At 69.7% G+C, this 57,671-nt stretch carries 46 protein-coding genes and 1 tRNA gene (2 of these 47 cut by a window edge); 32 read left to right on the forward strand and 15 right to left on the reverse strand.

The annotated features are described in order from the left end of the window. The 9 genes from ACZ4TV_RS12280 to ACZ4TV_RS12320 all read left to right on the forward strand — a co-directional run. Nucleotides 1-197: the final stretch of an ATP-binding protein gene (locus ACZ4TV_RS12280; protein ID WP_468133511.1), read on the forward strand. 244 nt of this gene lie to the left of the window's left edge; only the last 197 of its 441 coding nucleotides appear in the window; its start codon lies beyond the left edge, outside the window; it ends in the stop codon at nt 195-197. Nucleotides 198-454: 257 nt separating this feature from the next. Further along, a complete protein-coding gene (locus ACZ4TV_RS12285) occupies nt 455-2,857 on the forward strand; it encodes a sodium-translocating pyrophosphatase (protein WP_468133513.1) in 2,403 nt (800 codons plus the stop codon). A 162-nt stretch (nt 2,858-3,019) separates the two neighbouring features. Continuing rightward, nucleotides 3,020-3,580: a small secreted protein gene (locus ACZ4TV_RS12290; RefSeq protein ID WP_468133515.1), complete on the forward strand. Its 561-nt coding sequence runs from the start codon at nt 3,020-3,022 to the stop codon at nt 3,578-3,580. A 121-nt stretch (nt 3,581-3,701) separates the two neighbouring features. Further along, a complete protein-coding gene (locus ACZ4TV_RS12295; RefSeq protein WP_468133517.1) occupies nt 3,702-5,228 on the forward strand; it encodes a DUF7059 domain-containing protein in 1,527 nt (508 codons plus the stop codon). A 583-nt stretch (nt 5,229-5,811) separates the two neighbouring features. Continuing rightward, nucleotides 5,812-8,610 (forward strand): type I DNA topoisomerase, encoded by a 2,799-nt coding sequence (gene topA, locus ACZ4TV_RS12300; protein WP_468133519.1) that lies wholly within the window; start codon nt 5,812-5,814, stop codon nt 8,608-8,610. 503 nt (nt 8,611-9,113) lie between these two features. Beyond that, entirely contained in the window at nt 9,114-12,377 is a 3,264-nt protein-coding gene (gene tmk, locus ACZ4TV_RS12305; protein ID WP_468133521.1) for a dTMP kinase, read from the forward strand. 93 nt (nt 12,378-12,470) lie between these two features. Continuing rightward, nucleotides 12,471-13,682 carry a DNA polymerase III subunit delta' gene (locus tag ACZ4TV_RS12310; protein ID WP_468133523.1) on the forward strand — a complete coding sequence of 404 codons (1,212 nt, stop codon included), beginning with the start codon at nt 12,471-12,473 and terminating at the stop codon, nt 13,680-13,682. Nucleotides 13,683-13,915: 233 nt separating this feature from the next. Beyond that, nucleotides 13,916-15,484, forward strand: a complete 1,569-nt coding sequence (locus ACZ4TV_RS12315; protein ID WP_468133525.1) for an alpha/beta hydrolase — start codon at nt 13,916-13,918, stop codon at nt 15,482-15,484. Between the two features lie 129 nt (nt 15,485-15,613). Continuing rightward, the gene (locus tag ACZ4TV_RS12320) at nt 15,614-15,898 is read left to right on the forward strand and encodes a hypothetical protein (RefSeq protein ID WP_468133527.1); all 285 of its coding nucleotides are present in this window, start codon (nt 15,614-15,616) and stop codon (nt 15,896-15,898) included. Here the strand turns inward: ACZ4TV_RS12320 and ACZ4TV_RS12325 are convergent, their stop codons facing one another. Then, nucleotides 15,899-17,368, reverse strand: coding sequence for an MFS transporter (locus ACZ4TV_RS12325; protein ID WP_468133529.1), 1,470 nt, complete (start codon nt 17,366-17,368; stop codon nt 15,899-15,901). A 259-nt stretch (nt 17,369-17,627) separates the two neighbouring features. Between ACZ4TV_RS12325 and ACZ4TV_RS12330 the strand changes: the two genes are divergently transcribed. After that, nucleotides 17,628-17,701 (forward strand) — tRNA-Thr (locus tag ACZ4TV_RS12330). A 131-nt stretch (nt 17,702-17,832) separates the two neighbouring features. Here the strand turns inward: ACZ4TV_RS12330 and ACZ4TV_RS12335 are convergent. From ACZ4TV_RS12335 to ACZ4TV_RS12360, 6 genes are read right to left on the reverse strand one after another with little or no spacing between them, the layout of a single operon-like run. Beyond that, nucleotides 17,833-18,786: a hypothetical protein gene (locus tag ACZ4TV_RS12335; protein ID WP_468133531.1), complete on the reverse strand. Its 954-nt coding sequence runs from the start codon at nt 18,784-18,786 to the stop codon at nt 17,833-17,835. Nucleotides 18,787-18,821: 35 nt separating this feature from the next. Continuing rightward, nucleotides 18,822-19,844: a glycosyltransferase gene (locus tag ACZ4TV_RS12340; RefSeq protein WP_468133533.1), complete on the reverse strand. Its 1,023-nt coding sequence runs from the start codon at nt 19,842-19,844 to the stop codon at nt 18,822-18,824. Then, nucleotides 19,845-21,137, reverse strand: coding sequence for a serine--tRNA ligase (gene serS, locus ACZ4TV_RS12345; RefSeq protein WP_468133535.1), 1,293 nt, complete (start codon nt 21,135-21,137; stop codon nt 19,845-19,847). It lies immediately after the preceding gene. Continuing rightward, on the reverse strand, nt 21,130-21,846 hold the full coding sequence (locus ACZ4TV_RS12350; protein ID WP_468133537.1) for a histidine phosphatase family protein: 717 nt from the start codon (nt 21,844-21,846) through the stop codon (nt 21,130-21,132). The genes serS and ACZ4TV_RS12350 overlap by 8 nt, the downstream gene beginning before the upstream one ends. After that, the gene (locus tag ACZ4TV_RS12355) at nt 21,843-22,766 is read right to left on the reverse strand and encodes an aminoglycoside phosphotransferase family protein (protein ID WP_468133539.1); all 924 of its coding nucleotides are present in this window, start codon (nt 22,764-22,766) and stop codon (nt 21,843-21,845) included. Before ACZ4TV_RS12355 ends, ACZ4TV_RS12350 begins: the two co-directional genes overlap by 4 nt. Then, nucleotides 22,766-24,013 (reverse strand): methionine adenosyltransferase, encoded by a 1,248-nt coding sequence (locus ACZ4TV_RS12360; RefSeq protein WP_468133541.1) that lies wholly within the window; start codon nt 24,011-24,013, stop codon nt 22,766-22,768. Before ACZ4TV_RS12360 ends, ACZ4TV_RS12355 begins: the two co-directional genes overlap by 1 nt. A gap of 206 nt (nt 24,014-24,219) precedes the next feature. Here ACZ4TV_RS12360 and ACZ4TV_RS12365 point away from each other — a divergent pair, with 206 nt between their 5' ends. The 5 genes from ACZ4TV_RS12365 to ACZ4TV_RS12385 all read left to right on the forward strand — a co-directional run bounded on the left by ACZ4TV_RS12365 (nt 24,220) and on the right by ACZ4TV_RS12385 (nt 30,562). Then, the gene (locus ACZ4TV_RS12365) at nt 24,220-25,443 is read left to right on the forward strand and encodes a helix-turn-helix domain-containing protein (RefSeq protein WP_468133543.1); all 1,224 of its coding nucleotides are present in this window, start codon (nt 24,220-24,222) and stop codon (nt 25,441-25,443) included. Between the two features lie 10 nt (nt 25,444-25,453). Then, the gene (locus ACZ4TV_RS12370) at nt 25,454-25,936 is read left to right on the forward strand and encodes an NUDIX domain-containing protein (RefSeq protein WP_468133545.1); all 483 of its coding nucleotides are present in this window, start codon (nt 25,454-25,456) and stop codon (nt 25,934-25,936) included. A gap of 116 nt (nt 25,937-26,052) precedes the next feature. Beyond that, complete coding sequence (locus tag ACZ4TV_RS12375; RefSeq protein ID WP_468133547.1) at nt 26,053-26,271, forward strand: hypothetical protein; 219 nt, start codon at nt 26,053-26,055, stop codon at nt 26,269-26,271. 278 nt (nt 26,272-26,549) lie between these two features. Next, entirely contained in the window at nt 26,550-28,142 is a 1,593-nt protein-coding gene (locus tag ACZ4TV_RS12380) for a site-specific DNA-methyltransferase (RefSeq protein WP_468133549.1), read from the forward strand. Beyond that, on the forward strand, nt 28,139-30,562 hold the full coding sequence (locus ACZ4TV_RS12385) for a DEAD/DEAH box helicase family protein (protein WP_468133551.1): 2,424 nt from the start codon (nt 28,139-28,141) through the stop codon (nt 30,560-30,562). Before ACZ4TV_RS12380 ends, ACZ4TV_RS12385 begins: the two co-directional genes overlap by 4 nt. A gap of 435 nt (nt 30,563-30,997) precedes the next feature. On the opposite strand, the gene ACZ4TV_RS12390 is transcribed toward ACZ4TV_RS12385, so the two are convergent. Together ACZ4TV_RS12390 and ACZ4TV_RS12395 are read right to left on the reverse strand one after the other, a co-directional pair. After that, nucleotides 30,998-31,579: a hypothetical protein gene (locus ACZ4TV_RS12390; protein WP_468133553.1), complete on the reverse strand. Its 582-nt coding sequence runs from the start codon at nt 31,577-31,579 to the stop codon at nt 30,998-31,000. A 453-nt stretch (nt 31,580-32,032) separates the two neighbouring features. Continuing rightward, on the reverse strand, nt 32,033-32,167 hold the full coding sequence (locus tag ACZ4TV_RS12395; protein WP_468133555.1) for a hypothetical protein: 135 nt from the start codon (nt 32,165-32,167) through the stop codon (nt 32,033-32,035). A 242-nt stretch (nt 32,168-32,409) separates the two neighbouring features. On the opposite strand from ACZ4TV_RS12395, the gene ACZ4TV_RS12400 reads away from it, so the two are divergent. Next, nucleotides 32,410-32,979 (forward strand): hypothetical protein, encoded by a 570-nt coding sequence (locus tag ACZ4TV_RS12400; RefSeq protein ID WP_468133557.1) that lies wholly within the window; start codon nt 32,410-32,412, stop codon nt 32,977-32,979. Nucleotides 32,980-33,374: 395 nt separating this feature from the next. Further along, a complete protein-coding gene (locus ACZ4TV_RS12405) occupies nt 33,375-35,432 on the forward strand; it encodes a hypothetical protein (protein WP_468133559.1) in 2,058 nt (685 codons plus the stop codon). Nucleotides 35,433-35,774: 342 nt separating this feature from the next. Here the strand turns inward: ACZ4TV_RS12405 and ACZ4TV_RS12410 are convergent, their stop codons facing one another. The 3 genes from ACZ4TV_RS12410 to ACZ4TV_RS12420 form a co-directional block, all read right to left on the reverse strand. Next, the gene (locus ACZ4TV_RS12410) at nt 35,775-36,005 is read right to left on the reverse strand and encodes a hypothetical protein (protein ID WP_468133561.1); all 231 of its coding nucleotides are present in this window, start codon (nt 36,003-36,005) and stop codon (nt 35,775-35,777) included. Nucleotides 36,006-36,590: 585 nt separating this feature from the next. Next, the gene (locus ACZ4TV_RS12415; protein ID WP_468133563.1) at nt 36,591-37,424 is read right to left on the reverse strand and encodes a DUF8017 domain-containing protein; all 834 of its coding nucleotides are present in this window, start codon (nt 37,422-37,424) and stop codon (nt 36,591-36,593) included. 84 nt (nt 37,425-37,508) lie between these two features. After that, nucleotides 37,509-39,140 carry an outer membrane protein assembly factor BamB family protein gene (locus tag ACZ4TV_RS12420; protein ID WP_468133565.1) on the reverse strand — a complete coding sequence of 544 codons (1,632 nt, stop codon included), beginning with the start codon at nt 39,138-39,140 and terminating at the stop codon, nt 37,509-37,511. A 172-nt stretch (nt 39,141-39,312) separates the two neighbouring features. Between ACZ4TV_RS12420 and ACZ4TV_RS12425 the strand changes: the two genes are divergently transcribed. The 4 genes from ACZ4TV_RS12425 to ACZ4TV_RS12440 all read left to right on the forward strand — a co-directional run bounded on the left by ACZ4TV_RS12425 (nt 39,313) and on the right by ACZ4TV_RS12440 (nt 43,259). Beyond that, the gene (locus ACZ4TV_RS12425; protein ID WP_468133567.1) at nt 39,313-40,563 is read left to right on the forward strand and encodes a serine hydrolase domain-containing protein; all 1,251 of its coding nucleotides are present in this window, start codon (nt 39,313-39,315) and stop codon (nt 40,561-40,563) included. A 127-nt stretch (nt 40,564-40,690) separates the two neighbouring features. Then, nucleotides 40,691-41,254, forward strand: a complete 564-nt coding sequence (locus ACZ4TV_RS12430) for a GNAT family N-acetyltransferase (RefSeq protein ID WP_468133569.1) — start codon at nt 40,691-40,693, stop codon at nt 41,252-41,254. A gap of 93 nt (nt 41,255-41,347) precedes the next feature. Beyond that, the gene (locus ACZ4TV_RS12435; RefSeq protein ID WP_468133571.1) at nt 41,348-41,863 is read left to right on the forward strand and encodes a SigE family RNA polymerase sigma factor; all 516 of its coding nucleotides are present in this window, start codon (nt 41,348-41,350) and stop codon (nt 41,861-41,863) included. 145 nt (nt 41,864-42,008) lie between these two features. Continuing rightward, nucleotides 42,009-43,259 carry a hypothetical protein gene (locus ACZ4TV_RS12440; RefSeq protein WP_468133573.1) on the forward strand — a complete coding sequence of 417 codons (1,251 nt, stop codon included), beginning with the start codon at nt 42,009-42,011 and terminating at the stop codon, nt 43,257-43,259. A 1-nt stretch (nt 43,260) separates the two neighbouring features. On the opposite strand, the gene ACZ4TV_RS12445 is transcribed toward ACZ4TV_RS12440, so the two are convergent. Continuing rightward, nucleotides 43,261-45,000, reverse strand: coding sequence for a bifunctional 3'-5' exonuclease/DNA polymerase (locus ACZ4TV_RS12445; RefSeq protein ID WP_468133575.1), 1,740 nt, complete (start codon nt 44,998-45,000; stop codon nt 43,261-43,263). A gap of 350 nt (nt 45,001-45,350) precedes the next feature. Between ACZ4TV_RS12445 and ACZ4TV_RS12450 the strand changes: the two genes are divergently transcribed. After that, nucleotides 45,351-46,529 (forward strand): DUF2786 domain-containing protein, encoded by a 1,179-nt coding sequence (locus ACZ4TV_RS12450; RefSeq protein ID WP_468133577.1) that lies wholly within the window; start codon nt 45,351-45,353, stop codon nt 46,527-46,529. A 155-nt stretch (nt 46,530-46,684) separates the two neighbouring features. After that, nucleotides 46,685-46,930: a DUF397 domain-containing protein gene (locus ACZ4TV_RS12455; RefSeq protein ID WP_468133579.1), complete on the forward strand. Its 246-nt coding sequence runs from the start codon at nt 46,685-46,687 to the stop codon at nt 46,928-46,930. Between the two features lie 106 nt (nt 46,931-47,036). Here ACZ4TV_RS12455 and ACZ4TV_RS12460 read toward each other — a convergent pair whose 3' ends face one another. After that, nucleotides 47,037-47,552: an ATP-binding protein gene (locus ACZ4TV_RS12460; protein ID WP_468133581.1), complete on the reverse strand. Its 516-nt coding sequence runs from the start codon at nt 47,550-47,552 to the stop codon at nt 47,037-47,039. A 330-nt stretch (nt 47,553-47,882) separates the two neighbouring features. Between ACZ4TV_RS12460 and ACZ4TV_RS12465 the strand changes: the two genes are divergently transcribed. From ACZ4TV_RS12465 to ACZ4TV_RS12505, 9 genes are all read left to right on the forward strand, one after another. Continuing rightward, complete coding sequence (locus tag ACZ4TV_RS12465; RefSeq protein WP_468133583.1) at nt 47,883-48,761, forward strand: helix-turn-helix domain-containing protein; 879 nt, start codon at nt 47,883-47,885, stop codon at nt 48,759-48,761. Nucleotides 48,762-48,850: 89 nt separating this feature from the next. Then, nucleotides 48,851-50,308, forward strand: coding sequence for an aldehyde dehydrogenase family protein (locus ACZ4TV_RS12470; RefSeq protein ID WP_468133585.1), 1,458 nt, complete (start codon nt 48,851-48,853; stop codon nt 50,306-50,308). 79 nt (nt 50,309-50,387) lie between these two features. Beyond that, the gene (gene mrdA / locus ACZ4TV_RS12475; RefSeq protein WP_468133587.1) at nt 50,388-52,478 is read left to right on the forward strand and encodes a penicillin-binding protein 2; all 2,091 of its coding nucleotides are present in this window, start codon (nt 50,388-50,390) and stop codon (nt 52,476-52,478) included. Between the two features lie 99 nt (nt 52,479-52,577). Next, nucleotides 52,578-53,090 carry a DinB family protein gene (locus ACZ4TV_RS12480; protein ID WP_468133589.1) on the forward strand — a complete coding sequence of 171 codons (513 nt, stop codon included), beginning with the start codon at nt 52,578-52,580 and terminating at the stop codon, nt 53,088-53,090. A gap of 81 nt (nt 53,091-53,171) precedes the next feature. Continuing rightward, nucleotides 53,172-53,801 carry a PadR family transcriptional regulator gene (locus ACZ4TV_RS12485; RefSeq protein WP_468133591.1) on the forward strand — a complete coding sequence of 210 codons (630 nt, stop codon included), beginning with the start codon at nt 53,172-53,174 and terminating at the stop codon, nt 53,799-53,801. Between the two features lie 73 nt (nt 53,802-53,874). After that, nucleotides 53,875-54,858, forward strand: a complete 984-nt coding sequence (locus tag ACZ4TV_RS12490) for an ATP-binding cassette domain-containing protein (protein ID WP_468133593.1) — start codon at nt 53,875-53,877, stop codon at nt 54,856-54,858. After that, nucleotides 54,855-55,637 carry an ABC transporter permease gene (locus ACZ4TV_RS12495; protein ID WP_468133595.1) on the forward strand — a complete coding sequence of 261 codons (783 nt, stop codon included), beginning with the start codon at nt 54,855-54,857 and terminating at the stop codon, nt 55,635-55,637. The genes ACZ4TV_RS12490 and ACZ4TV_RS12495 overlap by 4 nt, the downstream gene beginning before the upstream one ends. Nucleotides 55,638-55,730: 93 nt before the next feature. Next, nucleotides 55,731-56,489 (forward strand): MerR family transcriptional regulator, encoded by a 759-nt coding sequence (locus tag ACZ4TV_RS12500; protein WP_468133597.1) that lies wholly within the window; start codon nt 55,731-55,733, stop codon nt 56,487-56,489. 121 nt (nt 56,490-56,610) lie between these two features. Continuing rightward, nucleotides 56,611-57,327, forward strand: coding sequence for a DedA family protein (locus tag ACZ4TV_RS12505; RefSeq protein WP_468133599.1), 717 nt, complete (start codon nt 56,611-56,613; stop codon nt 57,325-57,327). A gap of 14 nt (nt 57,328-57,341) precedes the next feature. On the opposite strand, the gene ACZ4TV_RS12510 is transcribed toward ACZ4TV_RS12505, so the two are convergent. Beyond that, nucleotides 57,342-57,671, reverse strand: the 3' portion of a protein-coding gene (locus ACZ4TV_RS12510; RefSeq protein ID WP_468133601.1) for a threonine/serine exporter family protein. Its footprint extends 1,311 nt past the window's final position; only the last 330 of its 1,641 coding nucleotides appear in the window; the start codon falls outside the window, past its right edge — the gene reads right to left on this strand; the stop codon is at nt 57,342-57,344.

A 57,671-nucleotide genomic window follows, 5' to 3' on the forward strand; every position in this document is an offset into this window, starting at 1 on the left:
TTCCCGGACCGGGCGGTGGCTCGGCCGATGCCGTGTCCGGCATGGCCGCCGTCCTGGACGCCGAGGTCGAGGCCGAGGACGAGATGGGTCTCGCGGTCATCAGCGGGCTCGTCGACGACGTCGAGGTGACCAGTGGGGAATCGGGCGGGACCATCCGTATGAGCTGGCCCGTCTCCGGGTCCTCCGAGCTTCCGTAGATCCACCGCGAGCGCCATCCCGTCGTATCTTCCGATCTTTATCAAGGCCCTGCTGAGCAGGGCCTTTTCCATTTCTCTAGATCAATGACCGGGCGTCAATGCCTTTGTCCCGTTACCGCTTTCGAGGGTAAAGGAGTGACGCGATCTATTGCTGAGGAGCAGGAGCACGCCAATTGCGTTTCCTGCGCACTGTTTTGATCAGGGTGCGCTCCCTACAATCCGTCCACATCTTGAGCTCATCACGTCAAGGAGGACGAATGACGGGGCTCTTCACCCCTATCGCGCCGGATCGCACCACTGATCTGGCATCCGCAGTACTCACCGATGACAATCGGCTCATCGTGATCGTCATTGCGGCCGTGGCACTCGCCGCACTCGTCGTCGCGCAGATCCTGGTCCGCCAGGTCCTCGCCGCCGACGAGGGAACCGACAGCATGAAGAAGATCGCCGCAGCCGTCCAGGAAGGCGCCAACGCCTACCTCGGCCGCCAGCTGCGCACCCTCGGCGTCTTCGCCGTCGTGGTCTTCTTCCTGCTCTTCCTGCTCCCCGCCGACGACTGGACGCAACGGGCGGGACGTTCCGCCTTCTTCCTCGTCGGCGCGCTCTTCTCGGCGGCCACCGGCTACATCGGCATGCGCCTCGCGGTCCGCGCCAACGTCCGCGTCGCCGCCGCCGCACGCGAGGCCACCCCGGCCGAGGGGGAGCCCGCCAAGGACCTGACCGAGGTCTCCCACAAGGCGATGAAGATCGCCTTCCGGACCGGCGGCGTGGTCGGCATGTTCACCGTCGGCCTCGGCCTCCTCGGTGCCTCCTGCGTCGTCCTGGTCTACGCGGCCGACGCCCCCAAGGTCCTGGAGGGCTTCGGCCTCGGCGCCGCCCTGATCGCCATGTTCATGCGCGTCGGCGGCGGGATCTTCACCAAGGCCGCCGACGTCGGCGCCGACCTGGTCGGCAAGGTCGAGCAGGGCATTCCGGAGGACGACCCGCGCAATGCCGCGACCATCGCCGACAACGTGGGCGACAACGTCGGAGACTGCGCCGGAATGGCGGCCGACCTCTTCGAGTCCTACGCGGTCACCCTGGTGGCCGCGCTCATCCTCGGCAAGGCGGCCTTCGGCGACCTGGGCCTCGCCTTCCCGCTGATCGTCCCCGCCATCGGCGTCATCACCGCCATGATCGGAATCTTCGCGGTTTCCCCGCGCCGTTCCGACCGCAGCGGCATGACCGCCATCAACCGCGGCTTCTTCATCTCCGCCGTGATCTCCCTGGTGCTGGTCGCGATCGCCGTCTACGCGTACCTGCCCGCCACCTACAAGGAGCTCGTCGGCGTCGAGGACGCGGCGATCTCGAACCACGCCGGCGACCCGCGCGTCCTGGCCATCGTCGCCGTCGCCATCGGCATCGTGCTCGCGGCCCTGATCCAGCAGCTGACCGGCTACTTCACCGAGACCAACCGCCGTCCCGTCCGGGACATCGGCAAGTCCTCCCTGACCGGCGCGGCCACCGTCGTCCTCGCCGGCATCTCCGTCGGCCTGGAGTCCGCCGTCTACACGGCCCTGCTCATCGGCCTCGGCGTCTACGGCGCGTTCCTGCTCGGCGGCACGTCGATCATGCTCGCGCTCTTCGCGGTGGCCCTGGCCGGCACCGGCCTGCTCACCACCGTCGGCGTCATCGTCGCCATGGACACCTTCGGGCCCGTCTCCGACAACGCCCAGGGCATCGCCGAGATGTCCGGCGACGTCGAGGGCGCCGGCGCGCAGGTCCTGACCGACCTGGACGCCGTCGGCAACACCACCAAGGCCATCACCAAGGGCATCGCCATCGCCACGGCCGTGCTCGCCGCGGCCGCGCTCTTCGGCTCGTACAACGACGCGATCGCCACCGCGGTCAAGGAAGTCGGCGCCAAGGCCGGGGAGATGAACCTCAGCCTGGACATCGCCCAGCCCAACAACCTCGTCGGGCTGATCCTGGGCGCGGCCGTCGTGTTCCTCTTCTCCGGCCTCGCCATCAACGCGGTCTCCCGCTCCGCGGGCGCCGTGGTCTACGAGGTGCGCCGCCAGTTCCGCGAGCACCCCGGGATCATGGACTACAGCGAGAAGCCCGAGTACGGGCGCGTCGTGGACATCTGCACCAAGGACGCGCTGCGCGAGCTCGCCACGCCCGGCCTGCTCGCCGTGCTCACCCCGATCGCGGTGGGCTTCTCCCTCGGCGTCGGCGCGCTCGGCTCCTTCCTCGCGGGCGCCATCGGCACGGGCACGCTCATGGCGGTCTTCCTCGCCAACTCCGGTGGCGCGTGGGACAACGCGAAGAAGCTGGTCGAGGACGGCCACCACGGCGGCAAGGGCAGCGAGGCCCACGCGGCGACCGTCATCGGCGACACGGTCGGCGACCCGTTCAAGGACACCGCCGGTCCCGCGATCAACCCGCTGCTCAAGGTCATGAACCTGGTGGCGCTGCTGATCGCCCCGGCCGTCGTGCAGTTCAGCTACGGCGCGGACACCAACCCGACCGTACGGGCGATCATCGCGGTCCTCGCGGTCTCCGTCATCATCGGTGCGGTGTACGTCTCCAAGCGCCGCGGCATCGCCGTCGGCGACGAGAACGAGGGCGGAGCCGCCGAGCGGGTGGGTCAGCCGGCCGACCCGGCGACGGTTTCCTGACCCGAGGTCCGGCAGAGGGACGGGCAGAGCCGGGCAGGGCCGGCCGTGCGCCCGAACGGCGGACAGGCGGCGCGGACTCACGCGCCGTCTGTCCGCCTTTGTGCGTGCCCGGACGGCAGGCGTGTATCTTCCGGGCCGAGAGCCTTCGAAGGGACCAATCCGGTGAACAAGAAGCTTGCGGCCGCGTTGTCGGGCGGTGCGGTGCTGATGCTCGTCCTGTCCGGCTGCGGCGGGGACGACAGCCACGAGAAGGCCAGCGCCTGGGCCAAGAAGGTCTGTGACCAGTGGCAGCCCGAACTCAAGAAGATCGAGACCGCCAACGCCGAAATCAAGCGTGTGGCGACGCAGAGCAGCAAGCCCGAGGAGATCCAGAAGACGGACTCGGCGGCGTTCGGGACCATGTCCGAGTCGTACAAGACCATGTGGAACGCTCTGCAGCAGGCGGGAGTTCCACCGGTCAAGAACGGCGCCGCGACCCAGGCGGCGGCGGTCAAGGGCTTCGAGTCGACCTCCAAGGGCTACGCCGACTTGAAGACGAAGATGGACGCCCTCAATCCGCAGGACCCGCCGAAGTTCACCGACGGCCTGAAGGAGGTCGCGGGCGGCCTCCAGGAGGCGACCAAGGGCGGCCAGGACGCGCTGTCCCAGCTGAACGCGGGCGGCCTGGACAAGGCGCTCAACAGCCAGAAGGGCTGCCAGGTCGCGGCGCCGGCGCCCCAGTAGGGACTGCGTGCGGTACGCCGATCAGGGCGGCCGGGGTCCCGGAAGGGGGCCGCGGCCGCCCTTTCGTCCCTCCGGGCCCGGGCTGAGCGGCAGGACGGGCCCCAGCGGACACAATGGACGCGTGAGTAACACCAGCCTTCCCACGCCCGACCGCGCCGCCGAGCTCCGCGAAGCTCTGCTCGACGCCGGTTTCACCGCCGACGGACTGCTCGACCTGCTCGGCGCCCCCGCCTACGCCGCGCTGGCCCGCAGCGAGACCGTCCCCGCCCTGCGCGCCACCCGGGCCGCCGGCGACGGCCCGCTCGCGAGCCTCGTCCGGTTGTTCCTGCTCCAGCAGCCGGAGCCGTACGTGCACGCCGCGGCCGCGCTGCCCGTCGAGGCGGCCCTGGCCGACGGCTGGTTGACGCGCGAGGGCGACGAGGTGCACGCCACCGTCGACGTGCGGCCGTACAGCGGCCCGGACGGCGAGGACTGGTACATCGTCTCCGACCTCGGCTGCGCGGTCGGCGGGGCCGGCGGGATCGGCAGCCGGGGGCGTGAGCCGGGCACGGCCGTGGTCCTCGGCGTCGGCGGTGCCTCCACCACCCTGGCCGGGATCACCGTCCGCACCCCCGTCGGCTCCGCCCTCGACCTCGGCACCGGATCCGGCATCCAGGCGCTGCACGCGACCCGGCACGCCACCCGGGTCACCGCCACCGACGTCAACCCCAGGGCCCTGCACATCACCCGTTTGACGCTGGCCCTGTCCGGCGCCCCGGAGGCGGAGCTGCTCACCGGTTCGCTCTTCGAGCCGGTGGGCGAGGCCACGTACGACCTGATCGTGTCCAACCCTCCGTTCGTGATCTCCCCGGGCGCCCGGCTGACGTACCGGGACGCCGGCATGGGCGGCGACGACCTGTGCCGGACCCTGGTCCAGGAGGCCGGCGCGCGGCTCAATCCCGGCGGGTACGCGCAGTTCCTCGGCAACTGGCAGCACGTGGAGGGCGAGGACTGGCGCGACCGGCTCCGCGCCTGGGTGCCCCGCGGCTGCGACGCCTGGATCGTGCAGCGTGACGTGCAGGACGTGACGCAGTACGCGGAGCTGTGGCTGCGCGACGCGGGCGACCACCGGAGCGACCCGGCCGAGTACGAGCGGCGGTACGAAGACTGGCTGGACGAGTTCGAGGCCCGCAAGACCAAGTCCGTCGGCTTCGGCTGGATCACCCTGCGCCGGACGGACGCGGCCGAGCCCTCGATCGTGGTCGAGGAGTGGCCGCACACGGTGGAGCAGCCGCTCGGCGAGGCCGTGCTGGCCCACTTCGCCCGTCAGGACTACCTGCGGGAGCACGACGACGCGGCCCTGCTGGAGGCCCACTTCGTCCTGGCCGAGGAAGTGGTCCAGGAGCAGGTCGGGGCGCCCGGCGCGGAGGACCCGGAGCACGTCGTGCTCCGGCAGAACCGCGGGATGCGGCGTGCCACCAAGGTCGACACGGTCGGGGCGGGCTTCGCCGGAGTGTGTGACGGCTCACTGAGCGCGGGCCGGATCCTCGACGCGATCGCACACCTGGTGCAGGAGGACCCGGTCATGCTGCGGGACCGGACTCCGGAGGCGATCCGGGTGCTGGTCGAGCAGGGCTTCCTGGAGCCCGTGGCGACCCGCGCGCCGTAGCCGGCACCGGGATGTAACCCGGGGTTCGCCCGCCGTATCCCCGGGGCTGGCAGTCTCTGCCCAGCGGGATCCGGGGGGATCCCGAGGGTGGCCCAGGGGTAAGGGGGCAGCGTGGAAAACGGTCCGGCGATCTTCGCGGCGGCCGTTCTCCCGCTGTTCGGGGCCGCTCTGCAGGCCTGGACGGGAGCGCGCGCTCCACACCGTGCGCCGGTGGCCGAGGGCGTGCGCCCCGTCGTGGTCGTACCGCCGGTTCCGCTCGTCGGCGGGGCGCCGCCGCCTCGCGGAGCGTGCTGCCGCATCCGGTTCTGACAGCGGGACGCGCGGACCGGGCCGCGGGGATTCCGGCGGCGAAAGCCGACGTCGGAGCGGGTGTGGGGGCGGGGCCGGACGGCCTCCGGAGCACCCGGCCCGGTGATCGCGAAGGGTCCGGCGCGGCATCCGGGCGGCAGAAACCGCACTTGTCGGGTTACCGTTCGAGTGGCCGTTGCGGGCTTCTGCCGTTTGACACGGGGGCGGGTTGTACCGTCACACTCCGCAGCGTCGCCGTACCGCGACCGAGTGCCGACCGGAGAGAAGAGCCAAGTTGTCCCCGACTAGCGAGACCGCAAAGGGCGGCCGCCGACTCGTCATCGTCGAGTCCCCAGCCAAGGCGAAGACGATCAAGGGCTACCTCGGCCCGGGATACGTCGTCGAGGCGAGCGTCGGGCACATCCGCGACCTCCCGAACGGCGCGGCCGAGGTTCCCGACAAGTACACCGGCGAGGTCCGCCGCCTCGGCGTGGACGTCGAGCACGACTTCCAGCCGATCTACGTCGTCAACGCCGACAAGAAGGCCCAGGTCAGGAAGCTCAAGGAGCTGCTGGCCGAGTCCGACGAACTCTTCCTCGCCACCGATGAGGACCGCGAGGGCGAAGCCATCGCGTGGCACCTGCAGGAAGTCCTCAAGCCCAAGGTCCCCGTCCACCGGATGGTCTTCCACGAGATCACCAAGGACGCGATCCGGGACGCCGTGGCCAACCCGCGCGAGCTGAACCAGCGCATGGTCGACGCCCAGGAGACCCGCCGCATCCTCGACCGCCTCTACGGCTACGAGGTCTCGCCGGTCCTGTGGAAGAAGGTCATGCCGCGGCTGTCGGCCGGGCGCGTCCAGTCGGTGGCCACCCGCCTCGTCGTCGAGCGGGAGCGCGAGCGCATCGCCTTCCGCTCCGCCGAGTACTGGGACCTGACCGGAACCTTCTCCACCGGACGCGCTGGTGACGCCTCCGACCCCTCGACCCTGGTCGCCCGCCTGAACACGGTGGACGGCAAGCGCATCGCCCAGGGCCGCGATTTCGGCTCGAACGGGCAGCTCAAGAGCGAGGTGCTGCACCTCGACGAGGCGAACGCCCGGGCGCTCGCCGCCGCGCTGGCCGACACCTCGTTCGCCGTCCGGTCGGTCGAGTCCAAGCCGTACCGCCGTTCCCCGTACGCCCCCTTCCGTACGACGACGCTCCAGCAGGAGGCCTCGCGCAAGCTGGGCTTCGGTGCGAAGGCGACGATGCAGGTGGCGCAGAAGCTGTACGAGAACGGCTTCATCACCTACATGCGTACGGACTCCACCACGCTGTCCGACACCGCCGTGGTGGCGGCCCGGGCGCAGGTCACGCAGCTCTACGGGGCCGACTACCTGCCGGAGAAGCCGCGCGTCTACGCCGCCAAGGTCAAGAACGCGCAGGAGGCGCACGAGGCGATCCGGCCTTCGGGTGATCGTTTCCGCACTCCGGCCGAGACGGGTCTGACCGGCGACCAGTTCCGCCTGTACGAGCTGATCTGGAAGCGGACCGTCGCCTCCCAGATGAAGGACGCGGTCGGCAACAGCGTCACCGTGAAGATCGGCGGGGTCGCCTCGGACGGGCGTGACGCCGAGTTCACCGCCTCGGGCAAGACGATCACCTTCCACGGCTTCATGAAGGCGTACGTCGAGGGCGCGGACGACCCGAACGCCGAGCTCGACGACCGCGAGAAGCGGCTGCCCCAGGTCGCGGAGGGCGACGCGCTCGCCGCCGAGGAGATCACGGCGGACGGGCACTCGACCAAGCCGCCGGCCCGCTACACCGAGGCCTCGCTGGTCAAGGAGCTCGAAGAGCGCGAGATCGGCCGCCCGTCGACGTACGCCTCGATCATCGGCACGATCCTCGACCGCGGGTACGTCTTCAAGAAGGGCACGGCGCTCGTGCCGTCCTTCCTGTCGTTCGCCGTGGTGAACCTGCTGGAGAAGCACTTCGGCCGGCTCGTCGACTACGACTTCACCGCGAAGATGGAGGACGACCTCGACCGCATCGCGCGGGGCGAGGCCCAGTCCGTGCCGTGGCTGAAGCGGTTCTACTTCGGCGCGGAGGACGCCACGGCGCCCGTCCCGGCCGACGGTGACGCCCTCGGAGGTCTGAAGGAGCTGGTCACGGACCTGGGCGCGATCGACGCCCGGGAGATCTCCTCCTTCCCGGTCGGCGAGGGCATCGTGCTGCGGGTCGGCCGCTACGGGCCGTACGTGGAGCGGGGCGAGAAGGACGCGGAGGGCCACCAGCGGGCCGACGTACCGGACGACATGGCTCCGGACGAGCTGACGGTCGAGTACGCGGAGGAGCTGTTCGCGAAGCCGAGCGGCGAGTTCGAGCTCGGCAAGGACCCGGTCAGCGGGAACGAGATCGTCGCCAAGGACGGTCGCTACGGGCCGTACGTGACGGAGATCCTGCCCGAGGGCACGCCGAAGACGGGCAAGAACGCGGTCAAGCCGCGGACGGCCTCGCTCTTCAAGTCGATGTCCCTGGACACGGTCACACTCGACGACGCGCTGAAGCTGATGTCGCTGCCGCGGGTGGTCGGCGTGGACGCGGAGGGCGTGGAGGTCACGGCCCAGAACGGCCGCTACGGCCCGTACCTGAAGAAGGGCACGGACTCGCGGTCGCTGGAGACCGAGGACCAGCTCTTCTCGATCACGCTGGACGAGGCCCTGGCGATCTACGCGCAGCCGAAGCAGCGGGGCCGCGCGGCGGCCAAGCCGCCGCTGAAGGAACTGGGCACGGACCCGGTGAGCGAGAAGCCGGTGGTGGTCAAGGACGGCCGCTTCGGGCCGTACGTGACGGACGGCGAGACGAACGCGACGCTGCGGCGGGACGACGACGTCGAGACGATCACGCCGGAACGGGGCTACGAGCTGCTCGCGGAGAAGCGGGCGAAGGGCCCGGCCAAGAAGGTGGCGAAGAAGGCTCCCGCCAAGAAGGCCCCGGCGAAGAAGGCGACGGCGACGAAGACCGCTGCCGCGAAGAAGACGACGGCGGCCAAGAAGACCACCGCCAAGAAGACGACGGCGAAGAAGGCGACGGCCGCCCCGGCGGACGAGTAACCTCCAGCCGCCCTGCCCCGCCCCGCCCGACGCCATCCGGCCCCGCCGCGCCTCATCCAGCCTCCGGCGTTTTGAGGCGCGGGGCGCGGGGCGGCGCCGCTGTGAGGGTGCCGCACCTCATTCAGCCTCGCCGGCGTTCGGGGCGCGGGGGTTCGGGGGAGCCCCCCGTAGGGCGCCGCACCTCATTCAGCCTCGCCGGCGTTCGGGGCGCGGGGGTTCGGGGGAGCCCCCCGTAGGGCGCCGCACCACATTCAGCCTCGCCGGCGTTTGAGGCGCGGGGGTTCGGGGGAGCCCCGTAGGGCGCCGCACCTCATTCAGCCTCGCCGGCGTTTGAGGCGCGGGGGTTCGGGGGCAGCGCCCCCGCAACGGCGCCGCACCTTCGGCTCCCGTCCGGGCCGGGCGCGGGGGGCCCGGGGCCGGCCCCGGGGCGGTGGGTCCGGGGTCACACTCGGGCTTGTCCACAGGCCTCCGCACCCGCCAAGCGCAGCGGATAGGCTGGGCGGATGACGCGAGCCGAGCAGCCAACGGTCGTGACCGCCCCGGCGAACCCCACCTACGACGAAGCCCTAGCCGCGGATTCCCGCGAGCGGGCGGTGCGCGCACTGCTGCGCACCCCCAGGCTGCGCCGGCTGTGGAGTGCCCACCTGGTGAGCGGCATCGGCGACGCCCTCGCCCTGCTGGTGCTGGTGCTGCTGGCCCTCCAGGCAGCGGCTTCGGAAGGCGCCTTCGGCGGCGGGTACCGCGGCGCGGCCCTCGCCGTCGCCGCCGTCTTCGGGGTCCGGATCCTCGCCACCCTGCTCTTCGGCGCGGTCCTCCTGGGCCCGCTGGCCGGGCTCGTCGGCTCGGGCGGCAAGCTGGACCGCCGCTGGACGATGATCGGCGCCGACGGAGTGCGTCTCGGGCTCTTCGTCGTCGCCCCGTTGTGGCTCGACTGGATTCCGGCCCACGCGCTCACCGCGTTGCTGGCCACCGTCTTCGTCTCCGGCGCCGCGGAGCGGCTGTGGACGCTCGCCAAGGAGAGCGCGGCTCCCGCCCTGCTGCCGGCGCCGCCGCCGGAGGGGGCGACCGTACGACCGCTCCCGGATCACCTGGACGCGCTGCGGCGCCTGTCCCTGCGTACGGCCTTCGCGGCGCTTCCGGTCGCTGCGGCCGCGCTGCTCGCCGCGACGCTGGTCGGCAAGGCACTCGGCCTCGGCGTGGACTGGTTCGCCGCGAACCAGGCCGCCCTCGGCTCGTACGTGGCCGCCGGCCTCTTCGCCGCGTCGGTCTCGCTGCTGCTCCCGCTGGTGCTGCCCACCGCGGCGACCCCGCGTCCCCGTTCCCCGCTGGAGGGACTGCGCGCCCCCAAGGCGGGCGACCGGCCGGACAAGGGCCGTACGGGCGCCATCCCGCTCCTGGTCCTGAGCTGCGCCGCCGTCGCCGGAGCGGTGTCCTGCGCCGTTGCCGTGGCCGTACTGCACGCCTTCGACCTGGGCGGCGGCCCGGCTGCCTTCGCGCTCTTCGTCCTCGCGCTGGTCGGCGCCGCCGCCGCCGGCATCCGCGCCACCCAGGCCGGCAAGGTGCTGCCCGCCCTGTCCCGGCGCCGGCTGCTGGCCCTCGCCATAGCGGTGACCGGGCTCGCGCTGCTGCTGACGGGCCTGGTCCCGGACACCGCGACCGTGCTGTTCCTCTCGCTGCTCGCCGGCACCGCCGCGGGCGTCGCGGCCAACACCGGCCACACGCTGCTGGACCAGGAGACCGAGGAGTTCCGCCGGGCCAGGGTCACCGAGCACCTCCAGGCGGCCGTACGGGTGGCCGTGGCGCTCGGCGCCGTCGCCGCTCCGGTCCTGGCCGCGCTGATCGGCCCGCACCGGCTGACCGGCGGCGAGGTCGTCTTCGCGCACGGCGGCGCCGCCTTCACCCTGATGCTGGTCGGCGCCCTGCTGCTGCCGGTCGCCGTGGTGGTGCTGACCAAGGCCGACGACCGCGGCGGCGTACCCCTGCGGCGGGACCTGCGCGAGGCGCTGCGCGGCGGGGAGCCCGTACAGGCGGCGTCCGCCACCGGCTTCTTCATCGCCCTGGAGGGCGGCGACGGAGCCGGCAAGTCCACCCAGGTCGAGGCGCTGGCCGACTGGATACGGAGCAAGGGCCACGAGGTCGTGGTGACACGGGAGCCGGGCGCGACCCCCGTCGGCAAGCGGCTCCGCTCGATCCTGCTCGACGTGTCCTCGGCCGGACTCTCGAACCGCGCCGAGGCCCTGCTGTACGCCGCCGACCGGGCGGAACACGTGGACACGGTGGTGCGCCCCGCCCTGGAGCGCGGCGCGGTGGTCATCTCGGACCGCTACATCGACTCCTCGGTGGCCTACCAGGGCGCCGGCCGCGACCTCTCCCCGACGGAGATCGCCCGGATCTCGCGCTGGGCGACCGACGGGCTCGTCCCGAACCTGACCGTGCTGCTCGACGTGTCGCCGGAGGCGGCGCGGGAGCGGTTCACGGAGGCGCCGGACCGGCTGGAGTCGGAGCCGGCGGAGTTCCACCAGCGGGTGCGGGCCGGGTTCCTGACGCTCGCCGCGTCCGACCCCGGTCGCTACCTGGTGGTCGACGCGGGCCAGGACCCGGACTCGGTGACCACCGTCGTACGGCACCGCCTGGACCGGATGCTTCCGCTTTCCGAGGCCGAGGTCGCCGCCCAGGCGGAGGCCCGGCGCCTCGCCGAGGAGGAAGCCCGGCGCAAGGCCGAGGAAGAGGCGGCGCGCAAGGCGGAGGAAGAGCGGCTCCGGGCAGAGGAAGAGGCCCGTAAGGCCCGCGAGGCCGAGGAAGCGCGGATCAAGGCCGAGGCGGAGGCCGCCCGCAGGGCGCAGGAGGAGCGGCTGCGCGCCGAGGAGGAGGCCCGGGCCCGGGCCGAGGCCGAGCGGCTGCGGCTGGAGGCCGAGGAGAGGGCGCGCGCGGCGGAGCAGGAGCGGCTGCGCCGGCAGGCCGAGGAGGAGGCCCGGCTGCGTGCCGAGGCCGAGGCGCGGCGGCTGGAGAAGCAGCGGCGGGCCGAGGAGGCCCTGCTGAAGGCCGAAGAGGCACGCCGGCTGATGGAGGCCGCGTCGGCCGAGGCGGCGGCGAAGGCTGCGGCTGCGGCTGCTGCCCAGGCTGCCGAGGCTGCGGAGGCTGTGGCGGCTCCCAAGGTCGGTATGACGAAGGACCCGCACCCGGACGACGCGGTGACGGTGGAGACCCCGATGGTCACGTCGGACAAGCGGGTCGTCCAGCCGGACGACGTCACCCAGACCGTCCCGGTGCCGAAGGTCGAACCGGCGTCCGCGGCGGAGACCACGGTGCTGCCGCCGGTCCGCCCGGGGGACGAGACCGCGGTGCTGCCGCCCGTACGCCCGGACGCGCCGCGGCAGGGCAGCGGTCAGGCAGGTCCGCACGGCAGTGGAAGTGGCACTGGCAGTGGAAGTGGCACTGGCAGTGGCACTGGCAGTGGCACTGGCAGGGGCACTGGGAGCGGCGCCGCTCGGGCCCGGTCCGCCTCGCGGCCGACGGCCCAGCGCCCCGAGGAGGACCCGGCCGACCGGGTGCCGTCGGGCATCTTCCGGGACTCCGGCAACGGCAACGACCGGACGCGGGAGCTCCCCGTCCTCGGCGAGGACGGCCGACCGCGCCGCGCCCGCTCGGACTGGGCCGAGGAGACCCCGCTGGACGATCTGCCGACGCTGGCGGACGAGCTGCTCGGCCGCCACCGGGACGACGAGGACGGCGACGAGGGCGGGCGCGGACCGCGCCGCCGCCGCTGACCCGGCGGTCGCGCGAGAGCCGGCCGAGCGGGACCGGATTGTCAGTGGCGCCCGCCACAATGGGTGCACGGAGAGTGAAAGGTGGTGGGCGGGATGCCCGTATGGGACGACCTGGTTGGACAGGAGCGGGTCCAGACGCAGCTGGCCGCCGCCGCCCGCGATGCCGATGCGCTGGTCACGGCCGTCACCGACGGGACCGCGCCGCCCCCGGCATCGAAGATGACCCACGCCTGGCTGTTCACCGGACCGCCCGGCTCCGGGCGGGCCACCGCCGCCCGGGCCTTCGCGGCCGCCCTCCAGTGCACCAGCCCGGACCGTGCCCTCGGTGGTGAGCCGGGCTGCGGTTTCTGCGACGGCTGCCACACCACCGTGGTCGGCACGCACTCCGATGTGGAGATCGTCCGCACCGATCTGCTGTCGATCGGCGTGAAGGAGACCCGCGATCTGGTCCGCCGGGCGCAGCTGTCCCCTGCGGTCGGCCGCTGGCAGGTCATCGTCCTGGAGGACGCCGACCGGCTCACCGAGGGCGCCGGGAATGTGCTCCTCAAGGCGGTGGAGGAGCCCGCTCCGCGGACGGTGTGGCTGCTGTGCGCGCCCTCGCTGGAGGACGTGCTGCCCACGATCCGCTCCCGTTGCCGGCACCTGACCCTGCGCACACCGCCCGTCGGGGCCGTCGCCGACGTGCTGGTCCGGCGTGACGGCATCGAGCCCGCCGTTGCCGCGGCCGTCGCCCGGGCGACCCAGGGGCACATCGGCAGGGCCCGCCGGCTCGCCACGGACGAGTCCGCCCGCGCCCGCCGGGCCGCCGTCCTGAAGCTTCCGCTGCGCGTCGACGACGTGGGCGGCTGCCTCAAGGCCGCGCAGGAGCTGGTCGACGCCGCCGCGGAGGACGCGAAGCAGGTCGCCGAGGAGGTCGACACCAAGGAGACCGAGGAGCTGCGGGCCGCGCTCGGCGCCGGAGCGGGCACGGGCAGCCGGATGCCGCGTGGCACGGCGGGCGTGATGAAGGAGCTGGAGGACCGGCAGAAGCGGCGCCGCACCCGTACCCAGCGCGACACCCTCGACCTGGCGCTGACCGACCTCACCGGCTTCTACCGGGACGTCCTGGCCCTACAGCTCGGCTCATCCGTGGCCATCGCCAATGAGGAGATACGGCCCGACCTCGACCGGATCGCCCGGGCCTCGGGCCCCGAGCGGACCCTGCGCCGGATCGAGGCGATCATCGCCTGCCGGGACGCCCTCGACCGCAATGTGGCGCCGCTCCTCGCGGTCGAGGCGATGACGATGTCGCTGCGCGCGGGCTGAACACCCTCTGGCCGCCTGACGCCGCCTGACGCCCGCTTGACGGCCTCCAGGCCGCCTTCTGGCGGCCGTACGGGTCCACCCGTGATTGACAGGCTCACCCGTACGGGCGGACCGGCCAGCGGGGCGGGGAGGGGTTCGGCCGGTGCCGGGCCCGGCACCGGCCACGGAAGGCGCGCGGCCGTCCGGTGCAGGGACGCCTCCTCGTCCCCTCCGGCAGGCCGTACGCTCCGAGGATGGACACCAGTCGCCTGCTGCGTACCACCGGGACCGTGATCGCAACCGCGGGGCTGCTGCTCTCCGGGTGCACCTCGGGCGGGTCGGGGGGACCCCGGGCCGCCGCGTCCTCCGCCGGAGGGTCCGGTGCGCCGTCGGCGCAGCCGTCCCCCGACGCGGCCGCGCTGCGCCCGTACTACGAGCAGAAGCTGACGTGGCGGGAGTGCGGTGTCCCCGGATTCCAGTGCTCCACCATGAAGGCCCCGCTGGACTACGCGAACCCCGGCTCCGGCCAGGACGTCGACATCGCGGTGGCGCGCCGCGCGGCCACCGGTCCCGGCAAGCGGCTCGGCTCGCTCGTGGTCAACCCGGGCGGCCCGGGCGGCTCCGGCATCGGTTACCTCCAGGCGTACGCGGGCATCGGCTATCCCGCGCCGGTCCGGGCCCGGTACGACATGGTCTCCTTCGACCCGCGCGGGGTGGAACGCAGCAGCCCCGTCGAGTGCCTGACCGGCCCGGCCATGGACAAGTACACGCAGGTGGACCAGACGCCGGACGACCAGGCCGAGCGGGCGCTGCTGGTGGCCGCCTTCAAGGAGTTCGCGGCCGGCTGCCGGACGCGCTCGCAGCGGGTACTGCCGCACGTCTCCACCGTCGACGCCGCCCGGGACCTGGATCTGCTGCGCGCCGTGCTCGGCGACAAGAAGCTCACGTACGTCGGGGCCTCGTACGGCACCTTCCTGGGGGCGACCTACGCGGACCTCTTCCCGGACCGGGTCGGCCGGCTGGTCCTGGACGGCGCGATGGACCCGGCCCGGCCCGCGCTCGATCTGAACCGGGACCAGACGGCCGGCTTCGAGACGGCCTTCACCGCCTTCGCCAAGGACTGCGCGAAGCAGCCCGACTGCCCGCTCGGCACGGGCGGCCCGGACAAGGTGGCGGCGCGCCTGAAGGAGTTCTTCCGCAAGGTCGACGCCCAGCCGGTGCCCACCGGGGACCCGGCCCGCCCCTTGGGCGAGTCCCTCGCGACGACCGGGGTGATCGCGGCGCTGTACGACGAGAGCGCCTGGCCGCAGCTGCGCGAGGCGCTCGCCGAGGCGCTGGACGGCGACGGAGCGAGCCTGCTGACCCTGGCCGACAGCTACTACGAGCGCGAGGCGGACGGCGAGTACGCCAACCTGATGTTCGCGAACGCCGCCGTCAACTGCCTCGACCAGCCCCCGGCCTTCAGCGGCCCGGAGGCGGTCCAAGCCGCCCTGCCCTCCTTCGAGAAGGCTTCCCCGGTCTTCGGCGCGGGCCTGGCCTGGGCCTCGCTGAACTGCACGTACTGGCCGGTGAAGGCCAAGGGCAAGGCGAAGCCGCTGACCGCGAAGGGCGCCCCGCCGATCGTGGTCGTGGGGACCACCCGCGACCCGGCGACCCCGTACAAGTGGGCCAAGGCGCTGGCGAGCCAGCTCGAATCGGGCACCCTCCTCACCTACGACGGCGACGGCCACACGGCGTACGGGCGCGGCAGCGACTGCATCGACACCTCGATCAACCGCTACCTGCTGGAGGGCAGGGCGCCGGAGGACGGGAAGAAGTGCTGAGGCCGGGGGAGTGCTGAGGCCGGCGGCGCCGCGAACGGTTTGCCCGCGGTGCGCCGCGCACGATGACATGCGCCCATGAGCAGAATGGCGGAGATCATCGTGCTGGCGCGGTAGAACCAGCGGTCCGGGGTGCTGAGGGACCTGGAGGCGCTGCCCTGGAACTCGCCGGAGTCCGTGCAGGCCATGGTCCACGACGAGGACGACGACTGCTTCGGGCTGTGGATGTTCCGGGACGGCGCGCTGGTGCAGGTGGAGATTCCGGGCACGCGGCGGATCCATACGCCGCCGCCTTCGTGGTGGGGCGATGACCCGCGTCCCGGCGTCCTGGTCCGCACCGACCCGGACGGGAACGTGCCCGGGCACTGGCCCGAACACTCGCCCGAGCACGTGCAGGACCCACGGCTGTCCTGGTAGCTAGTGCCCCGATCCCGTGGCCTTGAAGGAGCCGGGCACCATCCACACCACGAGCACCAGTACCAGGGCCGCGATGCCGATCGACACGTACGAGGTCGTGGTCAGGGCGCTGTCGAAGGCGTCCCGGGCCCGTTCCAGCAGCCCGGCGGCCTCGGTGGCCTCGGCGGGCGGCAGGCTTTCGGCGTATTCCTTCGCCCCGCCGATCGACTCGGCCGCCTGGGTCGGCGTACCGGCCATGTGACCGGCGTACGCCGCCCCGTGGACGGAACCGAGGAGGGCGACACCGAGGCCGACCCCGAGCTCGTACGAGGTCTCGGAGACGGCGCCGGCCTGCCCGGCCCGCTCCGCCGGGACCGCCGAGACCAGCACGGAGGCGGCGGTGGTGACGGCGAGGCCGTCGCTGAAGCCGAGGGTGACCAGAAAGACGGCGATGTAGGCGTACGAGGTCGGCTGCGGGGCCAGGGCCAGCAGGATGAATCCGGCCACCAGCCCGGCCAGGCCGACGGCCATGCAGGCCCGTACGCCGATCCGGTGCATCAGCGTCGGCGTCAGCAGCGAGCTGGCGAGCATGGCGAGGGCGGTGGGGAGCGTGCGCAGGCCGGCTTCGAAGGGGGAGTAGCCGTGGACGTACTGGAGCCACAGGGAGACCAGGAACAGCGCGGCTCCGGCGGCCAGCATGGCCATGAGGGTCACGAGCGCGGCGGCGGTGAAGGGCCGGCTCCGGAAGAGCCGTATGTCGAGGAGCGGGTCCTTCAGCCGCAGCTGCCGGCGGACGAACCAGGCGAGCAGCCCGGCCCCGGCCGTGAGGATGAACACGTCCTGCGCCGCGAGGGTTCCCTTCGCCACGTGCTTGATGCCCCAGGCGAGGGCGACGATGCCGGCGACGGACAGCAGGGCGCTGAGTACGTCGAGGGCGTGCTGGCCGGCGTCCTTGAACTCGGGCAGCAGCCACAGACCTGCGGCGACGGTCACGACCACCACGGGCACGTTGACCCAGAAGGCGGCGGCCCAGCCGTAGCGCTCGACCAGCAGCCCGCCGATGAGCGGCCCGATCGCGGCCCCCGCACCGGCGACGGCGGCCCAGATCCCGATGGCGAGGGCCCGCTCGTGGGCGTCGGTGAAGATGTTCCGGATGAGCGAGAGCGTGGACGGCATGACCATGGCCCCGCCGACGCCGAGGAGCACGCGCCCGGCGATGAGCTGCGTCGAGCTCCCGGCGGTGGCGGCCAGCACGGAGGCCACGCCGAAGAGCACGAAGCCGATCAGGAACAGCTTCCGGCGCCCCAGCCGGTCACTGACGGCACCGGTGGTGACGAGGAGCCCGCCGAGGACCAGCCCGTAGATGTCGATGATCCACAACTGCTGCACGGCGCTGGGCCGCAGGTCGTCGATGAGCGAGGGGAGCGCCACGTTCAGGATGGTGGCGTCCATCGCCACCAGCAGCAGGCTGGAGCAGAGCACGGCGAGCATGGCCCAGCGCCGGGATCCGGGCGCGGGAGGTCTTTCCGCGGCGGGGCCTGTGGGGTTCACGGCTCGGGCCACGGGACATCCCGTCCCTTCGGGGGGCGCAGGGTGGAACGCTGTACCGGATATGGCACATCTGCCCCAGTATGTGACCCGCGTCTCACCCCTGCACAACCCGGTTCAGGGCACCCGTCCACACCCTGTAGACTTGGCGCCGCTGCTGATGAGCGCCCCCTTGAGAGGGAACACTTGTCGGACCAGCGGTGCCGCCTTAGCTCAGTTGGCCAGAGCAACGCACTCGTAATGCGTAGGTCTCGGGTTCGAATCCCGAAGGCGGCTCTGTAGAAGCCCCAGGACTCACTCGCCGTGACCTGGGGCTTTTGCTATTTCCGGGGTCAGTCGGCGCATGCAGCGGCCGGGCCCCGAGACCCTGTGTTTGGCCGCGGTGATGGGCCGCTGAGTCTCTTCCCTTACCTGCGCACTCCTTCTTCGATGGCCCGAACGATCTGGGGCCACGGAGCGCGTAAGACGCTGAAGAGCGACCAGTAGTCGTAAGCCTCACGGGCCACGGAACTGACACCAAGGCCCACCGCTCCCGGCGTGATCGTGCCTATGACGCGCCGGGCAATGCCCCCAGCCCCATGGGATGCGGGGCAGATGCCGTTGCCAAGAAGGAGTGTGGCGGTACGGATGGCATCCAGCGTGGTCGGTGGTGCTGCACCGGCGAAGCGCCCGTAGATCAACTCCTGCCAGGGTCGCTGGGTACGCGCCCAGGCAATGCGTTCCAGTCCGGTTCCCAGATCCACGGCCAGGTAGGTCGGGTCGTCGGCGTTCCACAGCAGGACGATGTCACCAAGGTCGAGGCCGAGGTGGCGGAAGTGCAGCGTGATGCCTGCGACCTCGCGCCGGCGCCAAGGGGTGAGAGTCCCGTGGACGCTCACATGGCGTGCGTGGAAACCGAGTTGGGAGAGGACGGAGAGCCAGCCGTCGAGGATGGCGCCGTACTCGTCGAGTCGTTCTATGGGCTGGACGCGGGAGACGTTGACGAAGGAGGTCAGGAAGCCGTCGCGCAGGGCGCCCGAGGCGTCGCGTTCACCAGTGAAGCGGACGACGGGCTGGGGCAGGAAGCCGCGGCGGTACGTCTGGCGCTTGCCGTCCTTGAGGAGTGGGTCGAGAGCCTGGACTGCCGAGATGGTCAGCTCTGTGTCGCGCCCCCAGCGGAGCGGGAGACAGTCGTCGCGTGGAGCGCCGATGTCGGCGAAGGCGGTCTGCAGGCTGTGGAGGAGTTCCTTCCACGAAGGCAGCCGGCACGGCGGGCGGTAGGGGGTGCCTCGGCGCGGGTGCTGGATCTCGATGCGGGGGCCGTCGACGTTGAACTCCCAGTGTGGGCCTAATGCCGCGCGAAGCACGGTGGGTATGCGCAAGGCCAGGGCGTCACCGGTCGCACAGCTGGCCGCAGTCAGCACGATCGAGCTGCCATTGCCGAGAAGTGCCGCGCGGGGTCGAAACGGCGCAGGCCGATCTCTTGGACCTGACTGTGGTCGAGGTCCTCAGTCTGCTCGATGGCGTATGCCAGCCGACGGGCCGCCGCCTCGTCGTCCTCGTCGGGGTCGGCCACGGTGATGGCGCCGGTCTGGTCGCACAGGGCAGCTTCGGCGCAGGTTCCGGTGCGCCAGGTGAGGGCGGCCATGGGAGTACCGGCGCGGAGGGCCTCGCCGAAGACGGCGGCGCCGGCCTCCACGTAGGTGCGGGCGTACGTGTAGACGAAGACAGAGGCATCGCGGAGGGCGGCCGTCTTGGCGGGGCCGCCGAGTTCGCCGACCCACTCGACGTGGTCTGCTCCGAAGAGGCGGCCGTGGCTCTGTACGTAGTCGTGGTCGAAGACCGGGCCGACGATGCGGATCTTCCGGCCCAGGATCTGGGCGGCGCGTATGGCCAGGTGTGGCGCCTTCTCGGCGTCGATGCGGCCGAGCCAGACCAGGTCCTGTCCCGCGACGGCCGGCGGCTCCTCCTCGTTGAGGCCGAGGTGCACGGCCAGCTCGGGGATCGGCTGGTGGTCGGCGTACCGCTCGATCATCTCGGGCGAGTAGCAGTAGAGGCGGGACTGTTTGCCGTCGAAGGCGGTGGCGGTGTGCTGGAAGACCGGCGAGTGCTGGAACGTGGCGACGTCGCAGTCCAGAGCATTCCAAGTGCGGGTCCAGGCAGGCAGCGAGGGGTACTCGTGCCCCACGACCAGGAGGTCGTACCCGGCGTCGCGGAGCTCGCGCTCGGCGAGCGATCCGGCAGTGATGTCCTCCAGACGGACCGGCTTGCGGACCCAGTCGTGTTCCAGGTCCGTGAGCCAGCCCTGCCCGAGGAGGTGTACGTCGGCGCCTGCGGCCCGGGCGCCTACTGCGACCGCCCACAGCCATCGTTCGATCCCGCCGTACGCGGCGGGTGGAAAGGCGTAGCTACCAGGGAAGTCGCAGACGCCGACGAGCACTTATGCCTCCGGTGTTCCGTCCGCCGAGATACGGCGGAAGCCGAGGTACGGGAAGAGAGATTCGGGAAGGACGAGGGAGCCGTCCTGCTGCTGGCACTGTTCGAGGAGCGCGGCCAGGGTGCGGCCGATGGGCAGGCCTGAGCCGTTGAGGGTGGCGACGAGCTTGGGCTTGCCGTCCTCGCCTCGGGTGCGGATGTTCGCGCGGCGGGCCTGGAAGGTGCCGAAGTTCGAGATCGACGAGATCTCGCGGTACGTGTTCTGGCTCGGGATCCAAACCTCGATGTCGTAGGTGAGCTGGGCGGAGAAGCCCGTGTCACCGGCTGCCAGCTTGACGACGCGGTACGCGAGGCCGAGCTCCTTCAGGCACGCCTCGGCGTGGCCGACCATCGTCTCCAGCGTGGCGTCCGCGTCCGCGGGGTCGACCATCTGGACGATCTCGACCTTGGCGAACTGGTGCTGGCGGATCAGACCGCGGGTGTCGCGACCGTACGAGCCCGCCTCGGACCGGAAGCACGGCGTGTGCGCGGTCAGGGCCAGCGGCAGGTCGGCCGGCGGGATGATCTCGTCGGCGTAGAGGTTGGTCAGCGGTACCTCGGCTGTCGGGATGAGGAACAGTTCACGGTCGGCGACGCCGGTCTTGAACAGGTCCTCCTCGAACTTCGGCAGCTGTCCGGTGCCGGTCATCGTCTTGCGGGTGACCAGGTAGGGGACCGCGTGCTCGACGTACCCGTGGCGGCGGGTGTGGATGTCGAGGAAGAGCGTCGCGAGGGCGCGCTCCAGGGCGGCGCCCGCCCCGCGGGAGACGACGAACCGGGGGCCGGACAGCTTCGTCGCCCGGGCGAAGTCGAGCATGCCGGTGCTCTCGCCGAGGTCGACGTGGTCCTTCGGTTCGAAGGAGAAGGCCGGCGGGGTGCCGACGCGCCGGACCTCGACCGCAAACTCTTCCGAGTCGCCGTCGGGGGCCGCGTCGTCGGGCAGGTTCGGGATGGTCAGGAGGAGCCCGCTCAGCTCCTGCTGGACCTGCTCCTGCTCGGTCTCGATGTCCCGGATCTGGTCCTTCAGCTCGCGGGCGCGCTCCTTCAGCTTGGAGATGTCGCCGCCCTGCTTGGCCGTCTGCTGGACTTCGCTCGCGACCCGCTTCGCCTCCGCCCGCAGCTCGTCGGCTGAGCGGATGCTCTGGTTGCGCCGGGACTGGAGGTCTTCCAGCCGGGACAGGTCCAGGGAGTAACCGCGACGAGCGAGCCGACGGACTGCTTCGGCACCCATTTCAATCAGGGCGCGGGCGTCATGCATGAGGAAGATCCTTTTTATCCAGCGAGTGGGATGGGGATACCGCATCGACGTTAGCAACCGTCGACCCCTCGCTGATCCGCAATATCGCCGCGTCACTGGCGCCAGTGACCTCCCGGCATGCACCCGAATCGAGATCGTCCAGGAGTGCGGTGATCAGAATGGGCAGCTCGTCATCGGGAATGGCGACCGGCTCGACGTACGGGGCCTCGGGGAAGAACAGCGGCATGGCCTCTCCCTCCGCGCGGTCGCGGTACCAGAGGAGGACCGAGACCAGCAGGCCGTGCCCGACGAGGACCCGGGGCCCAGGGCGCTCCAGAGCCCCGAGCACTCCGACGAGCATCCGACGGATACCATCGCGCTGAGACTCGGAAGCGCCGGGTGGGCGCTCGCCGGAGCCGTGCGTGTCGAGCCAGACGGCGTATTCGAGGAAGGGGCTGTTCTCGAATTCCCCGTAGTCGAGTTCGTTCAGCCGGGCGTCGACCACGAGCCCGGCGGACGGCACGCCCATCAGCAGCGAGGTGGTCTGGCGAGCCCGCGGGAATTCGCTGGTCAGCCAGGTGGCCACCGAGTGCAGGGGAAATGTGGTCCAGGCGCGGCGCAGGGAGTGCCGGCCTTCCTCGTTCAGGTGGATGTGCTTGGTCGGGTCGCCGTTGACCAGGTAGCGCTTGCTGTAGTTCGTCTGGCCGTGGCGAAGGACGTACGTCGTCATCGGCCGCTCCCTGCTCCGGTAGCCATCAGATCGGATAGGACCGCGGCGATCTTCGGTTCCGCGGGATCGCGGATCTCCCTGTAGTAGAGGAGGCCATCGACAGCGAGGGCCCTGCACCACGGCAGGATCTCCAGTACGGGGATGCGAGAGATGCGAGCCGCAGCGGCCAACCGATCGGCCATCCCCCGTTCGAGGTCGTAATAGACGCTCCAGAAAGCCCAGTCGAAGACTGCGTCACCCTCCACAGGGTGTGGATCGATCGGGTGCGGTTGCCGCCGTGCGTCAAAGATGACGTTCTCCGCGTACAGGTCCGCGTGCAAGACCGTCGTCCGGGCGGGGGCTTGACTCAGGCCGGCGAGCCCGTGACACGCCTCCTGTACGAGTCCTTCATGGGTACCGAGGTCGAGCCCCCGTGCTCGTTGGTGGATGCGAGGCAGGACAACCTCGTGCAAGTAGTCAGTCAGCATGGGCACGCCCGATCCGGGCCTTCGGCGGCCAACGGTATGGAGCCTGTGGATCGCGGCGGCCACCGATTGCGTCTCCCGTGCGGGACGATCCGCGCCCCCGGGCCGTCCGCCGACCAGCTCCAGGGCCGCCACTGAGAGGTCATCCGCCGATTCGGCTACTTTCGCGGTCGGGCCGCCGGCCCAGACCCGTAACGCGGTGATCTCGTGGCGGTAGCGGACGGGGTCGACCCAGGCCTTCAGAACCAGCTGGTTCCCGTCGGGTGCCACGGCGAGCGCGACCGCCGAGGCGTGCCCGGCATCGTGGTAGCCCCTCAGCGAGAGGTCCCACCGCTTCGCCGCCTCGGCCAGGAGGCCCGGGGCGCCCTCCAGCCACTCCTGGACCGACGGGCCGTAGTGCGTGAGCAGCCGCTCCCGACACCCCGAGGGCACATCTCCGAGCGTCTGCGTCGCCATCAGCTCAGCACGATCCCGTCGGAGACCAGCTCGTCCGTGAGGGCCGGGAAGCTCTCCAGTGCCTCGGCCACGAGCGCCTGGACCTTGTCGGTCTCGACGTCCGGGGAGGACAGCCGGACCAGAATCCGCCACGGCTGGTCGAGGCGCTGGCCAGTGGTGCTGACCAGGTGCACCTCCGCGTGCCCGTCGGTGGCCTCGTGCAGCCGCTCGGCCAGGCGCTGGGCGGCGATGTTGTAGAGCTTGCCGACGTGGTAGACGGGGTTCTTGCCGTTGGCGCCCTCCAGGTTCATCGGCCGCAGCGGTGTGATCAGCCCGTTGACCCGGTTGCCGCGGCCGACGACGCCCTCGTCACCTGACTCGATCGAGCTGCCGGTGTACGTCAGGTACAGCTCGTCCTTCTCCGGGACGTCGCGGGCGTTGAGCCTGAAACGGGCCTGTGCACCGGGGAGGCGGCGGCCGGCCATGCGGTAGCACTCGGCGACGACGGTCTCGGCGTTGCGGACGTACTCGGCTCGGCTGCCGACGTGTCGCGACTTCTGCGGGACGCACAGGACGACGTCGGCCTGGTCCCCGTCCCAGTAGCCCATCAGCTTGACGTCGGAGCCGCACCAGGCGTGGGAGAGGGTGAAGTCGCTCTCACCGGAGAAGTGGTTCACCAGCTCGCGGACGAACGACTCGAAGGCGTTCTCCGGGGCCCAGCCGGTGCCGAGCGAGGTGTCGTTCGAGAGTCGCACCCGCCGCTCGCGCAGGTCGTCGATGGAGCGCGGGTTGAACCAGCGGGTACGGTCCGGCACCGCGTCGCCCGTGAGGACCGCGCCGGGGCTGGAGTTGCTGGTGATGTTGAACGTGATGTCGAGGTGGTCCGACACTTCCGGGAGCCGCTCGGCGAAGAACGCCCTGACCTCGGCCTCGACGATCTCCTCAACGGGGATCGTCTCGCCTCCGCACATGGGCGCCGCCCGCCCGTTGACCAAGACACGGACCGGGGCCGTCATCCGACCAGCGCCGTAGCGGACCTCGCTGGCCCCGCCGAGGAGGGCGAGCTTGTCGAAGTTGTGGTGCAGCACGGCGCCGAAGCGCTGGACCGTGTAGTGGCTGTAAGCGCGGGACAGCCGCTCGGCGAGGTGGTCGGCCAGGGTGTCGGGGTGGCCGAGTCCCTTCCGCTCCACGATGGTCGTCGCGTCGGGCTCGGCGGTGCCCGTCTCGATGGACAGGAAACCGCCCTCAGTCGTGATGGTTTTGTGCATGACAAACTCCGATCTCTCTGCCTGAAGAAGACGGGTGGGACGGATGAGCGTCGTTAGCCAAAGCCGGGTGATGCAGATTGAGTTGCCCGCATTTCCCAGCGGCGTTCTCGGTCTGTTGCGACAGTAGCCAGGGCACCCTGCGACACCCCGGAAAATCCTTCCGGGGTCCACTTCGGCCACGAGGTGATGATCAGGACATGCGAGGGATGACAGAGAACCTGACCATCGGGGAGCGCGTTGCCTGGTACCGGCGGCGGCGCGGCCTCTCCCAAGAGGTCCTGGCCGGCCTGGTCGGCCGCACCACGGACTGGCTGAGCAAGGCGGAGAACAACCGGATCGAGCTTGATCGCCTTTCGGTGATCACCTCACTCGCCGACGCCCTCGACGTCTCCCTCGGAGATCTACTCGCCGAGCCGACTCTCATGGAGTGGTCGGCCGACAGCGGCCACCGCACAGTCCCCGCACTACGCGAAGCGCTGATGGACTACAAGCAGCTCACGCCCCTGCTGGGACCTGCACCCGATGACGAACCACCTGCTCTACAGGACCTTCGAGCCAACGTGGGCGACGTCCTCGACGCCTACCAGGCGTCCCGCTACGGCTTCGCCACCCGACGTCTCCCCCTCGTCCTGGCCGACGCACTCGCCGCATCCCGCGCCTACTCGGGCCACGAGGGGGAGGAGGCTCATGCTCTGCTCGCCTTGGCCTACCACGGCGCAGCCATGGTGCTGGGCAAAGTCGGAGAGTCCGAACTGGCATGGATCGCCGCTGACCGCGGTCTGGCAGCCGCGCAGCACAGCGACCGAAGCGAGGTCACAGGTTCGTTGTTTCGGGCGGTCACGCACTGCCTCCTGGCCACCGGCCGCTTCACGGCAGCGGTCCAGCTCGTGAACGACGCGGCAGCCGTCATGCAGCCGGATCTGGGCACCGCAAACGACGAGTATCTCTCGGTGTACGGCACGCTGTTCCTCACCGGGGCGATGGCCGCCGCACGAGCAGAGGATCGGGCAGCTACGCAGACCTTCCTCCGAGAAGCCGACGAGACCGCGCAGCGACTCGGCGACGATGCCAACCACATGTGGACAGCCTTCGGTCCGACGAACGTGGCGATCCATTGCGTGGCCACCGCCGGCGAACTCGGCGATATTCAGATCGCCGCGGACCTCGGCGCGCGCATTGACACCAGCGGCATGCCAGTGGAACGGCGTGTGCGGCACAGTCTCGAAGTCGCCAGGGCGCTGAGTGCCTGGAACCGGACCGACGAAGCCCTGGCCGTCCTACTGGAAGCCGAACAGGCCGCCCCCGAACAGGTCCGCCACCACTACATGAGCCGAGAGCTGGTCATCGGCTGGATACGCGGTACCAGAGGTCGGCCGTCCCATCCAGTGGCCGACCTGGCCCGCAGGCTCCGCATCATCGCTGGCGGCTAGAGTCGAATTCGTGAGCGAGAACGAGCATGAAGCGAAGATGGCCCACCCCCGCATGGCGGCTGGCGCTCTCTTCTTCGACGAAGCTGATCGAGTCCTCCTCGTCGAGCCGTCGTACAAGGACTACCGAGACCTGCCCGGCGGATACGTTGAACAGGGGGAGTCGCCCCGACAGGCCTGTGTGCGCGAAGTCCACGAGGAACTGGGCATCAAGCCCCACATCGGCCGCCTCCTCGTCGTCGACTGGGCGCCGAACCCGGGAGAGGGGGACAAGGTCCTCTACCTCTTCGACGGCGGACGTCTAAGCGCAGACCACCGCCAACAGATCGCACTCCAACCGGACGAGCTCCGCGGCTACGACTTCCACGGCGCCGAGCAGGTGCCAGACCTCACCATCCCCCGCCTCGCGCGCCGAATCGCCGCTGGCATCCAGGCCCGAACGAACGGCCTGACCGCCTACCTGGAACACGGGGAGTCGCCCGAAACAGGCGCCTGAACCCACCTGCGCTTCGGGGACCTCGCCGGGCAGGCAGCCGATATCCGGGCACGAGGGGAAATCGTCGGCGACACCTCGCCCTCAAGATCCGCTCCTCCCTCACGTACTACCGGCCCTTGCTGATCGAGGCCGACTGCGAGATGAGACTGCACGACACCATGATCCGCATGTCGTTGTTCCGCTACGACGACAACCTGGTGAATTCGCACGTCTGGGGCCAGCGGGCCAGCGCCGCCCCCCTCTCATCCACGCCGCGCCCGACCCACTGGCCGCCGCCTTCACCGGTGCAGACCACGACGGCGGCCCCCGCCCATTCCTGCTCGTGCAGGGAATGAGTGCCTACACCCAGTCCGGAGTCGTCGGCCACCCCTCATACGCCAGCGCAGAGATAGGTCATGCAGTGCCGGAGCTCTTGAAGGAGAGTTTCGCAGCGCACCTTAAGGCGCTGAGCGAAGATCGTTAATAAGATCATGGCCGACCCCGTAGATCCACCTGGGCCCTGACTCGGCAGACTGGCCGCCGCTGTCAGCGGGGGCCGGTACGGTGGCTGTCGGTGTTGTAGATCCGTGACTCACGTCGCGGACCGGTCAAATTGCAAGGGGAGTGGTCGCAGGTGGCGAGTGGGCGCCTGACCCTGTCGTGGGTCGGCAGGGATGAGGCCCTGCGAAATACGGCGGACGGCGGATATGAGTGGGTTTCTCGCCAGGACCCCCGTGTCACGGAGGTACGCCTCCTGCAGGAGACCGGCAAAACCGGCGAGGTTGAAGGGACAGCAGCAGACAACCTGCTCATCCATGGCGACAGCTATGACGCCCTGCATGCTCTTGCCCGTAACCCAGAGTACGGCGAGCACTACCGCGGCAAGGTCAAGCTCGTCTACATCGACCCGCCCTTCAACACCGGCCAGGCATTCCAGCACTACGACGATGCTCTTGAGCACTCTGTCTGGCTCACGATGATGCGCGACCGGTTGCTCCTCATTCGGGACCTTTTGGCTCCTGGTGGATCAGTCTGGGTGCATCTCGACGACGCAGAGATGGCTTACTGCCGCGTTCTGATGGATGAGATTTTCGGGCGCGGGAACTTCGTTGGCACAGTGGTCTGGCAGAAGATCCACGCCCGAAACAACTCCGCCCAGCACCTGTCCGCAGTCCACGACTACCTTCTCGTCTATGCCCGCTCCAAGAGTGATCTGGTACTCAACCGGATCGACCGTACTGAGCTGAGCGACCAGGAGTTCTGGAACCCTGACGAGGATCCTCGTGGGCCTTGGCGCAGGTCGGACCTCACCGCCTCTCACTCGTACGAGGACGGACGCTATGAGGTAGTTGGTCCACACGGGGATGTGTTCTCCCCGCGGGGAAACCGCTGGTGGTCGTGCTCGCGCGAAACGTTCGAAGCCCTACGCGCGGACGATCGGCTGTGGTGGGGGAAGACGGGACGCACCTTCCCGTTCCGGAAGCGGTTCCAGTCGGAGTTGGGCGGCCTCGTACCTACTACCTTCTGGACCCATGACGAGGTAGGCGACAACCGCCAGGCAAAGGGCGAGGTGACGCGCCTTTTCGACCGGTCGCGGATCTTCTCAACCCCCAAGCCCGAAGCGCTCTTGAAGCGGGTGATCCAGATTGCCAGCGAGCCGGGTGACATCGTCGTCGATGTGTTCGCCGGCTCAGGCACTACCGCGGCGGTAGCGCACAAGATGGGTCGCCGCTGGGTCACTGCCGAACTGCTCGAAGAGACGGCGAATACCTTCACTCGTCCACGCCTGGAGAAGGTCGTCTCCGGCGATGACCCCGGTGGAGTTACCAAGGTTGTCGGTTGGGAGGGCGGCGGCGGCTTCAGAAGCCTGCAGGTGGCGCCGTCCGCGTTCGAGATCGTAGACGGCCGCGTCTTTCTCGCAGACTGGGTCAAGGAAGGTGACTTTGCCGCAGTGGTAGCTGCCCAGTTGGGCTTCACCTACGAGAGCACGATTACCGGTCCGTTCTGCGGAGAGCGGGGACGGGCACGGCTGGCCGTCGTGGACGGCGTTGTGGACGAGGTCGTAGCCCGGGGCGTTCTTGGGCAACTGGATGAAGGAGAACGTGCGGTGCTCGTAGGCAGGGGCGTTACGCCCGAGGCTGTGAGTCTCGTTACCGAGCTGAGTCACGGGTCCAAGGTGCTGAAGGCTCCCCGCGACCTGGTGCGTCGTGGGAGGGCTGTGCGATGACCTGGATCAGTTATGACGCCTCGCTCGTGGAAGACATCGCCGCGAGGCTGGATCTCCGGACACCCAACACCGCGGCCATTCGGGCGGTCGCTGAGGCGATCGTGGGTGGAGACGGGCGGGAGGTGGTCTGTGACTTGGCCACGGGCGTGGGTAAGACCTACATCCTTGCTGGCCTAGTGGACTATCTGGCTACGCAGGGAGTTCGCAACATCCTGGTGGTCACCCCGGGTACGACGATCCAAGAGAAGACCGTCGCCAACTTCACCCCGGGCCATGCGAAGTATGTGGCAGGCAGCGACGTCGAGCCCTTGGTGATCACCTCTGAGAACTTCGCTCGGGGACAGGTAGGCGACGCCCTGCACGATGACACCGTCACGAAGCTGTTCGTCTTCAACGTGCAGCAGCTGATCCGGCCCAGTGACAAGACCTCGCGCAAGGTCCGCGCTCAGGACGAATTCATTGGCACCGGCCTCTACCAGCACCTCCAGCAGGTCGAAGACTTGGTAGTGATTGCTGACGAGCACCACGTCTACAGCTCGAAGGCCAAGGCGTTCAAACAGGCCATCGAGGACCTCGGCGCTCGGGCAGTGGTCGGTCTCACCGCGACCCCCGCGCCGGGCGTCAAGCCGATCTTCCAGTACTCACTGGCCGAAGCGATCGCTGATGGCTACGTGAAGATCCCTGTGATTGTCTATCGCCCGGATGGGCGCAAGGACGAGCAGACCGTCCTAGCGGATGCCTGCCACCTGCTCCGGATAAAGGATGCCGCGTGGACGGCCTGGGCGGAGACCCAGGGCAAGGCCCCTGTGCATCCGGTGCTTTTCGTCGTATGCCGCGACATCTCTGATGCCGATCGGGTCGCGAACAGGCTTACCGCCGACGACATGTTCCCAGGCGAGGGACAGGTCCTCACCATCACATCGCAGTCCAGTGACGTGGCACTTCGAGCCCTGGCGGCGGTGGAGGAACCTGATTCACCGGTGCGCGTCGTGGTGTCGGTGAACAAGCTGAAGGAAGGCTGGGACGTCAAGAACATCGGCGTCATCGTCGGCCTGCGGGCTCTCGCGTCGGAGACTCTGACGGAACAGGTCCTCGGGCGAGGTCTTCGGCTGCCCTACGGGCGTCGGGTCGGGACGCCCATGGTCGACACTGTCGACCTGGTCGCCCATGAGTCCTACCGGCAGCTGCTCGCCAACAAGGAGGCGCTGCTTCAGCAGGTCCTGCCTTCAGGTGGTGGCGACGTGGACGAGGACCGCCCACAGCCTGCTCCTACAGCTGGCCAGCCCGGCGCTGGTGGTCATCAGGAGATGCTGAACTTCACGTCCCGCCCACGTGTCATCGGTGACGACGTCGTGGACGGGTCCTTGCTGCTGCAGGTTGAGTCCATGGACGACACCATTGCCCAGGGCGAGCGGGACAAGAAGGCCGTCACCACGCTCCGGGTCAAAGTCCCCGGTGCGCCGATGATTCGTTTTCCGAGGCGGGAGCGGGAGATCCTTCCGGTCCGGTTCTCGTTCAGCTACATCGACAACGCGGCCGCGCGGGCAGAGGGCGCCGCCTACGTGCACGAATTCAAGGTGCCGCTAGCCCGCCAGGCCGTTGACGCCCAGCGGGGAATCGACGGCAAGGTCGACGTACGTGTGACAGCAGCCCAGTCTGTTGATGCGACGCAGAAGAGCATCCCGATCTCCGAGCTCCGCAACGATCTCTTCGACCGGATCTGGAACAGCGGCTACGTTGAAGAGACACTGGCCGAGTCCCGGGCCGCCGAGCGTGTCGTCCGCGAGTTCTTGGCGGGAGCCGGCGTTACCGCGGAAGACCACGACTACGTCTGGGGAGAGCTGCGAGCTCGCCAGGCTGCCAGTGCTCTCAGTAAGTTGGTCAAGGTCGCGTATGACACCCGAAAGCTTCAGCCCACTTACGCCTTCCGGCCGGTAGACGTGCCAACAGTTCCCCCGCCACCCATGCCATCGAACGTCGTCAGCAAGTGGGCGAAGTTCCGCAAAGACCTCTGGTACGACGGCTGGGAGCACTCGGTCGAACCGGTCGCCTCCTTCGATGCGGGCAGCACCGAGTACGCCCTGGCGCACCTGTTTGATGGAAGCCCCAGTGTTCAGTGGTGGCTGCGCAACTACGATCCAGGCCCCATCTGGATAGAGCGGGACAACGGGAAGAAGTACTACCCGGACTTCATCGTCCTGGACGCAGAGGGCACCTACTGGGTCGTGGAGGGCAAGGCCAACGACCGGGCAAACGACCCGGAAGTGCTGGAGAAGAAGCGGGCCGCCGAGGACTGGGCACGTTTCGTCCGGGACTTCGAAGAGTTCGGCACGTGGCGGTACATTTTTGCAACAGAGAAGATGATTAAGGATGCCCACCTATCGTGGGAGTCCCTCATTGCGCAGGCCAAGCCGGAATGACCGAGCAGAGCGGGTCAACTTCCGGGTCCGGACACTCTCCGAGCTGACATCGTCCTTTGAAGGCAGGATCCCGACCGCAGGGGTCGGGATCCGCGCCCTTCCGTGATCTCAGTCGGCCTGAGCTGGCAGGTCGCGCCTATCTACACGATCAGACGCTTCATCGACGCCACTTCTCCCATAGCCATGCTGCCACCGACACTGCTACGGCACCGGCCATCTGCTCTACCGCCGTACCAACCCCTGTGGCATACCCTGCGGTGTAGCCAACCGCAACGGCTGCCACGACCAGCTCCATCCTTGGCGGCCTGTCGCCCTCGGCCGGCACGACCTGCATACTGAACACGGTCTTCTCCCTATGTGAGTGGTGTGGGACCAACCGCCGGAGCCCGAGGATCTGTGGAAGGTGACACGGGCTCCGGCGGAAGTATTTTGCGGCTATGGTGCGGTATCCCCGTTCTCCGGAGGAACCGCCCCAGCTGAGATCTCGGAGCTGATCAATTCGCCGAGCTTGATCATCAACTCTTGTCGCTGCGCTTGGGGCAGGCTTCTGTACGCGCGCCACGCCAGTTCGGCTTGAGAGCTTGGTCTGCGGTCCATAGCCATCCAAGCCAACACAAGCGAGCGATCGCTGGCAGATAGTTCACTGAGGCGATTCCATGCGGATTCCGGATCCGGCATCTCTAGAATTGCTGATTCCGACAGCCTGGCGAGCGATCGCTTCCCCTGCCCGCGTAGAGCCCGGCGGACGCCCGGTTCCCAGATGGCATCGCCGGCCCGTACGAGCCGCTGCTCGTTAGGCCTCAGCGTGCCATCGTCCCGTGAGGTGTCGATCCTCCAGCCGTGGTCGCGCAACTCGCGCACGCGACGGTCCGCCTGGGTGACTTCTGGTAGCGCCTCCCGCAGATCTTCCTTTGTGAAGATGTTGCCTTCACCTACTTCGGCAAGCAGCCACAAAGCAGCCCGCACCTTGGCGCTTAGCGCCTTGTCGGTCCAAGCAGGGGGCGACGCACTTGTCACGACAATGCACCTTCTCGGCCGGTCAATCACCCAACGCCCTTCTGTAGCCAGTAAACCACAGGGCGGCGCAGTTCGGCGCAGTTCGGCGGGATCCGGCGTGGTTCGGCGTGGCCTGGCCGTCGGTGGTGCTGGTCCGATGCTCCGGAGCCGCTGACGAGGTCCCTCCACTGTTCAGAGGCCCACGACTTGGGCGGACATCATGCTGAGCGTGTGTTGTCCGAGGGTTACCGCGCGCCGGTCGACGTTGCGCTGGCGGGCGAATCGGGGTAGCGGACTCGGCGCATCTGATGGTGAAAGGGAACCTTCTTGGAAGGAAGGGCGGGATCGATGGGCGTTGCATGGTGCGCCGCCGGCTGACAGGCCAGTGCTGCAATCCTTGCCGAGCAGTGAGAATCGGTACGTGATGATTCGACACATGGTGGGGGAGCCCCTCCCCGAGCTGAGTGGCTGGCGTCAGACCAGTGGGCCGCGATCACGGACGCCCACGAGAGACTGGTCCGCGCAGTTGATCAAGATGACCGTCCTCTTGTCGTCGGCTCCGCGAAGGAGTTGGTAGAAGCAGTTGCGCGGGTAGCGTTTGTCGCGCATGGCCAAGTGGTAGGCGACAACACGAGCTACGACACCGTGCTGTCTCAGGCGCACGGAGTGATCGAGCATGTGGTGGGGCAAGGCATGGCTGCGAACGACTCGTTGCGAAAGGTCCCTGGGCTGGCGAAGAAACTTGCTGGAGAACTTCGAGAGCTTCGGAATCGGTACGGAACTGGGCATGGGCGAGCGGTCGTGCACGACGTCACTGATGAAGTGGTCGAGGTCGCCGTGCACGGGCTCTCATGTGGATTCGATGGGCACTGGAACGGCTCCAGACCGTCCTGCTTGGGGCAGTCGAACCTCTGGTCCGGTCTCTGCAGGGCGGCGACATCTTCTACGGTGGTGTTCTCGCAGGCCGGTTGAAGGCTGCAAACGTCTCAAACCTCGCTGAGTCTGATCAACGACGATTGGGACTCGCGGTTGGGCAGCGAGCAGCGCGGAGCACGTTCAACGTGCGTATCGAAGGCGTGGAAGCGTGCTCCGATGAACCGGGTGGCTGGCCGGACGCCTACCGCACGGGTGTCCTGGAGGGGCTCTTCCTCAACGAGGACGGCCAGGTGTCAACGGATCCTGACTGCAGCGCCAGTTGTGCGGTAGAGGTGCTCAGGCACCACTGTAATCCGGAAGGCGCTCTTGCAAGGCTCCGCGAGTTGCTTGGTTCCGCGTCCTGGTCAGTGGAGTTTCAGGAAAGGCACGATAAGACGATCGCCAAGATGCGGGAGGTGAGTTCGAACGTCCCCGAAAAGGCTGCGGAGGTCTGGCAAGCGATCGCCGACGACCTCGAAGGGCTCGCGCCCAATGGAGCTACCTGAGGCCTAGGCCACTCATCCCGGGAACCAGTTCGGTCGTTCTCTGAGTGCTGAACAACAGATAGTGCTACAACGGTGCACGGAGCGCGTCCGTTGCTGGCGTGTGCCCGCAAGCCCGTGCCGGAAGCCTCCGGAGGGGCGTCGACGTACCCCACATCACCGCCGATCGGGCGGGCAGGGGAAAAGACCGCGCGGGGCATCAGCACAGAGGGCGTCCAGGCAGGCAAGTGCCGTCACTCGGACGGATTGTGATCACCTGGCGGCACCAGACCTTCTAGGGTCGGGGCCCACTTCCCAGCAGCCGAACGGCCTGCTGGTTGACAGCGGCCCGGCCCGTGATCACGACGTGCTCAGTGCGCACGTGTCGTGTCGCCGACCTGTGGGAGGTCAGAGCCTTGATGGCATCGACTAACGAAGCGCACTTCCCGTCGCCCCCGACGCAGGAGTGGCAGGAGAAATTCACGGAAGCGGTTCTGGCGACGCCTGGAGTGAACGTGCCCCGGCCGGCGGTGGAAGCCATCGCTCCTTTTGTCTGCCGCCCGAAGGACCTCATTACGCGTGCCGCCCAGGGAGCCCCAGCGCAGCTACGGCCGGAGCGTGTGCGTGAGATCGCGACCAATGCCGGCAGCATGGTCGTCATGAGCATCCCGCTGGTCGGGTACGCGGGAATGGTCTGGGAACGAAACGAGCGACAGAGCACTGCGTGGCACTCCCCCGCCAACCCGATCACGGGTCCTGCGCGAGCCCTGCCGCCGCTCAGCGCCTGGACCGTTCACTCAGAGCACGGAGCGGAGATGACGTTTGCCGCCCTGCGGACCGAGCTTCCCACCCGGGCCGAGCTCATCGCCGTGGTAGAGCGAGCAGCCAATGGGCTCGAGGGACTTGATGGGTTCCGGCCGTACGATCTGAAGGAGGATCTCGCGCTTAACGGCCAGATCGAGCCGTGCCTCTACGTCGCTCAGGAAGCGGTCATTGCTGAAGGAGACGACGGTGGCACCGTGGAAGACAGGCTGGCGTTCTGGGGATGGGCTGCGGTGCGTGGAAACAACCGCACCATGGCGAGGCAGGGCCTCTTTGATCTGACGTCGGCTGAGGTGCTGACGGGTGTGCCGATGGAGAAGCTGGGCGTTAGTGGGCGCGAGGTCTCAGTCAACCCGTCGTTCTGGTCCAAGAGGATCGCCGAGCGCTTCAACGAGGAGTACGAGAGGGCCATCGCCGATGACGATGTGAGCGCTCGCGCGTACCGCGCCCGCAAGGTCGCAGTGGTGGACGCCGACCTCGTGATCGGTAGCCCGACGCCGAAGCGGCTGTACCAGATCGTGCAGACCAGTAACCGTCGCGATCACGTCCATCCGCCTCTCCAGTTCAAGCCCAACGATCGGGCACGAGCTCTTGGACGTACGATCATCGGCGCGTACGTCCACGAGGGAATCCTGGACCCGATCACCGCAGACGTTCTTACCGGTGACCTGCCTATCAGCGACCTCCCTGGGATGCCGGCGGGTGCGCCTGTATCCGTTCAGCGTGATCTGCGGTCAATGCGGCTACTCACCGAGTTCTTCCCCACCGAGACCGACACGGCTCGGCGCCGGTCCATTCGAGCCGCGCTGAGCGAACCCGCACCTTCGCAGCTGAGCCGAGAGCACGTCAACCAGCGGCTTCGCGCGTGGTCTGCCCTAACCTCTGTCAGCTTCTCTGCGCCATGGAACCCCCGTGTGGCTGACGTGTTGGAGGTCAAGAAGGCCCGCGAGGGCATTGCACTCTCCGGGCTCACCCTGCCGCAACTCCTAGATTCAGCCGAGACCGATGTGGCTGCCTTCGACGAGTTGCTGCTCTATCGCGCGCCCAACTGGCTGGCGGCCTTCGACATCGTAGAAGCAGACCGCGGTTCCATGGGCGCGCAACGCGTACATGCGGCTGCGAGCGAGGACGAGGACGGAGACGAGATCGCTCTTCGGATTCGGCGAAGCACATCCAATGCGCTCAAGGCGATGCGTGCAGACCGTGTCCGCGCCGTCGGTCTCCTGCGAGAGATGGCGGCCACGATGGATGAGGGGCGTCATCAGCCGCGCCGTATCGACGAGGGCGGTGATGCGGTGGAGGGTGAGGCGAACCGCGAATGGTTCAACGATGCCTTCCCGAAGGCTGCGGCTGTCAGGGGGCGGATCGTAGTCAAGGCTGAGCCCGGCGCTGCAGCTCCTCCTCCGGAAAGTGACACCGCTGCGGTGGCGAGGATCCTCCGCGAGATCGCAGCGACCATCGACGGACTGCAGGAAGGAGTCAAGTTGGTTCCGGAGTTCGTCGACGAAATGCGGGTTCACGCCCGGGCGGCAGGGATCAGGAAGCCGATTCCCGATGACCAGGCTTCCGAGCTCGTCGTGCAGCTCACCCGGATCTCGATCGACTTGAGGGAGTTGCCGGAGCTGATCTTGTCCGTCGGACGGGACTCCGATTGATCCGAGCACAGGGCGCCCCATGCGTGAGCGATGCGTGAGCGGACGGGGCAGCACAGTGTGGACTAGGTAGCACGCGGCCAGATGGTGATATGCCTCTGACCAGGGACGACGGGACCAGGTGTGATCACCCGGTACCCGTCGTCACGATCTTGTGGGGCCTCGTAATGCGTAGGTCTCGGGTTCGAATCCCGAAGGCGGCTCTGTGGAAGCCCCAGGACTCACTCGCCGTGACCTGGGGCTTTTGCTATTTCCCGGGGCGTTCGGCGCGTGTGGCCGGGAGCCGTCTCCTGCGTGAGACGAGCCCTGCCTCGAGCGTGGCTGTCCCCGGATGATCAGTGGGCCTTATCTCGGAGCGGTGTGCTTCCTCGTCATGTGGGACTGCCAGGCCCAGCGGGCGAGGCCGCCGATGGCGAGGGAGGCGATGATGGCGCCCCAGTCGATCACGTGGGGGAGGGCGGGGAAGAAGGCGAAGAAGGCGAAGGAGGCGGCGCAGCCGATGACGAAGGCGGCGATGCCGCTGCGGCGGAGTTTGGCTTCCCAGGCGGGGTCGTCTGGCGTGGGCTGGGTGGTCATGCGCGGGCTCACTTCGTGATGTGGTGGCACTGGCTGACCCGACGGGTGCCGTGATGTGGAGGTGCGCGCACGCCTTGCCGTAGCGGGGGAGTTTCTGGGGTGCGTTGTTGCGCATCGGGTTGATCTTGCATTCGGTGTGGGTCTTGCCGCGGGAGGTGCGGTAGGCCTTGTTGTCGGTGTCCGCGTAGGTGAAGTCGATGCGCCAGTTGCAGAAGCCGGCGTTGAGCGCCCCGACGAATCCGCAGTCGACGCCGGCGTTCTGGTAGGTGATGTTCTTGCCCTCACCGCGGATGATGTGGGTGAACATGCAGCCCGTAGGTACCTTCATGGTGACCCCTCCGACCTGGTAGTCGAAGGTGGCCACGGGCGTCGAGCCGATGGCGCTGGCCTGCGCCTCGGCCGGAAGAGCTTGCCCATCGGTGTCCCCTTCTGGCGGAGGGTGTTTCCAGTCGAAACTCCTGTCGTCAGCTCGGGGTTCTGCCCAAAGAGGCAGTCCACTAGGAGAGTGATCAGCCGATAGGTGTGCTGACCTGACCGAACCGGCGTCCGGAGTAGCCACGCGTCGGAGTGGTCTGAGTCAGGTGGTTACGGCTGGGGTTTGGGGTCCGTTGGGGTGCCTGCGAGGCGGATCGTGTTCAGGATGCGCATGATCTGGGTGTCTTTGATGGCGCCGGGGACGTTCGTGCGGCCGTAGAAGTTCCAGGCGACGAAGTTGCCCTTGGAGTTCTTGAAGCTGAAGACGACCGCCTGGCCGTCGCCCGCGCAGCGGTTGGGTTGTTTGGCGCCCTCCGAGCGGGCCTTGACGTAGCTTCCCTTCACTCCGGACTTCGTGGTGTATTCCACGGGCTTGTCCCATTTGACGACGCTTTTGTCCGGCTGGGTGTAGGCGGCGTAGACCCAGGTCGGCGCGCTCTTCTCGGCGATCTCGGCCTCGTCCTTGGCGCCTTGGGCGCCCTTGGTGCCGACGGAGGCGAGTGCGACGTCCGAGATCAGACCGTCGCCGTCCGCGTCGATGCTGCACCACTTGGACTTGTAGAAGGCGGGCGCCGTGTGCCCGATGAGGACCTTGTCCGAGTCCTTCTTGTCCGTGTGGCCGTTGAAGACGTCGGGCGAGAGGACCTCCCATTCCGGTGGGACGTCGAACGCGGTGCCCTGCGCGGGGTTGACCACGGTCTTCCAGCCCGCGATGAGCGGCTTGGCGGGGTCCGCCGCGGCTGCCGGGGGGCGGGGCTCGTCCTCTCGGCCGGCGAGTACGACGCCGGTGACGGCAGCGCCGACCACCACGGCGGTCAGCACACCAGTGCCGATGATCACCCGCCTCCGCTTCTCCTTTCCCTTGTCCTCCTGCGGCGTCGGCTGGAAGAACGGCGGCTGGTACAGGTCGCCCGCCTGACTCTCCTGCCGGTACGGGTTCTGCACGGTGCCCTCCTGATGCCTCGCCTGACTGACTGCTCCATGTCGTACGCGGTCGTACGCGGTCGTACGCGCCGCCCGGCCGGCGGCCTACTTGCCGAACGACAGGATCGCGCGGCTCGCCTTGCGGGGGTCCGGGCTGTAGACCCTGCCGTTGAGCAGGAACAGCCGGCCGCCTGCCCAGGCGATGCGCACGCCGTGGGTGTAGAAGACGCCCTCGGCGCCGGCGGCCGCGGCCGGGCTCTGCAGGACGGGTTGCGAGGCGCCGTCCGCCGGTGCGAGGGACACGACCGAACCCGCCTCGCCGCTGCCGGGGGAGACGTACGTGAGGACCCTGCCCTCCTCGACCGCGAGCGGCCACATGGTGCGGCCCTTGGGCTGTTCGGCGGTGCGCCACTTCTCCTTGCCGGTGTTCAGGTCGACGGCGACGACCTGGTTGGTGTCGTCGATGCCGAGGGATGTGCCGACCTTGCCCGCCCCCATGTAGAGGGTGTCGGCGTCGGCCACGGCGGCGTAGCACTCCTGGAAGCCGCTCGCGTTGCCGAAACCGTTGCACCGGCCGCTGACCCCGAACCCGGCGTCGCTCTGCGAGCGGATCTTGCCGTCGGCGGCGAACGCCGTGAGGTTCCAGGTCTTCTTCTCCTTGTGGTACGCCGCGACCACCAGCGGGTCCACGGAGAGCACCCGGCCGACGTTCCAGCCCTTCTCGTACGCGTGGCTCCACTTGGGGCTGCCCGTGGCCGGATCCAGTTCCTCGACCACCGCCTGGGCGGGCGCGCGGGCGTCGCTCCGGTCGAAGCAGCTGCGCAGGCCGATCAGCCGTGCGCCGCCGGCGAACGCGACCGGGGAGCAGCCGTTCGGGCTCGACGTGCCGAAGAGCTTCCTGCCGTCGGTGACCGAGAAGCCGCTCATGACGGCCGAGCGCGCGATGGCCACGGTGTCACCGGCGATCGCCATCTCGAACTGCAGGGTGCTGTCCTGGGCGTTCTCCGGCGGCACCGGTGTCTTCCAGCCCGCCTTGCCCGTGGTGAGGTCGATCTGCTGGAGATCCGTGCAGCGCGAGGTCTCGGACTGGCCCTCCTTCACTCCGAGGACCAGCTTGCCGTTCGCGGACGGGGCCGGCGGAACCCCGCACACCGGCGTCGGGAGCGAGAGCTTCCACTTCTCTTGGCCGTCGGTCACCGCATAGGCGATGAGCTCGTTGAGCATCGCCTTGACCACGACGTCGCCCACCCGCCAGGGGCCGTACTGCGAGGTCCCGGCGCCGGCGACCTCGGTCTGGTTGTCGCGCAGCCAGACCCGTGCCTCGCCTGGCTGGATGCCGGCGTTGGGGTCGTAGACATCGGGGCCGACACCGGGGCCCTTGCCGTCGCCGTGGTCGACCGAGGGCGTACCGGAAGGCCCCGCCGAGCCCGCCGAGCCCGCCGAGCCCGCCGAGCCCGTGGACCCGTTGCGGTCGCCGCCGAGCGTGAGGTACGCACCGCCGCCGCCGATGACGAGCAGGGCGGCGACCAGTGAGGCGATGACGACGGTTGGCCGGCCCTTGAGCCGGGCGCGCGTGCCGCGTGTGTCCCCCGTGCCGCCCGTATCGCCCGCGCCGCGTGGCCGCGGATCGAACGGTGCGGGTGGGGGCCCGAAGCCGGCCGGCACCTGCGGGGGCACGGCGGCGCCGGGCCACCGCTCATCGGGTACCGGCGGTTCGCCGGAGGTGCGACCGGTCATGGGGAGAGTCTGGCCGGTAGAGCGCCGTTTCTAGAATAGATTTTTAGACTACTTCGTCATGTCCCTGGCCTTCCCTCTGCTCAGGGGACGATGCGGCTCCGGTCGCCCGGCCGGGGGTGCCGGGTTAGCTTGGAATGGTGGGTCTTCGGCTTGGCGTGTAAGGAGGCCGGGCATGACGACACGTTGGCGCAGGGTGGCCGTGGGGCTGGCGGCGGCCGGGCTGGTGGTGACGCCCGCGGCAGCGGGGGCGGGGGCGGCGTACGCGTGGGACGCGCCGGCGGTGGCCGTGACGGTACCGGTTCAGCCCCCGGCACCGACTCCGACCCCGACCCCGACCCCCGTCTCCGAGGAGTTTCCCGAGCTGACCCGCGCCGTCGCCCGGCAGTTGGACGACGCGATCCGGAAGGTCATGAGCCAGGCCAAGGTGCCCGGAGTGATCGTGTCCCTGTCGGCGCCCGGCAAGGGGGAGTACGTACGGGCCTTCGGCGTCGCCGACAAGGCGACGGGCGCGCCGATGACCCCGAACCTGAACATGCGGATCGGCAGCGTGACGAAGACCTTCACCGTGACCGCCCTGCTCAAGCTGGTGGACGAGGGCAAGGTCGGGCTGAACGACCCGATCGGAAAGTACGTCGACGGGGTCCCGAACGGTGACCGGATCACCCTGCGCGAGCTGGCCGAGATGCGGAGCGGGCTGTTCAACTACTCTGCGGACGAAGGCTTCTACAAGGCGCTGACCAGCGATCCCCGTCGCCCCTTCACTCCGCAGGAGCTGCTCGCGTACGCCTTCAAGCACCCGGTGCTCTTCGAGCCGGGCGCGAAGTTCCTGTACTGCAACACCAACCTGATCCTGCTCGGGCTGGTCGTGGAGAAGGTCAGCGGTGACTCCCTCGCCGACTACATCGACCGGGAAGTCATCGCACCGGCCGGGCTGAAGCACACGTTGTTCCCCACGGGCGCGGAGTTCCCGAGCCCGCACGCCCACGGCTACACGGACCAGACGGCCTCCGGGGAGACCGAGGACGCCACCGACTGGAACCCCTCCTGGGGCTGGGCGGCCGGAGCGATGATCTCCGACCTCACCGACATGCGGAGCTGGGCGAAGACCCTGGCGACCGGGACCCTGCTGACGCCCGAGACCCAGGCCGAGCGGCTGAAGGTGGTCCCGTCGCTCCCGGGTGTGGGCTACGGCCTGGGCATCTTCAACGTCCACGGCTGGATCGGGCACAACGGCTCACTGCCCGGCTACGAGACGCTGACCGTCTACATGCCGCAGACGCAGGCCACGCTCGTCGTGCTGCTCAACACGGACACCAGTTACCAGGGCTCCGAGCCGAGCACGCTGTTCGGCAAGGCGATCACGCAGATCGTGACCCCCGATAACGTCTTCACGCTGCCCGCCCAGCCCGTCACCGGGCAGTGAGCAGGGGCGGCTCCTGACGCTGACTCGCACCGCAACAGGGTGGCCGGCCCCCGGGGTTCGATCCCGGGGGCCGGCCGCACGCGCACAATGGTCTCCGGCGCGCGAGACACCTCTGAGGGAGACGCACATGAACGGTCGGGCAGCGGCACAGCAGGACATCCAGTCCCCGCCGCGGGATTCCGAAGCAGCAGCCGAAGCCGAAGCGGAAGCGGAAGCCGGAGCCGGAGCCGCAACCGCAACCGCAGCGGTCCGTGTCGCCGCCGGCGAGGCGGACATCGAGGCCGCGGCCGCGCTGTTCCGCGGCTACCTCGACTTCTACGAGGTGGACGTCGAGGACCCGGACGCCCCGCGGGCCTTCCTCGCGGAGCGGATCGCGAAGGACGAGTCGCTCGTCCTGCTCGCCGAGGTCCCGGGGGCCGGGACGGTCGGCTTCGCGCAGGTCTACCGCACGTTCTCCTCCCTCTCCATGCGGCCCGCCTGGGTCCTCAACGACCTCTACGTCGCCCCCTCCGGCCGCCGCACCGGCGCCGGGCGGGCGCTGCTGCGCGAGGTGCTGCGCCGGGCCGGCGAGGCGGGGGTGTCCGGGGTACAGCTGGAGACGGCGTACGACAACGCCGTCGCGCAGGGGCTGTACGAGGCGGAGGGCTTCGTCCGCGAGGAGTTCCACGTGTACTTCCACGGGTTGGGCTGATGCCGGGCCGGGCAACTCCCGGCAAAGCAAGAGATGAAACATTCCGGCACTGCCGTCGCGTCAGTGGGGTGGGACGGCCGCGAGGGGGAGTACATGCGACGGAGTCGCAGGGACGGGTTCCGCGAATTCGCGGCAGACCGGTCGGGTCATCTGTACGGATCGGCATGTCTGCTGACGAGCGGGGACACCCACCTCGCGGAGGACCTGGTGCAGGAGACGCTGGGGCGGATGTACCTGCTCTGGGGGCGGATCTCCCGTATCGACAATCCGGCGGCATACGCGCAGACGGTGCTGGTACGGGCTTTCCTCACGCACCAGCGCCGGCGGTCGGCGGGGGAGCGCCCGGTCGGGGAGTTCCCCGACTCGGGTGCGCCGGTGGCCGTCGGCGGTGATCCGGAGTTGCGGCTGACGCTGTTGGAGGCGCTGGGGCGGCTGGCGCCCAAGGACCGGGTGGTGCTGGTGCTGCGCTACTGGGAGGACCGCAGCGTCGAGGAGACCGCCGACGCGATGAACGTCAGCTCGGCGGCGGTCCGTACCCGGACGTCGCGGGCGCTCGGCCGGCTGCGGGCGCAGCTGGGCGGCAGCCTCGCCGCTTTCGCGGACCTCTGAGAGCGCCGGTCACTTCCCCGCCCGCTCTCCCTTCCGTTCCGTTCCCTTCGGTTCCCTTCGGTTTCGTTCAGTTTCGTTCGGTTCCGTTCCGGTCGTTCCTTGTGCTGATCCCACCCCACCCCTGAAGCGGAAGTTCTGGTTCCCCATGCCCTTTGAAGACGAACTCGGTGAAGCCCTCCGGCGTGCGGGGGACGGTTTCACGACCGACCGGCACGCCCTCGTGGACGCCGGCGAGGTCCGCGGCCGACGGCTGGTGGCGCGCCGCCGGGCCGCGATGGTCGGCGGATCCGTCCTGGCCCTGGCCCTGATCGGAACGGCGGGCGCCTACGCCGGCGGCCTGCTCGACGGCCCAGGCGGCCAGGGCCAGGTCAACGTGGCCGCCCCGCAGCCGTTGCCCACTGCCGCCCCGGGTGACGTGAGGAAGGCGCGTACCGGCACGGGCGCCGTCACCGCCGAAAAGATGATCGCCGTCTTCGAGCAACTGCTCCCGGACGGGAAGGTGTCCAAGGCCGAGGCGCGCGGCACGGGCGACGAGCGCGGCCCGATGGTCCGGGGCGTGTACGACGACGGGAAGGGCGAGGGGGCCATTGCGGTCGGCCTCTCGCGCACCGACCCCCAGGGGGACGGCGCCGGCCAGATGCTGGCCTGCCCCAACAAGGACCTCCTGGAGTTCGACGACTGCACGGTCGAGACGCTCGCGGACGGCTCGCGGATCCAGATCTACCAGGGCTACGAGTACCCCGACCGCCGCGAGGACACCAAGCTGTGGCGGGCCGTGCTGGTGACCCCGAAGGGGTTCCAGGTGGACGTGAGCGAATGGAACGCGGCAGCGGAGAAGGGTGCGCCCGTCTCGCGGCCCGCGCCACCCCTGAACCCGGCCCAGTTGAAGGCGTTCGCGCTCTCGCCGCTGTGGCACCCGGCACTGAACGACCTGCCGCGCGAGGCCGGTTCGCCCGCCCAGACCCCGCCGAGCCCCGGCGCGGACGCCGCACAGATCCTCCAGTCCCTGCTGCCGAGGAACGGGGTCACGGTCGTCTCCCATGGCGGCCAGGGCGACTACGCGTACGCCGTACTCGACGACGGCAACGGCAACTCGCTGGTCCAGGTCAACGCGCAGCCGGACATGGCGGATCTGCTCGCCGGCCCCATGGCGGGCGCGGACGTCACCACGCTGCCGGACGGCACCAAGGTGAAGGTGGAGCAGAAGCCGGGCGAGAAGGGCGGCGCCGGTGTGGTCTGGTGGAGCGTGGACACCATGCGTCCCAACGGCTTCCGGGTGGTGGTCTCCGCCTTCAACACCGGCAACCAGAACAAGTCGGCCACCCGCAGGGCCCCGCTGCTGACCATGGACCAGCTGCAGGAGATCGCGCTGAGCCCGAAGTGGAGGGCGCGCTAGCTCATTTGGCGTCCGCGTAGCACTCCACGACCGCCGTGGTGAACGGGAAACGGACCGGGGTGTCGCCGAAGGCGATCCGGCCGGCCCGGTCGCCGGCGCCGCGGATCGCCTCCACGACCGCCTCGGCCTCCTCGGCCGGGCAGTGCACGATCACCTCGTCGTGCTGGAAGAACACCAGCTCGGCCCGCATGGCGGAGGTCGCCTGGCGCAGGGCGGCGAGCAGCAGCAGGGCCCAGTCGGCGGCGCTGCCCTGGACGACGAAGTTACGGGTGAACCGGCCGCGGGCCCGGGTGTTGGTGGAGGCGTAGCTCGGGGTCCAGCCGTCGTCCCGGTCCTGCGGGATTCCGGCCTCGCCCGTGCCCGTGCCCGCGCCCGTGCCCGCGTCGCCGCCCGTGACCGTGCCCGCGCCGTCGCCGGGGTCCTCGTCGGTGTCGCCGGAGCCGGCGGGCGGCGGGCAGGTACGGCCCAGCCAGGTCCGTACGAGCCGGCCCTCCTCCCCGGCCTTCGCCGCATCGTCCACGTAGGCCACGGCCCGGGGGAAGCGGCGGCGGAGCGCGGCCAGGTTCTTCAGGCCGTCGCCGGAGGTCTGGCCGTAGACGGCGCCGAGGACGGCCAGCTTGGCCTTGTCCCGGTCGCCGGAGAAGCCCTGGCGGGAGACGGCGGTGTAGAGGTCTTCGGCCCGCCCGGCCACCGCCATGAAGGCGGGGTCGCGGGAGATCGCGGCGAGCACGCGCGGTTCCATCTGGTCCGCGTCGGCGACGACGAGCCGCCAGCCGGGGTCGGCGACCACGGCCCGGCGGATCACCTTGGGGATCTGCAGGGCCCCGCCGCCGTTGGTGACCCAGCGGCCGGTGAGGGTGCCGCCGGGGATGAACTCCGGGCGGAAGCGGCCGTCGTGGACCCAGTCCGCGAGCCAGCCCCAGCCGTGGGCGGTGTAGATCCGGTAGAGCTTCTTGTACTCGATCAACGGCTCGACGGCGGGGTGGTCCAGCTCCTGGATCTCCCAGCGGCGGGTGGACTTGAGCTTGATCCCGGCCTCGGCGAAGGCCTTGATGACGTCGGCGGGCAGTTCGGGGCGCACGCGTCTGCCGAAGGCGGCGGAGATGCGGTCGGCCAGTTCGGCGAGGCGCCGGGGCTCACCGCCGCCCGCGTACCGCTCGCCGAGCATGTCGGTCAGCAGGGCGCGGTGTACGTCGGCCCGCCAGGGCAGGCCCGCACGGTTCATCTCGGCGGCGACGAGGAAGGCCGCGGACTCGGCGGCGACGAGCAGCCGCATGCGGTCGGGGTGGGCGGTGGCGTCGAGCCGTTTCGCCTGGTCGGCGTGGACGGCGAGCAGCGCGTCCAGGGGGACGGGGGTGGGCTGCGGGTCGAAGAGGGAGTCCTGGGCGCGTGGCTCGGCGGCGCGCTGCCGGGGATCGGGCGGTACGGGGGCGTTGGTGAGCCGGGCCCAGGCGGCGGCGGCCGAGCGGGGCTCGCCGAAGCGGCCCTCATGGCCGAGGAGCAGGAGCTCGGCGGCCTCGATGTCGTGGCAGCGCTCGACGCGGGCGCCGGCCGCGAGCAGGCGGGGGTACACGGCGGCGGTGGACCGCCAGACCCAGCGGGTGCCGGGCGGGGCGGCCCGTACCGCCTCGGCGGGGTCGCGGACGCGCATCCGGACTCCGTCCGGGGGGTGGGCGGGTGCGGCGTGCCACCAGCCGTCGGCGTCCTCGGCGAGGGCCCATCGGGGGGTGCGGTCGCTCATGGGTGCGAGTGTCCCACCGGGGTCTGACAGGGGCTGGGCGCCGGGGCGTCGTGCCGGGCGCGGGCCGACTGCCGGGGCTCCGCCCCGGACCCCGCGCCTCAAACGCCGGCGGGGCTGGATGGTGCGGCGAGGCTGAAAGATCGGGGCTCCGCCCCGGGCCCCGCGCCTCAAACGCCGGCGGGGCTGAAATGCACGCTGGCGGGGCTGGAAGTGCGGCCGGGGTGGAAGATCGGGGCTCCGCCCCGGACCCCGCGCCTCAAACGCCGGCGGGGCTGGATGGTGCGGCGGGGCTGAAATGCACGGCGGCGGGGCTGGAAGTGCGGCCGGGCGGGCGTGCCAAGCTGGGAGGTGTGAGAGATCTTGCCGAGACCGTCGACCTAGCCTTCGCCGCCGCCCTCTACGCCCAGGACGACGCCGGGCTGGACACCGGGGCCTCGCTGCTCGTCGCCGATCCGGCGGGGTGGGGCGGGGTCGGGCGGGAGTTGCTGGCGCGCGGGGAGGCGTACGTACGGCAGGGCTGGGAGCGGGGATGGCAGCCGGCCGACGTGTTGCGGCTGGTCCGCCGGGACCTCGACGAGCGGCATCTGCGGATCACAGGAGACCTGATCGCCGCCGAGGCCCGCCGCTACGCCCGGCTCCCGGCGCGGTGGACGGTCGCCGAGGTGTGGTGGACGAGCGACGAGGAGTACGCCGACCAGCTCGCGCGGCGCGAACGGGCCGACCGGTTCACCCTGGCCACCGCCTTCCTGGAGGTGCTGCGGCTGCTGATCCGGCTGCCCTCGATCGAACCGGTGGGTCCGCTTCCCGGCGATCCGGCCGACGCCCTCGCGGAGCACGCCCACATCGAACCGCGCATGCTGGGCCGGATCCGCGCCCTGCTCGCCAAGGCCGAAGCGACCACCTTCCCGGAGGAGGCGGAGGCGCTCAGCGCAAAGGCCCAGGAGCTGATGGCCCGGCACACCGTGGACGAGGCACTGCTGGCCGCGCGCGGCGGCGCCCCGGCGCAGGTCCCGGGGGCCTGCCGGATCGGTGTCGAGCCCCCGTACGAGGAGGCGAAGGCGGTGCTGCTCGACGCGGTGGCCACCGCCAACCGCTGCCGGGCGGTGTGGAACAGCGGCCTGGAGTTCTCCACGGTGGTCGGCTTCGAGAGCGACCTGGAGGCGGTGGAGCTGCTCTACACCTCGCTGCTGGTGCAGGGCACGGCGGCGATGACCCGCGCGGAGGCGGTCCAGCGCTCGGGCGGACGCAAGCGGACGAAGACCTTCAGGCAGTCCTTCCTGCTCGCCTACGCCAGCCGGATCGGCCACCGGCTCGCCGAGACCGCCGAGCACACGGCGACGCAGGCCCCCGACAACCTGCCGGCCCTGGTGGCCCGCGACGTGGCGGTCACCTCGCGGGCGGAGGAGATGTTCCCCCGGACCACGACGACCAGGCTGCGCGGCGCCACCGACCACGCGGGCTGGGAGGACGGTACGGCCGCCGCCGACCGTGCCCACGTGGGGCGCGGCGGCAAGCCGCTCCCTCGCTAGCCGTGCCTCCGCCTCGAACGGCGGCCAGGCGGTACCGGGCGGACCTGTCTGTGATCAATGGAGCACCGCGCGTGCACGTGCATCTGCCCATGCAGGCGTTCATGAACACAGCTATGATCCGGTGGAGTTGATATCTGCACTATCGGGGGCTTCCTGTGGACCACGCGTACAACGGGATGGCAGCTGCAGAACTCGCTTCCTTGTTTGAGCTGACGTGGCAGAAGAGCAGACACAGCAACTCGCAGGGCTCCTGCGTGGAGTTCGCGAAGCTGCCCGGAGGTGACGTCGCCATGCGCAACTCACGCTTTCCGGACGGTCCGGCACTCATCTACACGCCGGCCGAGATAGAAGCCCTGCTGCTGGGCGTCAAGGACGGCGAGTTCGATCACTTGATCGGCTGACGGAACAGCGCACCCATCGAGCCATGCACGTGCACTGGCCGGGACTGATCGCAATGATCAATCCCGGCCAGTCGGTGTGTGTGGTGTGTGCCCGGTGGTCCGCCGCTCAGTCCTGGAGCAGGAACAGCGCCCAGACCACCTTGCCGGTCAGCCGTCCCGCGAGCGGGTGCCAGCCCCAGCTGTCGCTGTACGAGTCCACCAGGAACAGCCCCCGCCCCGACTCCAGGTCGAAGTTCTCCTCGGTGCGCTCCGGTGAGAAGGCCCCGCCGGGCCGGTCCTCGCTCGGGTCGCGCACCGCGCACACCAGCCGCGTGCTCCACCGCATCAGGTGCAGCCGTACCGGCGGCTCCGCCTCGCCGTCCGGGCCCTGGCCCCGCGATTCCTCGGGCAGGGCATGGCGCAGCGCGTTGGTGACGAGTTCGGAGACGACCAGGGCGACGTCGTCGAAGCGTTCGTCGAGGCCCCACTGGGTCAGCGTGGATCTGGTGAAAGTACGCGCGCCCCGCACCGCGTCGAACCGAGCGGGCAGAGCGCAGGAGGCGGACCCGGAGACAGCCGTGGGGTCGACCGGGGGAAGCCCCTGCCGTAACGGCTCGAGCATGGTCGATCCATTCGTCCCCATGCGAGGCACTCCCGGGATTCGCGGACGAAGCGGCGGCTGCGTCCAAAGAGAACTGCGGGGTGGGTCCGGCGCCGGCGCGAAGTGCACGCAGGTGCGCGGGGACCATCGTTCCGAATGGCGCAGCCGGATGCAAGGGCAGATGCACGTGCATGCGCCGGACCTGTCCCCTCCCGTGATGGTTCTTGCTCATTTCTTCCCCCGAGGACTTCTGGACTTCTTCCCCGGTGGGCAGGATTCCGTTACAGAACGAGTACGGGCCGATGCGTTTTGGTGGCAGACTGCGGGCCCTGGGGTACGGGGGCCCCTCGACGCGCACGCATGCCAATTGCGATGGGGAGGGCAGTACTAGTGACCGCAGAAGCGAGCGGTTCTGTGGTGCGCCGCATCCTCCTGGGCTCCCAGCTCAGGCGACTCCGAGAATCCCGCGGCATCACCCGTGAGGCGGCCGGCTACTCGATCCGCGCATCCGAATCGAAGATCAGCCGCTTGGAGTTGGGAAGGGTGAGCTTCAAGGCCAGAGACGTGGAGGACCTCCTCACGCTCTACGGAGTCACGGACAGCACGGAGCGCGAGTCGCTGCTGGGGCTGGTCCGGGAGGCCAACGCGACGGGCTGGTGGCACAGTTACGGCGACGTCCTGCCCGGCTGGTTCCAGACGTACATCGGCCTGGAGGGCGCCGCCTCGCTCATCCGGATCTATGAAGTCCAGTTCGTCCACGGGCTGTTGCAGACCGAGGCATACGCCCACGCCGTCGTCAGCCGCGGCATGCCCGGCGCCACCGCCGCCGAGATCGACCGCCGCGTCGCACTGCGCCTGGAGCGGCAGAAGGTCCTCGTCTCCGAGAACGCCCCGGTCTTCCACGCCGTCCTCGACGAGGCCGCGCTGCGCCGCCCGTACGGCGACCGCGACGTCATGCGCGGTCAGCTGGAGCACCTCATCGAGGTCTCACAACGACCCAACGTCCAGCTCCAGGTGATGCCCTTCTCCTTCGGCGGGCACGCGGGCGAGAGCGGAGCCTTCACCCTGCTGCGCTTCCCCGAATCGGACCTCCAGGACATCGTCTATCTGGAACAGCTCACCAGTGCCCTCTACCTGGACAAGGACGAGGAAGTGGGGCAGTACGAGCGGGCGATGGAGCGGCTCCAGGCCGACTGCCCCGACGCCGACCGGACCCGGGATCTTCTCCGTGGCCTACTCCAACTGTCTTGATTCGCACGTAGTATGACGTCTGATCAGTGCATGATGACCGATCGGTCTCCGGTGCAGCGCACGGGTGCGCGCTCGCAGTAAGGGATGGCATGTCCATATTCAGCGACCTCGCTCACCAGTACATCGACGGCGAATGGCTGGCCGGCAACGGTTCGTGGGACATCATCGACGTCAACCCGTACAACGGGGAGAAGCTCGCGGCCATCACCGTGGCCACCGTCGAGCAGGTGGACCAGGCCTACCGCGGCGCCGAGCGCGCCCAGCGGGAGTGGGCCGCCACCAGCCCGTACCTCAGACGCGCGGTCCTGGAGCGCGCCCTGCGGATCACCGAGGAGCGCGAGAAGGAGATCGTCGAGGCGATGATCGACGAGCTCGGCGGGACCCGTCCCAAGGCCGAGTACGAGGTGTACCTCGCCAAGGAGTTCATCCGCGAGTCCCTCCAGCTCGCCGTCCGCCCCGAGGGCCGGATCCTCGCCTCGCCGGTCGAGGGCAAGGAGAACCGGGTCCAGCGGCTCCCCGTCGGCGTCGTCACCGTGATCAGCCCCTTCAACTTCCCCTTCCTGGTCACCCTGAAGTCGGTCGCCCCCGCCCTCGCGCTGGGCAACGCGGTGGTCATCAAGCCGAACCAGAACGCCCCGGTGGTGGGCGGCGGGGTGATAGCCAGGATCTTCGAGGACGCGGGACTGCCGGCCGGCCTGCTGAACGTCCTCGTCACCGACATAGCCGAGATAGGCGACGCGCTCCTGACCCACCCCGTCCCCAAGGTCATCTCCTTCGCGGGCTCCGACCGGGTCGGCCGGCACGTCGGCGCGGTCGCCGCCAAGCACTTCAAGCGGACGGTCCTGGAGCTGAGCGGCAACAGCGCGCTCGTCGTCCTCGACGACGCCGACGTCGACTACGCGGTGGACGCGGCCGTCTTCAGCCGCTTCGTCTACCAGGGCCAGGTCTGCATGGCCGCGAACCGGATCCTGGTCGACGCGGCCGTCGCGGAGGAGTTCACCGAGAAGTTCACCGCCCGCGTGCGCAGCCTGCGGACGGGCGACCCGCACGAGGCGGACACCCACATCGGCCCGCTGATCAACTCCTTCCAGGCCGACGCCCTGACCGCGCTCGTGGACCAGGCCGTGGAATCCGGCGCGCAGGCGCTCGTACGGGGATCTACGCGCGGCAACCTGGTCGAGCCGACCGTGCTCGCCGGCCTCCCCGAGGACTCCCCGCTGCTGGCCCAGGAGATCTTCGGCCCGGTGGCCCTGCTGGTGGTCTTCGACGGCGAGGACGAGGCTGTACGGCTGACCAACGCGACGCCGTACGGCCTGAGCGGCGCCGTGCACACGCGGGACGTGGAGCGGGGCGTCCGCTTCGCGCAGCGGATCGAGACGGGAATGATCCACGTCAACGACTCCACGATCGGGGACGAGCCGCTGGCCGCCTTCGGCGGTGAGAAGGCCTCGGGCCTGGGCCGGCTGAACGGCGAGGCCACGATCGAGGCCTTCACCACCCAGAAGTGGATCTCGGTGCAGCACGGCCGGACCCGCTTCCCGTTCTAGTGCTGTGACCCGGTGAACCCTTCCGGTCACGGCACTAGACTCGGCCGGGCGTACGCGGCGCCGCCCGGGGGAGAACGAGTTGAGCAACATACCGGAGACCGGCCGGACCCCTCGGGTCCAGAACCGGCTCGTCGTCATCCAGATCGTGGTCTTCTCGCTGCTGCTCACGCTGGGCGGACGCCTCTGGTACCTCCAGATACGCAATGGCCAGGAGTACACGGACGAGGCGAAGAACAACCACGTCCAGCAGGTGGTCCAGCCCGCCGTGCGCGGCTCGATCCTCGACTCGCGCGGGATCCCGCTCGCCGACAACGCGACCCACCTCGTGGTCTCCGCCAGCCGCACCGAGCTGCTGACCATGAAGGACAAGGGCAGGTCCGTCCTGGTCCGGCTCGCCGGGGTGCTGGGCATGGACCCCCAGGAGGTCGTCGACAAGGTCCGGCTCTGCGACTCCAAGACCAAGCAGCCCTGCTGGAACGGCTCCCCGTACCAGCCGATCCCGGTCAGTGACCAGGCGACCACCGAGCAGGCCCTGCAGATCCGCGAGCACCCGGAGGACTTCCCCGGCATCACGGCCGAGGCGACCGCCCTGCGGCGCTACGCGGGCCCGGACGGGGCCAACACCTCCCAGGTGCTGGGCTACCTCTCGCCGGTCACCGACGAGGAGATCGCCAAGGCGAAGAAGTCCGACTCCCCGTACCTGCGCTCCGACCAGGTGGGCCGCTCCGGCCTGGAGCGCACGTACGACAAGGAGCTGCGCGGCAAGGCGGGCATCACCCGCTACGAGGTGGACAACCTCGGCCGGGTCATCGGGCAGGGCGAGAGCGACCCGGCGCAGCCCGGCTCGAACATCGTGACCTCGATCGACTCCCGCGTGCAGGCGGTCGCCGAGCGCGAGCTGAACAACGCGATGGTCGAGGCCCGCAAGACGTACGACAAGAACAACACGCGCAGGAACTACGAGGCGGACTCGGGCTCCGTCGTGGTGATGGAGACCAAGACCGGCCGCGTCGTGGCGATGGCCTCGAACCCGACCTACGACCCGAACGCCTGGGTGGGCGGCATCTCCGCCAAGGACTACGCCGCACTCACCGACAAGGAGTCGAACTACCCGTTGCTGAACCGGGCGATCCAGGCCCAGGCGGCGCCGGGTTCCATCTTCAAGGTGGTCACCTCCACCGCCGCGGTCAATGCCGGATACCCGTTCAACAACCGCTATCCCTGCCCCAGCTCGTACTCGGTCGGCAACCAGACCTTCACGAACTTCGAGTCGCAGGGCCACGGCGACATCACCATCGGCCGGGCCCTCGAAGTCTCCTGCGACACCGTCTACTACGCCCTCGCGGACCAGGAGTGGAAGAAGGACGGCGGGATCAACCCGAAGAAGAACCCGAACGACTGGTTCTTCAAGACCGCCCACGAGTTCGGCCTGGGCAAGCGCACCGGCATCGACCTGCCGAACGAGGTGCCCGGCCGGGTCCCCGACCGGAAGTGGAAGCAGGACTTCTTCGAGGCGAACAAGGCCGCCTGGTGCCGCGACGGCAAGAAGAACGGCACCTTCGCCGAGAAGATCGCCTACGAGAACTGCCGCCAGGGCAACCAGATGCGCGAGGGCGACGCCATCAACTACTCGATCGGCCAGGGCGACACCCTCGTCACCCCGATCCAGATGGCCTCCGTCTACGCGGCCATCGCCAACGGCGGCACGCTCCACCAGCCCAGCGTCGGCAAGGCGATCGTCAGCGCCGACGGAAAGTCGGTCCAGGAGATCGCGCCGAAGGTACAGGGCAAGCTGCCGATGGACGCCAAGACCCGCGACAACATCGATCAGGCCCTCGCCGGAGTGGCCACCAACGGCAGCGCCGCCTGGCGCTTCGTCGGCTGGCCGCAGAAGCAGATCCCGATGCACGCCAAGACCGGCACGGCCGAGGTCCAGGGCAAGCAGACCACCTCGTGGTTCGCCTCGTACACCGAGGACTACTCGATCGTGATGACGATCTCCCAGGGCGGCACCGGCTCGGGTGCGTCGGGACCGGCGGTCCGCAAGATCTACGAGGCGATGTACGGGCTCGACCCGACGGGCAAGCAGGACCTCTCCAAGGCCCTGCTCCCGCAGCCCGCCACCGCGCTGCCCGCGATCCGCCCGGACGGGGAGATCGCCCCCCACTGAGCGGAATCTAGGACAGGGGCTGACCGCAAGTGTCGATAGCGTGTGTGGTGTTGGGGGGACGGGCTCCCCGGCGACATCCCACGCAGAAGGCGGTTGGTCATGGCTCAGATTTCCACTGAGGTCCTCGGCGACGAGCGCGGCACGCTCCTCGCCTTCGTCGAGGCCCAGCGCACGGCGATCCGCGACACGCTCGCCGGGCTCAGCGAGGAGCAGGCCGCGAGCCGTCCCAGCGTCAGCGAGCTCACCCTGTCCGGGGTGCTCAAGCACGTGGCCGAGGCCGAGCTGGCCTGGCTGCGGATGGCGCAGCAGCGGCCCAACGAGCGGCAGCGCACCGACGAGACCCGCGGCGACATGTTCCGGCTCGTGGGGGGCGAGTCCATGGCCGACGTCCTGGCCTTCTGGGACGAGGTCCGGCAGGAGACGGAGGCCTTCATCGCCGCCGTCCCCAGCCTCGACGACACCTTCCCGCTGCCCGAGGCGCCCTGGTTCCCGAAGGACGGCAAGGTCTCGATGCGCTGGATGCTCCTGCACCTGATCGAGGAGTTCGCCCGGCACGCCGGCCACAGCGACATCGTCCGCGAATCCCTGGACGGCACCCGCGCCATGGGTTAGGGCCATGGCCATGGGTGAGGGTCACGGGGGAGGGCCATGGGCGAGGGCCATGGCCGAGGGACGGCTGAGTAGCCTGGCCCCATGTCAGCGATCCGGCTTCTTGTCCTCGGTGCGGTCCGCCAGCACGGGCGGGCCCACGGGTACCAGGTACGCAACGACCTGGAGTACTGGGGCGCCCACGAGTGGTCGAACACCAAGCCCGGATCGATCTACCACGCGCTCAAGCAGATGGCGAAGCAGGGCGTCCTGCACGCGCACGAGGTGGCGCCGAGCGTGGCGGGCGGGCCGCCGCGCACCGAGTACGAGGTGACGGACGCCGGCCGCGAGGAGTACTTCAGGCTGCTGCGCGAGGCGCTCGCGGCATACGACCAGAAGACGGACGTGCTGTCGGCGGCGATCGGCTTCATGGTCGACCTGCCGCGGGACGAGGTGCTCGCGCTGCTCCGGGAGCGGCTGGCGAAGCTGGCCGGCTGGCGTACTTCGGTGACCGAGTACTACACGCCGGAGGGCGGCCCCGAGGCGCTGGGCCACATCGGCGAGATCATGCACAGGTGGGTCCACTCCGCGGACGCCGAGGCGGAGTGGACGCGGGGGCTGATCGCCCGGATCGAGGGGGGCGCGTACTCCTTCGCGGGCGAGGGCGGCGAACCGTTCGTGGGCGTCCTCGCGGACGGCCAGGAGAATCCGTACGCCTCGCGGCAAGACGTGTAATCAAGTTTGACTAGACGAGAGCCGGGGTCTACCTTTGCGGTCCAGCTACTCAAATTTGCCTAATGAGGGAGCGATGGTGGCGATTTCCGTCCGAGCTGTCCACAAGCGGTACGGCGACAAGCCCGCCCTGACCGGGCTCGACCTGGAGGTGGCGCGCGGGACGGTGCACGCCGTGCTCGGCCCCAACGGGGCCGGCAAGACCACGGCGGTCCGCATCATGAGCACCCTGCTGCGGCACGACGAGGGCGTGGTCCGGGTGGCGGGGCACGACGTACGGACGGACCCGGCGGCCGTCCGCGCCCGGATCGGGCTGCTCGGCCAGCACGCGGCGCTCGACGAGGAACTGTCCGGGCGGCAGAACCTGGAGATGTTCGGCCGCCTCCACCACCTGGGCGCGCGGCGGGCCGGGCCGCGGGCCGACGAACTCCTGGACCGCTTCGGCCTCGCGGACACCGGCCGCAAGCCGGTGAAGCAGTACAGCGGCGGCATGCGGCGCCGGCTCGACCTCGCGGCGTCCTTGATCACCGAGCCGGAGGTGCTCTTCCTCGACGAGCCGACCACCGGGCTCGACCCGCGCGGCCGCGCCGAGGTGTGGAGCGCGGTCCGCTCACTGGTGGGCGGCGGCACCACGGTCCTGCTGACCACGCAGTACCTGGAGGAGGCCGACCAGCTGGCCGACCGCATCGCGCTGATCGACGCCGGGCGGGTGGCGGCCGAGGGCACCGCGGACGAGCTGAAGTCCCTCGTCGGGGCGGACCGGATCGTCGTCGTCCTGCGGGACGCGGCGCGCCTCGCGCAGGCGGCGGAGCTGCTCCCCGACCCGTCCGTGGACCCGGACTCCCTCACCCTGAGCTTCCCGGTGGAGGACCGCATGGCGGGCCTGACCCTGACCCTGCGGGCGCTGGAGGGGGCGGGGATCGAGGCGGCGGACCTCTCGGTCCGGCGGCCCACGCTCGACGAGGTCTTCCTGCACCTGACCGACCGCGGCGACGGCGCCGACCGCGGCGACCGCGCTGACCGTACCGACAGCACCGACGCCACGGAGGTGGCCGCATGAGCACGACGTGGGTGGTCGCGGACTCCTGGACGATGACCCGGCGCGAGCTCGCGCACTGGGCGCGTCAGCCGGTCCAGATGGTCGTCGGACTCGTCTTCCCGGTGATGCTGCTGCTGATGTTCGGCTTCCTGGTCGGCGGCGGGCGCGGGATCGACGGCGAGTACGTCGAGTTCCTGGTGCCCGGGATGCTCGCGCTGACCATGGCCTTCGGCCTGGAGGCGACGATGACCGCGGTCACGCAGGACCTGGGCAAGGGAGTGATCGACCGGTTCCGCGCCATGCCGATGTCGTCCTCGGCGGTGCTGGTCGGCCGCAGCGTGGCGGACATGCTCCAGTCGGCGGTGGGGCTGGCGGTCCTGGCCGGTGTCGGCCTGCTGCTCGGCTGGCGCTGGCACGGCTCGCCGGTGGCCGCGCTGCTGGCCTTCGCGCTGCTCCTGCTGCTGCGGTTCGCGATGCTGTGGATCGGCATCTGGCTCGGCATGGTCGCGGGCCGTCCGGAGCTGGTGCAGGCGGTGCAGATCCTGGTGTGGCCGGTGGGCTTCCTCTCCAACGCCTTCGCCACCCCGGAGTCGATGCCGGGCTGGCTGGGGGCGGTGGTGGAATGGAACCCGATGTCGGCGACGGCGACGGCGGTCCGCGACCTGTTCGGGAACCCGGCGGCGGCGCCCCCGTCGTGGGCCTCCGACCACGCCGCCCTGCTCGCCGTCGGCTGGCCGGTCCTGCTGCTGGCGGTCTTCTTCCCGCTGGCGGTGGCCAGGTTCCGCGGCCTGAGCCGCTGAACGCGGGGCGCGGCCGGCTCCGGAAGGGACTTGCACCTCACGCCACGTGAGGGACCACAGTGAAGGGCGTACCCAACCAGAGGGGGGGAAGAGATGAGCTACTCCGTGGGCCAGGTCGCCGGATTCGCCGGAGTCACGGTGCGCACCCTGCACCACTACGACGAGATCGGTCTGCTCTGCCCGAGCGGCCGCAGCCACGCGGGTCACCGGCGGTACGACGACGCCGACCTGGACCGGCTGCAGCGGATCCTGTTCTACCGGGAGCTCGGCTTCCCCCTCGACGAGGTCGCGGTCCTGCTGGACGACCCGGAATCGGATCCGCGGGAGCACCTGCGCCGGCAGCACGCCCTGCTGACCGACCGGATCTCCCGGCTCCAGCAGATGGCCAAGGCCGTTGAGCACGCCATGGAGGCGAAGAAGATGGGCATCAACCTCACGCCCGAGGAGAAGTTCGAGGTCTTCGGGGACAACGACCCGGAGCAGTACGCGGAGGAGGCCGAGCAGCGGTGGGGCGGCACTGACCAGTTCGCGGAGTCGCAGCGCCGGGCCGCGTCCTACACCAAGGACGACTGGAAGCGGATCCAGGACGAGTCCGCCGACTGGGGCAGCCGGTACGCGGCGCTCATGGAGGCCGGCGAGCCCGCCGAGGGCGAGCGCGCGATGGACCTGGCCGAGGAGCACCGCCGCCACATCAGCACCTGGTTCTACGACTGCTCGTACGAGATGCACACGTGCCTCGGCGACATGTACGTGGCGGACGAGCGGTTCACGGCCTTCTACGACACCGTGAAGCCGGGCCTCGCCGCGCATCTGCGGGACGCGATCACGGCCAACGCGGTACGCGCGCTGTAGGCGCGGACGTCACGCATCCGACCCCCTCCGGTCCCTGGAACCGGGCGGGGGTCGTGTGCGTTGATAATTGAGACCGCTCGCCCCCGCAGCACGCCCCCCGATCCAGGAGAGCCCGGAAACCGTGTATACGCTTGCGCTCGGCCCTGAGTGGCTCACCCCGGACTATTTGATCTCGCACTTCGGCTTGATCGGCATCCTGGTCATCGTCTTCGCCGAGTCGGGACTCTTCGCGTTCCTGCCGGGCGACTCCCTGCTGTTCACGGCGGGTCTGCTGGTCGCGGACGGGCAGTACATCAAGCAGCCGCTCTGGCTGGTGTGCACCCTGATCGTGGCCGCCGCGATCATCGGCGACCAGGTCGGCTACATGATCGGCAAGTACTTCGGACCGAAGATCTTCAACCGGCCGAACTCCAAGCTCTTCAAGCGGGAGAACCTCGACAAGGCGCACGAGTTCATGGACCGGCACGGCCCGAAGGCCATCGTGCTCGCCCGTTTCGTGCCGATCATCCGCACCTTCGCGCCGATGGTCGCCGGCGCCGGCACGATGAAGTACCGCACCTTCCTGACGTACAACGTCATCGGCGGCATCGGCTGGGGCGCGGGCGTCACGGTCGCGGGCTACTGGCTCGGCCAGATCGAGTTCATCAAGACGAACGTCGAGCCGATCCTCGTGGGCATCGTCCTCCTCTCGGTCATCCCGGTGGTCTTCGAGGTCCTCAAGGCCCGCAAGGAGAACCAGGCGAAGGGCGCCGACGCCGACGCCGAGGCCGCAGTCGTCGCCGCCGACGGCTCCGGCCCGCAGGGACCCGGCCAGCGCGGCCGCCACGCCAAGCGCTAGACGCCCATGCGGTCCTAGTAGCCGCGGGTCCGCTTCGCCGCACGGCGTTTGGCGGCGCTCGCGGCTCCTGGGATGCGCATGAACAGCCGTGAGGTCTCCGACCCCAGGTTGACCCCGATCGCGATGGCCAGCGCGATGGCCGCGGCGTTCACCAGCGAGCCCAGCCCCTCGTTCAGCCGGTCCTCGGCGATCAGCAGCAGCCCGTAGTACGTCGCCGAGCCGGGCAGCAGCGGGCCGATGGCGGCCGTCACGTACGGCAGCGCGGAGGCGAAGCGGTAGCGGGAGAAGAGCTGCCCGAAGAGGCCCACCAGCCCGGCCGCGACGGCGGTGGACGGCACGGGCGG

This window comes from Streptomyces sp. NPDC028910, assembly GCF_055564955.1.

Coding starts and splice junctions, on each gene's coding strand:
- ACZ4TV_RS12285 (WP_468133513.1), top strand. CDS start 455: ATGACGGGGCTCTTCACCCCTATCGCGCCGGATCGCACCACTGATCTG.
- tmk (WP_468133521.1), top strand. CDS start 9,114: ATGACGCGAGCCGAGCAGCCAACGGTCGTGACCGCCCCGGCGAACCCC.
- ACZ4TV_RS12310 (WP_468133523.1), top strand. CDS start 12,471: ATGCCCGTATGGGACGACCTGGTTGGACAGGAGCGGGTCCAGACGCAG.
- ACZ4TV_RS12315 (WP_468133525.1), top strand. CDS start 13,916: ATGGACACCAGTCGCCTGCTGCGTACCACCGGGACCGTGATCGCAACC.
- ACZ4TV_RS12325 (WP_468133529.1), bottom strand. CDS start 17,368: ATGCTCGCCGTGCTCTGCTCCAGCCTGCTGCTGGTGGCGATGGACGCC.
- serS (WP_468133535.1), bottom strand. CDS start 21,137: ATGCATGACGCCCGCGCCCTGATTGAAATGGGTGCCGAAGCAGTCCGT.
- ACZ4TV_RS12350 (WP_468133537.1), bottom strand. CDS start 21,846: ATGACGACGTACGTCCTTCGCCACGGCCAGACGAACTACAGCAAGCGC.
- ACZ4TV_RS12355 (WP_468133539.1), bottom strand. CDS start 22,766: ATGGCGACGCAGACGCTCGGAGATGTGCCCTCGGGGTGTCGGGAGCGG.
- ACZ4TV_RS12360 (WP_468133541.1), bottom strand. CDS start 24,013: ATGCACAAAACCATCACGACTGAGGGCGGTTTCCTGTCCATCGAGACG.
- ACZ4TV_RS12365 (WP_468133543.1), top strand. CDS start 24,220: ATGACAGAGAACCTGACCATCGGGGAGCGCGTTGCCTGGTACCGGCGG.
- ACZ4TV_RS12385 (WP_468133551.1), top strand. CDS start 28,139: ATGACCTGGATCAGTTATGACGCCTCGCTCGTGGAAGACATCGCCGCG.
- ACZ4TV_RS12395 (WP_468133555.1), bottom strand. CDS start 32,167: ATGCGCGACAAACGCTACCCGCGCAACTGCTTCTACCAACTCCTTCGC.
- ACZ4TV_RS12400 (WP_468133557.1), top strand. CDS start 32,410: ATGTGGATTCGATGGGCACTGGAACGGCTCCAGACCGTCCTGCTTGGG.
- ACZ4TV_RS12405 (WP_468133559.1), top strand. CDS start 33,375: ATGGCATCGACTAACGAAGCGCACTTCCCGTCGCCCCCGACGCAGGAG.
- ACZ4TV_RS12410 (WP_468133561.1), bottom strand. CDS start 36,005: ATGACCACCCAGCCCACGCCAGACGACCCCGCCTGGGAAGCCAAACTC.
- ACZ4TV_RS12420 (WP_468133565.1), bottom strand. CDS start 39,140: ATGACCGGTCGCACCTCCGGCGAACCGCCGGTACCCGATGAGCGGTGG.
- ACZ4TV_RS12425 (WP_468133567.1), top strand. CDS start 39,313: ATGACGACACGTTGGCGCAGGGTGGCCGTGGGGCTGGCGGCGGCCGGG.
- ACZ4TV_RS12430 (WP_468133569.1), top strand. CDS start 40,691: ATGAACGGTCGGGCAGCGGCACAGCAGGACATCCAGTCCCCGCCGCGG.
- ACZ4TV_RS12435 (WP_468133571.1), top strand. CDS start 41,348: ATGCGACGGAGTCGCAGGGACGGGTTCCGCGAATTCGCGGCAGACCGG.
- ACZ4TV_RS12440 (WP_468133573.1), top strand. CDS start 42,009: ATGCCCTTTGAAGACGAACTCGGTGAAGCCCTCCGGCGTGCGGGGGAC.
- ACZ4TV_RS12445 (WP_468133575.1), bottom strand. CDS start 45,000: ATGAGCGACCGCACCCCCCGATGGGCCCTCGCCGAGGACGCCGACGGC.
- ACZ4TV_RS12460 (WP_468133581.1), bottom strand. CDS start 47,552: ATGGGGACGAATGGATCGACCATGCTCGAGCCGTTACGGCAGGGGCTT.
- ACZ4TV_RS12465 (WP_468133583.1), top strand. CDS start 47,883: ATGGGGAGGGCAGTACTAGTGACCGCAGAAGCGAGCGGTTCTGTGGTG.
- ACZ4TV_RS12470 (WP_468133585.1), top strand. CDS start 48,851: ATGTCCATATTCAGCGACCTCGCTCACCAGTACATCGACGGCGAATGG.
- ACZ4TV_RS12480 (WP_468133589.1), top strand. CDS start 52,578: ATGGCTCAGATTTCCACTGAGGTCCTCGGCGACGAGCGCGGCACGCTC.
- ACZ4TV_RS12485 (WP_468133591.1), top strand. CDS start 53,172: ATGTCAGCGATCCGGCTTCTTGTCCTCGGTGCGGTCCGCCAGCACGGG.
- ACZ4TV_RS12490 (WP_468133593.1), top strand. CDS start 53,875: ATGGTGGCGATTTCCGTCCGAGCTGTCCACAAGCGGTACGGCGACAAG.
- ACZ4TV_RS12495 (WP_468133595.1), top strand. CDS start 54,855: ATGAGCACGACGTGGGTGGTCGCGGACTCCTGGACGATGACCCGGCGC.
- ACZ4TV_RS12500 (WP_468133597.1), top strand. CDS start 55,731: ATGAGCTACTCCGTGGGCCAGGTCGCCGGATTCGCCGGAGTCACGGTG.